This is a genomic window from Rhizobium quercicola, from assembly GCF_021168455.1.
Taxonomy (GTDB): Bacteria; Pseudomonadota; Alphaproteobacteria; order Rhizobiales; family Rhizobiaceae; genus Ferranicluibacter; species Ferranicluibacter quercicola.
On record NZ_JAJOZR010000014.1, the window covers coordinates 1 to 57,671 of the forward strand.

Annotated in this window: 46 protein-coding genes (1 of these 46 running past the window's edge); 25 read left to right on the top strand and 21 right to left on the bottom strand. The window is 65.4% G+C overall.

The annotated features are described in order from the left end of the window. Window positions 1–188: 188 nt before the first annotated feature. Window positions 189–374, bottom strand: a complete 186-nt coding sequence (locus LRX75_RS19335; protein ID WP_231816290.1) for a hypothetical protein — start codon at window positions 372–374, stop codon at window positions 189–191. 63 nt (window positions 375–437) lie between these two features. Continuing rightward, window positions 438–1,211, bottom strand: coding sequence for an endonuclease/exonuclease/phosphatase family protein (locus LRX75_RS19340; RefSeq protein ID WP_231816383.1), 774 nt, complete (start codon window positions 1,209–1,211; stop codon window positions 438–440). A gap of 178 nt (window positions 1,212–1,389) precedes the next feature. Between LRX75_RS19340 and LRX75_RS19345 the strand changes: the two genes are divergently transcribed. After that, on the top strand, window positions 1,390–2,361 hold the full coding sequence (locus tag LRX75_RS19345; RefSeq protein ID WP_231816291.1) for a lysylphosphatidylglycerol synthase domain-containing protein: 972 nt from the start codon (window positions 1,390–1,392) through the stop codon (window positions 2,359–2,361). Window positions 2,362–2,411: 50 nt separating this feature from the next. On the opposite strand, the gene LRX75_RS19350 is transcribed toward LRX75_RS19345, so the two are convergent. Together LRX75_RS19350 and treY are read right to left on the bottom strand one after the other, a co-directional pair. Further along, a complete protein-coding gene (locus LRX75_RS19350; RefSeq protein ID WP_231816292.1) occupies window positions 2,412–3,818 on the bottom strand; it encodes a phospholipase D-like domain-containing protein in 1,407 nt (468 codons plus the stop codon). Between the two features lie 192 nt (window positions 3,819–4,010). Then, window positions 4,011–6,644 carry a malto-oligosyltrehalose synthase gene (gene treY / locus LRX75_RS19355; RefSeq protein WP_231816293.1) on the bottom strand — a complete coding sequence of 878 codons (2,634 nt, stop codon included), beginning with the start codon at window positions 6,642–6,644 and terminating at the stop codon, window positions 4,011–4,013. A 319-nt stretch (window positions 6,645–6,963) separates the two neighbouring features. Here treY and ilvD point away from each other — a divergent pair, with 319 nt between their 5' ends. The 10 genes from ilvD (at window position 6,964) to LRX75_RS19405 (ending at window position 26,771) form a co-directional block, all read left to right on the top strand. Beyond that, entirely contained in the window at window positions 6,964–8,802 is a 1,839-nt protein-coding gene (gene ilvD / locus LRX75_RS19360; RefSeq protein ID WP_231816294.1) for a dihydroxy-acid dehydratase, read from the top strand. A 240-nt stretch (window positions 8,803–9,042) separates the two neighbouring features. Further along, a complete protein-coding gene (locus tag LRX75_RS19365; protein ID WP_231816295.1) occupies window positions 9,043–12,411 on the top strand; it encodes a transglutaminase family protein in 3,369 nt (1,122 codons plus the stop codon). Window positions 12,412–12,417: 6 nt separating this feature from the next. After that, the gene (locus LRX75_RS19370) at window positions 12,418–14,874 is read left to right on the top strand and encodes a circularly permuted type 2 ATP-grasp protein (protein ID WP_231816296.1); all 2,457 of its coding nucleotides are present in this window, start codon (window positions 12,418–12,420) and stop codon (window positions 14,872–14,874) included. Between the two features lie 145 nt (window positions 14,875–15,019). Continuing rightward, window positions 15,020–15,898 (top strand): transglutaminase family protein, encoded by an 879-nt coding sequence (locus LRX75_RS19375; RefSeq protein WP_231816297.1) that lies wholly within the window; start codon window positions 15,020–15,022, stop codon window positions 15,896–15,898. 196 nt (window positions 15,899–16,094) lie between these two features. Beyond that, the gene (locus LRX75_RS19380) at window positions 16,095–17,345 is read left to right on the top strand and encodes a vWA domain-containing protein (protein ID WP_231816298.1); all 1,251 of its coding nucleotides are present in this window, start codon (window positions 16,095–16,097) and stop codon (window positions 17,343–17,345) included. A 319-nt stretch (window positions 17,346–17,664) separates the two neighbouring features. Next, window positions 17,665–20,130 carry a glycogen/starch/alpha-glucan phosphorylase gene (locus LRX75_RS19385; RefSeq protein ID WP_231816299.1) on the top strand — a complete coding sequence of 822 codons (2,466 nt, stop codon included), beginning with the start codon at window positions 17,665–17,667 and terminating at the stop codon, window positions 20,128–20,130. Then, window positions 20,127–22,328: a 1,4-alpha-glucan branching protein GlgB gene (gene glgB, locus LRX75_RS19390; protein WP_231816300.1), complete on the top strand. Its 2,202-nt coding sequence runs from the start codon at window positions 20,127–20,129 to the stop codon at window positions 22,326–22,328. Before LRX75_RS19385 ends, glgB begins: the two co-directional genes overlap by 4 nt. Before the next feature lie 106 nt (window positions 22,329–22,434). Beyond that, complete coding sequence (gene glgC / locus LRX75_RS19395; protein ID WP_113150065.1) at window positions 22,435–23,694, top strand: glucose-1-phosphate adenylyltransferase; 1,260 nt, start codon at window positions 22,435–22,437, stop codon at window positions 23,692–23,694. 5 nt (window positions 23,695–23,699) lie between these two features. Further along, entirely contained in the window at window positions 23,700–25,139 is a 1,440-nt protein-coding gene (gene glgA / locus LRX75_RS19400; protein ID WP_231816301.1) for a glycogen synthase GlgA, read from the top strand. A gap of 3 nt (window positions 25,140–25,142) precedes the next feature. Beyond that, on the top strand, window positions 25,143–26,771 hold the full coding sequence (locus LRX75_RS19405) for an alpha-D-glucose phosphate-specific phosphoglucomutase (RefSeq protein WP_231816384.1): 1,629 nt from the start codon (window positions 25,143–25,145) through the stop codon (window positions 26,769–26,771). Window positions 26,772–26,850: 79 nt separating this feature from the next. Here LRX75_RS19405 and LRX75_RS19410 read toward each other — a convergent pair whose 3' ends face one another. Both LRX75_RS19410 and rpsU read right to left on the bottom strand, forming a co-directional pair. Then, a complete protein-coding gene (locus LRX75_RS19410) occupies window positions 26,851–27,660 on the bottom strand; it encodes a tetratricopeptide repeat protein (RefSeq protein ID WP_231816385.1) in 810 nt (269 codons plus the stop codon). A gap of 283 nt (window positions 27,661–27,943) precedes the next feature. Next, window positions 27,944–28,192 carry a 30S ribosomal protein S21 gene (rpsU, locus tag LRX75_RS19415; RefSeq protein ID WP_062595880.1) on the bottom strand — a complete coding sequence of 83 codons (249 nt, stop codon included), beginning with the start codon at window positions 28,190–28,192 and terminating at the stop codon, window positions 27,944–27,946. Between the two features lie 450 nt (window positions 28,193–28,642). Between rpsU and LRX75_RS19420 the strand changes: the two genes are divergently transcribed. Genes LRX75_RS19420 through LRX75_RS19435 form a run of 4 tightly spaced genes read left to right on the top strand, consistent with a single transcriptional unit; the run spans window position 28,643 to window position 33,868 of the window. After that, window positions 28,643–29,896 (top strand): sarcosine oxidase subunit beta family protein, encoded by a 1,254-nt coding sequence (locus LRX75_RS19420; RefSeq protein ID WP_132442375.1) that lies wholly within the window; start codon window positions 28,643–28,645, stop codon window positions 29,894–29,896. Window positions 29,897–29,953: 57 nt separating this feature from the next. Further along, window positions 29,954–30,298, top strand: a complete 345-nt coding sequence (locus tag LRX75_RS19425) for a sarcosine oxidase subunit delta (RefSeq protein WP_231816302.1) — start codon at window positions 29,954–29,956, stop codon at window positions 30,296–30,298. Further along, window positions 30,295–33,327: a sarcosine oxidase subunit alpha gene (locus LRX75_RS19430; protein WP_231816303.1), complete on the top strand. Its 3,033-nt coding sequence runs from the start codon at window positions 30,295–30,297 to the stop codon at window positions 33,325–33,327. Before LRX75_RS19425 ends, LRX75_RS19430 begins: the two co-directional genes overlap by 4 nt. Further along, window positions 33,320–33,868, top strand: a complete 549-nt coding sequence (locus LRX75_RS19435) for a sarcosine oxidase subunit gamma (protein WP_231816304.1) — start codon at window positions 33,320–33,322, stop codon at window positions 33,866–33,868. The genes LRX75_RS19430 and LRX75_RS19435 overlap by 8 nt, the downstream gene beginning before the upstream one ends. A gap of 28 nt (window positions 33,869–33,896) precedes the next feature. Here the strand turns inward: LRX75_RS19435 and LRX75_RS19440 are convergent, their stop codons facing one another. The 4 genes from LRX75_RS19440 to LRX75_RS19455 all read right to left on the bottom strand — a co-directional run bounded on the left by LRX75_RS19440 (window position 33,897) and on the right by LRX75_RS19455 (window position 37,804). Next, entirely contained in the window at window positions 33,897–34,970 is a 1,074-nt protein-coding gene (locus LRX75_RS19440) for a DUF2332 domain-containing protein (protein ID WP_231816305.1), read from the bottom strand. Then, window positions 34,963–35,478 carry a MaoC family dehydratase gene (locus LRX75_RS19445; protein WP_231816386.1) on the bottom strand — a complete coding sequence of 172 codons (516 nt, stop codon included), beginning with the start codon at window positions 35,476–35,478 and terminating at the stop codon, window positions 34,963–34,965. Before LRX75_RS19445 ends, LRX75_RS19440 begins: the two co-directional genes overlap by 8 nt. A gap of 33 nt (window positions 35,479–35,511) precedes the next feature. After that, window positions 35,512–37,473, bottom strand: a complete 1,962-nt coding sequence (gene glgX / locus LRX75_RS19450) for a glycogen debranching protein GlgX (RefSeq protein WP_231816306.1) — start codon at window positions 37,471–37,473, stop codon at window positions 35,512–35,514. Between the two features lie 106 nt (window positions 37,474–37,579). Beyond that, a complete protein-coding gene (locus tag LRX75_RS19455) occupies window positions 37,580–37,804 on the bottom strand; it encodes an aa3-type cytochrome c oxidase subunit IV (protein WP_110730207.1) in 225 nt (74 codons plus the stop codon). A gap of 254 nt (window positions 37,805–38,058) precedes the next feature. Between LRX75_RS19455 and LRX75_RS19460 the strand changes: the two genes are divergently transcribed. Then, window positions 38,059–38,832 (top strand): gamma-glutamyl-gamma-aminobutyrate hydrolase family protein, encoded by a 774-nt coding sequence (locus LRX75_RS19460; RefSeq protein WP_231816307.1) that lies wholly within the window; start codon window positions 38,059–38,061, stop codon window positions 38,830–38,832. Here the strand turns inward: LRX75_RS19460 and LRX75_RS19465 are convergent. From LRX75_RS19465 to LRX75_RS19475, 3 genes are all read right to left on the bottom strand, one after another. Then, complete coding sequence (locus tag LRX75_RS19465) at window positions 38,813–39,784, bottom strand: 2-hydroxyacid dehydrogenase (protein WP_231816308.1); 972 nt, start codon at window positions 39,782–39,784, stop codon at window positions 38,813–38,815. The genes LRX75_RS19460 and LRX75_RS19465 overlap by 20 nt on opposite strands. Before the next feature lie 135 nt (window positions 39,785–39,919). After that, window positions 39,920–40,948, bottom strand: a complete 1,029-nt coding sequence (locus LRX75_RS19470; RefSeq protein WP_092930444.1) for a LacI family DNA-binding transcriptional regulator — start codon at window positions 40,946–40,948, stop codon at window positions 39,920–39,922. 124 nt (window positions 40,949–41,072) lie between these two features. Beyond that, window positions 41,073–41,621 (bottom strand): MarR family winged helix-turn-helix transcriptional regulator, encoded by a 549-nt coding sequence (locus LRX75_RS19475; RefSeq protein ID WP_231816309.1) that lies wholly within the window; start codon window positions 41,619–41,621, stop codon window positions 41,073–41,075. Between the two features lie 123 nt (window positions 41,622–41,744). Here LRX75_RS19475 and LRX75_RS19480 point away from each other — a divergent pair, with 123 nt between their 5' ends. The 4 genes from LRX75_RS19480 to LRX75_RS19495 all read left to right on the top strand — a co-directional run bounded on the left by LRX75_RS19480 (window position 41,745) and on the right by LRX75_RS19495 (window position 46,266). After that, the gene (locus LRX75_RS19480; protein ID WP_231816310.1) at window positions 41,745–42,536 is read left to right on the top strand and encodes a creatininase family protein; all 792 of its coding nucleotides are present in this window, start codon (window positions 41,745–41,747) and stop codon (window positions 42,534–42,536) included. A gap of 152 nt (window positions 42,537–42,688) precedes the next feature. After that, a complete protein-coding gene (locus LRX75_RS19485) occupies window positions 42,689–43,813 on the top strand; it encodes a CobW family GTP-binding protein (protein WP_231816311.1) in 1,125 nt (374 codons plus the stop codon). Beyond that, window positions 43,813–44,802 (top strand): WD40 repeat domain-containing protein, encoded by a 990-nt coding sequence (locus tag LRX75_RS19490; protein WP_231816312.1) that lies wholly within the window; start codon window positions 43,813–43,815, stop codon window positions 44,800–44,802. Before LRX75_RS19485 ends, LRX75_RS19490 begins: the two co-directional genes overlap by 1 nt. Before the next feature lie 105 nt (window positions 44,803–44,907). Beyond that, window positions 44,908–46,266, top strand: a complete 1,359-nt coding sequence (locus LRX75_RS19495) for a TIGR02594 family protein (RefSeq protein WP_231816313.1) — start codon at window positions 44,908–44,910, stop codon at window positions 46,264–46,266. A 57-nt stretch (window positions 46,267–46,323) separates the two neighbouring features. Here LRX75_RS19495 and LRX75_RS19500 read toward each other — a convergent pair whose 3' ends face one another. The 4 genes from LRX75_RS19500 to odc2 all read right to left on the bottom strand — a co-directional run bounded on the left by LRX75_RS19500 (window position 46,324) and on the right by odc2 (window position 49,942). Then, a complete protein-coding gene (locus LRX75_RS19500) occupies window positions 46,324–47,370 on the bottom strand; it encodes a serine hydrolase domain-containing protein (protein ID WP_231816314.1) in 1,047 nt (348 codons plus the stop codon). A gap of 79 nt (window positions 47,371–47,449) precedes the next feature. Continuing rightward, a complete protein-coding gene (locus LRX75_RS19505; RefSeq protein WP_231816315.1) occupies window positions 47,450–47,899 on the bottom strand; it encodes a glyoxalase superfamily protein in 450 nt (149 codons plus the stop codon). 225 nt (window positions 47,900–48,124) lie between these two features. Next, window positions 48,125–48,718: a GNAT family N-acetyltransferase gene (locus LRX75_RS19510; protein WP_231816316.1), complete on the bottom strand. Its 594-nt coding sequence runs from the start codon at window positions 48,716–48,718 to the stop codon at window positions 48,125–48,127. A gap of 90 nt (window positions 48,719–48,808) precedes the next feature. Next, window positions 48,809–49,942, bottom strand: coding sequence for an ornithine/lysine decarboxylase (gene odc2 / locus LRX75_RS19515; protein ID WP_231816317.1), 1,134 nt, complete (start codon window positions 49,940–49,942; stop codon window positions 48,809–48,811). 679 nt (window positions 49,943–50,621) lie between these two features. On the opposite strand from odc2, the gene LRX75_RS19520 reads away from it, so the two are divergent. The 3 genes from LRX75_RS19520 (at window position 50,622) to LRX75_RS19530 (ending at window position 53,471) form a co-directional block, all read left to right on the top strand. After that, window positions 50,622–51,521: a LysR family transcriptional regulator gene (locus LRX75_RS19520; RefSeq protein ID WP_231816318.1), complete on the top strand. Its 900-nt coding sequence runs from the start codon at window positions 50,622–50,624 to the stop codon at window positions 51,519–51,521. Window positions 51,522–51,762: 241 nt separating this feature from the next. Then, window positions 51,763–52,419 carry a DUF1007 family protein gene (locus LRX75_RS19525; RefSeq protein ID WP_231816319.1) on the top strand — a complete coding sequence of 219 codons (657 nt, stop codon included), beginning with the start codon at window positions 51,763–51,765 and terminating at the stop codon, window positions 52,417–52,419. After that, entirely contained in the window at window positions 52,413–53,471 is a 1,059-nt protein-coding gene (locus LRX75_RS19530; protein WP_231816320.1) for a nickel/cobalt transporter, read from the top strand. Before LRX75_RS19525 ends, LRX75_RS19530 begins: the two co-directional genes overlap by 7 nt. Window positions 53,472–53,478: 7 nt before the next feature. Here the strand turns inward: LRX75_RS19530 and LRX75_RS19535 are convergent, their stop codons facing one another. The 4 genes from LRX75_RS19535 to LRX75_RS19550 form a co-directional block, all read right to left on the bottom strand. Then, on the bottom strand, window positions 53,479–53,688 hold the full coding sequence (locus tag LRX75_RS19535) for a hypothetical protein (RefSeq protein WP_231816321.1): 210 nt from the start codon (window positions 53,686–53,688) through the stop codon (window positions 53,479–53,481). After that, complete coding sequence (locus LRX75_RS19540; protein WP_231816322.1) at window positions 53,685–54,383, bottom strand: GNAT family N-acetyltransferase; 699 nt, start codon at window positions 54,381–54,383, stop codon at window positions 53,685–53,687. The genes LRX75_RS19535 and LRX75_RS19540 overlap by 4 nt, the downstream gene beginning before the upstream one ends. A 149-nt stretch (window positions 54,384–54,532) precedes the next feature. After that, a complete protein-coding gene (locus LRX75_RS19545) occupies window positions 54,533–55,390 on the bottom strand; it encodes a tellurite resistance TerB family protein (protein WP_231816323.1) in 858 nt (285 codons plus the stop codon). Between the two features lie 179 nt (window positions 55,391–55,569). Continuing rightward, on the bottom strand, window positions 55,570–56,208 hold the full coding sequence (locus tag LRX75_RS19550) for a 2-dehydro-3-deoxy-phosphogluconate aldolase (protein ID WP_231816324.1): 639 nt from the start codon (window positions 56,206–56,208) through the stop codon (window positions 55,570–55,572). A gap of 174 nt (window positions 56,209–56,382) precedes the next feature. Between LRX75_RS19550 and LRX75_RS19555 the strand changes: the two genes are divergently transcribed. Further along, window positions 56,383–56,874, top strand: coding sequence for a CYTH domain-containing protein (locus LRX75_RS19555; RefSeq protein ID WP_231816325.1), 492 nt, complete (start codon window positions 56,383–56,385; stop codon window positions 56,872–56,874). A 49-nt stretch (window positions 56,875–56,923) separates the two neighbouring features. Further along, window positions 56,924–57,671, top strand: the 5' portion of a protein-coding gene (locus tag LRX75_RS19560) for a CHAD domain-containing protein (RefSeq protein WP_231816326.1). 167 nt of this gene lie beyond the right edge of the window; 748 of the gene's 915 nt are visible here — the first part of the coding sequence; it begins with the start codon at window positions 56,924–56,926; its stop codon lies off the right edge, out of view.

The window sequence follows — 57,671 nt, forward strand, 5'->3', positions numbered from 1 at the left end:
TAGATGGTTATCGTCCATTATAACCTCCGGTCTTCGATCACTTCGTGATCCAAGCCCGGTGGTTTCTTTCATACCGCGTAGAACTCTTCCAATCCTCCGCCATAGGCGGAGGTTTTCTTTTGTTAAAAGAAAAAGGGCCTGCACATCGCTGTGCAAGGCCCTTTTCATTGGTCTCATTCACCCTGAGATCAGGCGATCCCGGCAGGATCGCCGATCGGCAACAGAGCCGGATCGTTCGGGTTCTTGGTATCGCCCGGCGCGATCACGGGTGGAACGGGCGACGAATCCTGCCCGCGATCGGGAATGCCCGGCGTCGAGGTCGGGCCCCGCGGCGTCTCGGTTCCGGGTGTCGGAAGTGGGTCACGATTTGGCATGATCTCATCCTTTCCTCTTAGGTCGAAAGAGAAACGGCCCGGAGTGACGTTGGTTCCGACGTTTCACACACCGCCGATCTTGAGACGGGCCAGAAGCGGCAGATGATCGGACGCGAGACGCGACAGCGGCGTGCGCACGGGGCCCGCCGCCACCGTCTCGATACCGTCCGAGACGAAGATATGGTCGAGCCGCAGGAGCGGAAATCGCGAGGGAAAGGTCGGGGCCATCCTTGCCGGCTGCCGGCCCATGCGTGCCGGCTCGTTTGCGGGTCGGACGGGCGGCAGCCGGCGCTTGAGAAGACCGTAGGCGACTGATGAGGGAATCGCGTTGAAATCTCCGGCCAGAACGACGGGCCGATCCCGGCAGGCCGCGTTGCCGATCCACGCATCGCCCAGAAGCGTTTCCGCCTGCTGCCGTCGCTCGCCACGGCGCAGGCCGAAATGCGTGTTGAAGATCTGCACGGCGCGACCGTCGATCATCACTTCCACCCAGAGCGCCCCGCGCGTCTCGCCGACGGACGGGAGAGGGCCGGCCTTGATCAGGCGCGACGGCAAGGCGGTCAGGATGGCATCGCCATACTTCTCCTCGTGCACATGCAGCGCCGGATGGAAATGCGACGTCATCGCGAGGAGATCGGCGATCCGCGCCGCCTGATCGATGCCGCCGGTGCGGGCACGGCCGACATCGACCTCCTGCAGCGCGACGACATCCGGTTGCGCCGCAGCGATGACCTCGGCAATCCGCTCCGGGTCCATCCGCCGGTCGGTGCCGATGCAGCTGTGGATGTTGTAGGACAGGATAGAGAGGACGCCGGCGGCCCGGGGCAGCGTGGCCATGGACGGGTCGAGCGAAGGCTGGATATGGTGTTCGGGCATGGCGAGGGAACCCGGAGGGGGGCCAGTTCGTTCCCTGCGACAATGCCGTCGCGCCTGCGTGCTGCATTGCGGTGTGGGAACGATCGTGACGGCCCACGCCCTGCGTCATCAGCCGGACCTTTGAGAGAGCGACCACAGAATGAGCCTTCGCCTTGTCTTCCGCGTGGTCGCCGTCGCGGCCGTTCTCTTCGCCCTCTATCTGCTGTTCCAGACCCTGCGGCAGTACACGCTCGACGAGATCCTGACCGCGATGCGGGCCATTCCCGTGTCGCACCTGCTCCTTGGTCTCGCCTTCGCCGCCGCCTCCTATGCGTGCCTCTCCTGCTTCGACGCGCTGGGCGTGCGCTACACGGGCAGGCGCCTGCCCTTCTACAAGACGGCGCTCGCCTCCTTCGTCAGTCTTTCCATCGGACACAATGTCGGTGTTGCCGCGCTCAGCAGCGGTGCTGTCCGATATCGCTATTATGCGCGCTGGGGCCTGACGGCGGAGGATGTGGCGAAGATCGTGCTGTTCTGCGGCGTCACCGTCGCACTGGGCCTCATGACCCTCGGCGGTGCCAGCCTGCTGCTGCGCCCGCAGGATGCCGCCGACATGACCGGGCTCAGCCGCGGCGCCGTCTTTGCCATCGGCATCGCGTCCTTGATCGCCCCCGTCATCTATCTCGTTTTGTCGGCCTTCGTGCGAAAGCCCCTGACGATCCGGAGCTGGAGCTTCGACCTGCCGAAGCTGCCGATCGCCACCGCCCAGATCGCGGTCGGCACGCTCAATTTCGCCTTCGTGGCGGCAAGCCTCCACCAGATGCTCTCGGCCTTTGCTGAGGCCGGCTACCTCAAGGTCGCCTCCGTCTCCATCATCGCCAATGTCGCCGCGATCATCAGCCACGTCCCCGGCGGCATCGGCGTGCTGGAGGCGACGGTCGCGCATATTCTGCCCGGCGCGGAATCGGTTGCCGCCGTGATCGCCTTCCGGGTAATCTACTACTTCATCCCGCTCGCCATCGGCCTGCCGACGCTGCTGGTCAGCGAGATCGTGATGAAGGACAAGACGGGCAAAGCTGCGGCAAGCACCGGCGAGGACACGCAGGCTCGGCATGCGGGCTCGCCGGCCTGAGGGACGATCTAAGAGAGAGAGAGAGATGCTCGCAAGCGCCGGCCGGCCTCTTAAGAGGCGCGGCCGAGAATGCGGCTGGCGATCGCGCCGGCGCGGCGGCGCAGCGTCTCGATCGGATGGATCGGCCCGGCGGGATCGACGATATCGGTGCCGGGCAGCGGATCTTCCTCGCCTTCCGCCAGATCGATATCGAAGTGGCGCAGGCCACGGCGGCCGGTGTTGAGCGACTCCACGCCGTCATGCAGCGAGTTCAGCCGCAGGATCGCGTCGCGGACCGCGTCCGGCGTCGAATCGAGATGCTCGGCGAGCATCCGGAAACGCACGTCGGCGATCGCGGCGCGCTGCTCGTCATCGACGGCCTCGATCGCCATATCGGCTTCCGTGTCCATGCCTTCGGACCGGTTGTTAAGGTTCGAGGAGCCGAGGCGCAGAAAGCGATCGTCGATGATGACCAGCTTTGAGTGCACCAGCACTTCCTGCTCCCCATCCTCGTCGTCGCAGGGCACGACGGCATACATCACGCGCAGGCGGTCATGCGGGTCGTTGCGTTTCAGCCGGCGGATCAGGCGGTCGCGGTTGGTGCCCATCATCACCTTTTCGATGAAACCATGCGAGATACGCGTGACGACGATCAGCACTTCGGGGCCATCGGGCCGCGACAGCCGCTCGATCAGGATATCGGCGATGCCGAAGGCGGCGAGATACTGCGCCTCGATATAGACGATCCGCTGCGCCGATTTCAGCGCATCCGTCAGCATGTGAATGGATTCGTGGATGCCCTCGTTGCCGATCGTCGCCGGCGTGGTGCGGGCGATCGCGACGGGGCAGCCGGTCAGGGCGGGAACGAGGCCTTCGGGCCAAGCGGTGGCAGCGCCTTCGACGGGCGCGATCGTCTCGTCCATGGCGGACAGCCACCGTTCGCGGCAGATATCGCCGAGCATGCGCGCCGCAGGGCCGGAAACGGCAGCCTGCATGTCGTGGACCGGCTCGTAGGCCTCGCCATCCGGCGTCACGCGCAGCGGATTGCCCGGCCGGTGGTCGCTGTCGTCCCAGCGGCGGGCAGTCAGGTCGATCCCGCCGATGAAGCCGGTGGTGTCGTCGATGCAGACGATTTTCTGATGATGCGAACCGCGCAGCGGATGATGCGTGTCGAAGTTCAGGTGGATGCGGGGATGGCTCGCCCAGCCCTTCTTGCGGAAGAGCTTCAGCGACTTGCCGGAATAAATCGGCCCCATCGCCCAGACGAGAATGTGGATCTCGAGCGCAGGCCGTGCCTCGACCAGCGAGAGGAGAAGGTTTCCGAGCGTCGGGCTCTCCGGATGTTCGGGCGTCAGGCGGATGTCGGGGCTGAAATCCCAGCCGATGATCCAGATGCGCCGGGAGGCTAGCCGCAACGCCTGATCCAGCGTCTGGAAATAGGCCTTTCCGTCGATCATGAAGGCGATCTTGTCCGCCATTTCCCGACGCCAGGCATTTTCGCCGATCCGGATGATGGGGGCCTCAAAGCCTAAAGAATCTTCGCCGTCACGCTCCTGGCCGACATGATACACGTGCACTTCCCCCGACCGTTGCGCCATGGCCAAACTCCGTGGCGCGACTTAACGCTGCGACGGTCGGAAAGTTCCATGCGGCCTGATCGATGGCGGCAACTATTCCGTGATCAGCAGGATATAGGGCGTCCCTGAGAGCTCGCGCAGCGCGAGCGTCTGGCCCACCGCCACGGATCCGCCTTGCAGGACATTGCGGTAGGAACGGCCGGCCAGATCCTCCGGCAGGGAAAGCTGCGCCGCATCGAAGGCATGCTCCAGATCGCCCGTCTCCAGAAGCGTCAGCACCTTGCAGGGCGCGACGACGATTGCGGCGGTTTCACCCAACCGGCGGGCATAGGCGACCACGCTGCCGGAACCCTGCCCGGACACGTCGAGGGCACGATAGTCGCCATCCTGGAACAGGGCCGGATGGGCACGCCGCGCCGCGATGAGGCGCGCGGTCAGACCGATCTTCGCCTGTCCGGAGGACCGTGCCGCCGCATCGAACGGAAATCCCTCGGCCTTTCCCAGAAGCGTCGTCATGGCCTCATAGTCCGGCATGCGGCGATTGTCGGGATCGACCAGACTGAAATCGGCGCGCTCCGATCCCTGATAGACATCCGGCACGCCCGGCGCCGTCATCTTCACCAGCGTCTGGGTCAGCCCGTTGACGAGGCCAGCCTCGGCGAAGGGTTGCACGGTCTTGAGAAAATCACCCAGGAACGCCTTGTTATCCGGCGAAAGAAGCCCGGCGGCAAAAGCCTGCACGGCGCCTTCATAGGTTTCGTCCACCTCGGACCAGTCGCTGCGCTCCTTTGCCTCGCGCAGCATCTTTTCCACATAAGCGGAGAAACGCTCCTTGAAGGCCTCAAGCGTCGCGGCGTCCGGTGTCGCGGATGTCCCTTCCCAGGCGCCGGCCAGCGCCTGATAGAGTGCCCATTCGACCGCAGGGTCCGGCGCCGGGCCGTCTGCGAGGGTCTGGATCAGACCCGCATTCATCGCGTGCCACCGGGCAACGGCCTTCGCCCAGACGTCGGGCGCCTCGCTGATGGCGTAGAGGCGCGCACGCGCGTCCTCGCCGCGTTTGGTGTCGTGGGTCGAGGTGGTGGTGATCGCGTGCGGCTGTTCGGCCGCCCGTCGCTGCATGGCGGCGTGGAAATGCGCGATCGACATCGCCTCTTCTGCCGGGTTGCCGCCCACTTCGTTGAGCGCGAGAAGGCGGTGGTAGCGATAGAAAGCCGTATCCTCCATGGCCTTCGCCATGATCGGGCCGGTCACCTGCTGGAACCGGCTGCGGAATTCGAAGGCATCGCCCTCGGTCGCACCCGATAGCGCCACGACGATCGCATCGAGCGCCTTGCGGCTTTCGCCGGACAGCATGCCTGCCGCCTCTTCCGCCGCACCGTCGAGAATCTTGCGGTCGTCCGCGCCAAGCGCATCGCGCGTGCCATAGGTCCTGTAGACCGGAAATGCCGTGATCAAGGCCTTCAGCGCCTGCTCCAGCGCCTTGGCATCGTATGTCTCACCCACGGACGCACCGGCCAGCGCCACGAGCCGCTTGATCTCGCCTTCGAAGTTGCGATCCAGCATCAGCTGCTTCGCCGCGGTCAAGATCGACGGATAATCCGTGTCGCCGGCAAACGCGGCATAGGCGTCATCGAGCGCCTTTGCCTGTGAGGAATCCGTAAACAGGTGTGCGAGCGCCGCGATGAACTCGTAGCCGGTCGTCCCCGCAATCGGCCAGCTCGCGGGAACGCGCTCGTCCTCCTCGATGATCTTCTCGACCACGAGATAAACGTCGGGACCGACCGCCGCGCGCAACGTCTTCAGATAGCCCTCGGGGTCGGCGAGACCGTCGACATGATCGATGCGCAGCCCGTCGACGGTGCCGTCCTTCACCAGTTCCAGAACGAGCCTGTGCGCCGCATCGAAGACGTCGGGCGCCTCGACGCGAAGACCCGCGAGCCCCGCAACCTCGAAGAAGCGGCGATAGCTGAGATCGCTCGCCGCCGTCTTCCAGTGCACGAGCCGGAAGGCCTGCGCCTCATGCGCAGCCTTCACACGCTCCACCGGCAGGCCGGCGAGGAAGGCGGAGAGCGCCCCCCGGTCCGTTTGCGAACTTCCCGTGATCAGCGTCTGCATCGTGTGGTGAAACGCCTCGTCTTCCTGCGCGGACGCTGACGCTGCAAGTGCGGCGATCTTTGCGCCGAGCGTACCCGGCGCGCCGTCCAGCACCGCGCCGTAGCTCGACGGATGCAGCGGAATGTTGCTTTCGTAATAGCCGAGCGCCAGATTGCCGGCAGCCTCATCCAGCCGGATCTCGATTTCCGCGTCGTCCAGCGCTTCGTCGAAACTCTTGCCCAGTTCGGCAATGGTCAGCGGGCGGGACCAGTCGATGTCGTAATAATGCGCATAGGGGCTCTGCTCTCCCCATTCGACGACGCTCCGCCACCAGCGGTTCTCGAGCGATGCGGCCATGTGGTTCGGCACGATATCGAGGATCAGGCCGAGATCGGCCGCCTTCAGTGCCGCCGACAGCCGGTCGAAGCCTTCGCGTCCGCCAAGCGCCGCGTCGAAGGCGTTGGGATCCGTGACGTCGTATCCGTGCGTCGATCCGTCCGTCGCGGCGAAGATCGGGGAGGCATAGAGATGGCTGATGCCGAGCGCCTTCCAGTGGTCGATCAGCGTGATGGCCTTGTCGAAGGTCATGCCGTTGCGGAACTGGAGCCGATAGGTGGCGATCGGAACTGTCATCGTGAAAGACCTGCCTTCTGGGAGGAGCGGACGAAGCGAAGCGGGAACCCGGTGCAACAGGGAGGACCGTCGCGCAGGCGCTGCATCAACAGGCAGGCCCGCCTGTTGGTTCCCGCCCGCCGTGCTGCATGAGCAAACTCTTTTGCAGTTGCGAAGAACCGGGGGGTGAAAAACCTGATCGCACCGTACCGGATTGCCGCATGAAGACCGTGACGCGAACGCGGTTTTGCGCTAGGAACCGCCGAAACTGTCGTCGGACGTCGCGCCCAAGCCAAAACCAGGCCCCGCCCGAGCCTCATAAACGCTTCGAGGAAACGCCATGCCAGCCTATCGCTCCAGAACCACCACCCACGGCCGCAACATGGCCGGCGCCCGCGGCCTGTGGCGCGCCACCGGTATGAAGGACGGCGACTTCGGCAAGCCCATCATCGCCGTGGTCAATTCCTTCACCCAGTTCGTGCCGGGCCACGTGCACCTGAAGGATCTCGGCCAGCTGGTCGCCCGCGAGATCGAGGCCTCCGGCGGCGTCGCCAAGGAGTTCAACACCATCGCGGTCGATGACGGCATCGCCATGGGCCACGACGGCATGCTCTACTCGCTGCCCTCGCGCGAGATCATCGCCGACTCGGTCGAGTACATGGTCAACGCGCATTGCGCCGACGCCATGGTCTGCATTTCCAACTGTGACAAGATCACCCCCGGCATGCTGATGGCGTCGCTGCGCCTCAACATCCCCACGATCTTCGTGTCCGGCGGCCCGATGGAGGCCGGCAAGGTTCTCCTGTCCGACGGCAAGATCCATGCGCTCGACCTCGTGGATGCCATGGTGGCTGCGGCCGACGACAAGATGTCGGATGCCGACGTGCAGACCATCGAGCGCTCGGCCTGCCCCACCTGCGGTTCCTGCTCCGGCATGTTCACGGCCAATTCCATGAACTGTCTGACGGAAGCCCTCGGCCTCTCCCTGCCCGGCAACGGCTCGACGCTTGCCACGCATTCGGATCGCGAAAAGCTGTTCCTCGAAGCCGGCCGCACGATCGTCGGCCTGACCAAGCGCTATTACGAAGGCGACGACGAAACCGCGCTGCCGCGGACGATCGCCTCCAAGGGCGCCTTCGAGAACGCCATGGCGCTCGACATCGCCATGGGCGGTTCGACCAACACCGTCCTGCACATTCTGGCCGCCGCCCACGAGGGCGAGATCGACTTCAACCTCGACGATATCGACCGTCTGTCGCGCAAGGTTCCCTGCCTCTCCAAGGTGGCGCCAGCCAAGGCCGACGTGCACATGGAAGACGTGCACCGCGCCGGCGGCATCATGGCGATCCTCGGCGAGCTCAACCGCGCCGGCCTCATCAATGCCGACCTGCCGACCGTGCATGCCAAGACGCTGGGCGACGCGCTGTCGCAGTGGGATATCGCCGTCACCGACAATCCGGCCGCTCTCGAACTCTTCTCCGCCGCGCCCGGCGGCGTGCCGACACAGGTTGCCTTCAGCCAGAGCGCCCGCTGGAAGGAGCTCGACTTCGACCGCGAAAAGGGCGTCATCCGCGATGCGCAGCATCCCTTCTCCAAGGATGGCGGCCTTGCCGTGCTCAAGGGCAATATCGCGCTCGACGGCTGCATCGTGAAGACGGCCGGCGTGGACGAGTCGATCCTGAAATTCTCCGGCCCCGCCCGCGTCTTCGAAAGCCAGGATGCCTCCGTCAAGGCGATCCTCTCCAACCAGATCGTGGCCGGCGACGTCGTCGTCATCCGCTACGAAGGCCCGAAGGGCGGACCAGGCATGCAGGAAATGCTCTACCCCACGAGCTACCTGAAATCGAAGGGCCTCGGCAAGGCCTGCGCGCTCATCACCGACGGCCGCTTCTCGGGTGGCACCTCCGGCCTCTCCATCGGCCACGTTTCGCCGGAAGCGGCGAACGGCGGCATGATCGGGCTGGTGCGCGAGGGCGATATGATCGACATCGACATTCCCAACCGCACGATCTCGCTGCGCGTGTCCGAGGACGAGCTGGCGCAACGCCGCGCGCAGCAGGACGCCAGCGGCTGGAAGCCGACAGAGCTGCGCAAGCGCAAGGTGACGACGGCCCTGAAGGCCTATGCCGCCTTCGCGACCTCTGCCGACAAGGGCGCCGTGCGCATCCTGCCCGACTAGGCAGAGACATCCGGGCCTGCTGCCACCGCGCGCAGGCCCGCTTGCCGCCCCGACCGCGCACCGGTCGGCGAAGGCCGGCGGATCCTTGCAAAAGTCCACCGCTCACCTCTGTCGGCATGGCATCCGGCCGGGCGTCGTCGCGTTACTTGCGATGGCAGGGCCGCAGCCGACCTGCCGATTTTTCAGCCTTGCTTTATTTCGTTGCATTGCACACAGTCCATCCGTCATCGAGGGGACCGCATGTCGATCAAAGCCAGTATCTACCATCTGACCCATTACACCTACGACCGCCCCGTCCGCCTCGGCCCGCAGGTGATCCGCCTGAAGCCGGCCGCACATTCCAAGACGAAGGTGCTGAGCCACGCGCTGAAAGTAACGCCTGCCAATCATTTCGTGACCCTGCAGCAGGACCCTTATGGCAGCTATCTCGCGCGCTACGTCTTCCCCGACCCGGTGACCGAGTTCAAGATCGAGGTCGATCTCGTCGCCGACATGACGGTCTACAATCCGTTCGACTTCTTCGTGGAAGAGAGCGCGGAGACCTGGCCGTTCGACTACCCCGAAGACATTCGCGAAGACCTTGCCATCTACAGCCAGCCCGAGCCCGCCGGCCCGGCCTTGCAGGCCTATCTCGACGGCCTCGACCGGACGCCGATGAACACCGTCGATTTCGTCGTCGGCATCAACATGCGGCTGCAGCAGGCCGTCAACTACGTCATCCGCATGGAGCCCGGCGTGCAGACGCCCGAGGAAACGCTGACGAAGGCGCTCGGCTCCTGTCGCGACTCCAGCTGGCTTCTCGTTCAGATCCTGCGCCATCTCGGCCTCGCCGCCCGCTTCGTCTCCGGCTATCTCATTCAGCTTGCACCCGACCTGAAAGCGCTCGATGGCCCCTCCGGCACCGAGGTCGACTTCACCGACCTGCACGCCTGGTGCGAGGTCTACCTGCCCGGCGCCGGCTGGGTCGGGCTCGATCCGACCTCGGGGCTCCTGACCGGCGAAAGCCATATTCCGCTCTCGGCCACGCCGCATTACCGCAACGCCGCGCCGATCTCGGGCGGCTTTGCCGGCGATCCCGACACGCGGACCGAATTCGCCTTCGAGATGCGGGTGGACCGCGTCGCCGAACATCCGCGCATCACCAAACCGTTCTCCGACGAAAGCTGGGACGCGCTGAACGCGCTCGGCCACGAGGTCGATGCCGCGCTGACCGCCAACGACGTCCGCCTGACCATGGGCGGCGAGCCGACCTTCGTGTCGATCGACGACTTCGAATCCGGCGAATGGAATACCGATGCCGTCGGCCCGACCAAGCGCGCCAAGGCCGACGACCTGATCCGCCGCCTGCGCGAGCGCTTCGCGCCTGGCGGCTTCCTCCATTACGGCCAGGGCAAGTGGTATCCCGGCGAAAGCCTTCCGCGCTGGACCTTCTCGCTCTACTGGCGCCGCGACGGCGTGCCGATCTGGCGCAATCCCGAGCTCGTCGCGCGCGAGGACGTGGACACCAAGGCGGGACCTGAAGAGGCCGAAAAGCTTCTGACGGGCATTGCCGTTGCCCTGGGCATCGAGCCCGACATGGTCCTGCCGGCCTATGAGGACCCGGCGGAATGGATCATCAAGGAAGGCAGCCTGCCCGAAAACGTGGATCCCTCGAATTCCAAGCTGAAGGATGCCGAGGAGCGCAGCCGCATCGCCCGCGTCTTCGAGCGCGGCCTGACGGTTCCCACCGGCTTCGTCCTGCCCGTGCAGGCCTGGAACGCACAGGCCGCCGGCGGACAGACGGGCGGGCGTAAATGGATGAGCGAGCGCTGGCGCACGCGCCGCGGCAAGATCTTCCTCGTGCCCGGCGACAGCCCCGTCGGCTACCGCATCCCGCTCGGCGCCCTGCCCTACATCCCGCCGTCGCAGTTTCCCTATATCCACGAGGCGGATCCCTCGATCCCCCGCGCGCCCCTGCCGGACTTCCCGGTCGGCCCGGGCCGTGCCGCCGGCGCCCAGAAGCCGGACCGGGCGATGGCGGAGGCCTCCTTCCAGGCGGCCGAAGCCCAGCAGGACCGCAACGAGCAGGTGCTTGCTGAGATCGGCGGCGCCGTGCGCACCGCCATGACGGTCGAGCCCCAGAACGGCCGCCTCTGCATCTTCATGCCGCCGGTCGAGCGGATCGAGGACTATCTCGACCTGATCGCAGCGGCCGAAACCGCGGCAAGCGACCTCGGCCTCGCCGTCCATATCGAAGGCTATGCGCCGCCGCACGACGAGCGCGTCAACGTCATGCGCGTCGCCCCGGACCCCGGCGTCATCGAGGTCAACGTGCATCCCGCAGCCAGCTGGCAGGAATGCGTCGACATCACCTCGGTCATCTACGAGGAGGCGCGCCAGTCGCGGCTCGGCGCCGACAAGTTCATGATCGACGGCCGCCACACGGGCACCGGCGGCGGCAACCATGTGGTGGTCGGCGGGCGCAACCCGAACGACAGCCCCTTCCTGCGCCGTCCCGACCTGCTGAAGAGCCTCGTGCTGCACTGGCAGCGCCATCCATCGCTCTCCTACCTCTTCTCCGGCATGTTCATCGGCCCGACCAGCCAGGCGCCGCGCATCGACGAGGCCCGCCACGACAGCCTCTACGAGCTCGAGACCGCCATGGCGCAGGTGCCGCTGCCCGGCCAGGGCGTCCCGCCCCTTCCGTGGCTCACCGACCGCCTGTTCCGCAACCTCCTGACCGACGTCACGGGCAACACGCACCGCTCTGAAATCTGCATCGACAAGCTGTTTTCCCCGGACGGCCCGACCGGCCGTCTCGGCCTCGTCGAATTCCGCGGCTTCGAAATGCCGCCGAACGCGCGCATGTCGCTCGCCCAGCAGCTTCTGGTGCGCGCCCTCATCGCCCGCTTCTGGCAGAATCCGGCCGATGGCAGGCTGGTGCGCTGGGGCACCACCCTGCACGACCGCTTCATGCTGCCGCACCATGTCTGGGCCGATTTTCTCGACGTGCTGGCCGACCTGCGCGCCAACGGCTTCGATTTCCGCCCGGAATGGTTCGAGGCACAGCTCGAATTCCGCTTCCCCTTCTGCGGCGAGGTCACCTATGAGGGCGCGAAGCTGGAACTTCGGCAGGCGCTGGAGCCCTGGAACGTCATGGGCGAACAGGGGGCGATCGGCGGCACCGTGCGCTATGTCGACAGCTCCGTGGAACGCCTGCAGGTCCGCTTCCAAACCGCCAATCCCGGCCGCTACACGGTCGCCTGCAACGGCCGCCCCGTGCCGCTGACACCGACGGGCGTCAACGGCGTGTCGGTCGCCGGCGTGCGCTACAAGGCCTGGCAGCCTGCGGCCGGCCTGCATCCGGTCCTGCCGGTCAACACGCCGCTGACCTTCGACATCTACGACACCTGGTCGCGCCGCTCGATCGGCGGCTGCATCTACCATGTCGCCCATCCCGGTGGGCGCAACTACGATACGTTCCCGGTCAACGGCAACGAGGCGGAGGCACGCCGGCTGGCGCGGTTCGAGCCCTGGGGCCACACGGCCGGCGGCTATGCGCTGACGCCGGAAACCCCGTCGCCGGAGTTCCCCTTCACCCTCGACCTGCGTCGGCCGGCGGGATTGTAGGACGACATGACACAGAAGCCGACGGCGGAGGCCATCAAGGGCGGGACCACCAAGGGGGGAGCGGCCGGAGCGGCCGCTGCCGAGGCCCCCAGGCGGGCGCGCGACCCGGTGGCGGACTATCGCGCCCTGCCCGGCATCGCCGACGAAATGGTGGATGCGCAGGGCAAGGTGCGTCCCGTCTGGCAGCACCTCGTCTCGGCCATCGGCCGCATGGACGAGGCCGAGCTTGCCAACCGCTTTGCCCGGGCCGACCGCTATCTGCGCGATGCCGGCGTCTTCTATCGCGCCTACGGCACCAAGGAGAATTCCGAGCGCAGCTGGCCGCTGTCGCACATTCCGGTGCTGATCGCCGAGCGCGAATGGGAAGAGCTGTCGCTCGGACTCATCCAGCGCGCCGAGCTTCTCGAACGGATCGCCGCCGACATCTACGGGCCGAACACGCTCGTCAACGAAGGCTTCCTGCCGCCGGCCCTGGTCGCGGGCAATACCGAGTTCCTGCGGCCCATGGTCGGCGTGCCGCCGGCCGACGGCAACTTCCTGCATTTCGTGTCCTTCGAGATCGGCCGTGGTCCGGACGGCAACTGGTGGGTGCTTGCCGACCGCACCGAGGCCCCCTCCGGCGCCGGCTTCGCACTCGAAAACCGCGTGGCGACCACGCGCGCCTTCTCCGACATCTATGCCGAGACCCATGTTCACCGTCTTGCCCGCTTCTTCGTCGCCTTCCGCGATGCCCTGCAGATGCGCAAGCGCTCGCCGGACGATCGCATCGCCGTGCTGACGCCGGGTCTCGCCAACGAGACCTATTTCGAACACGCCTATATCGCCCGCTATCTCGGCTTCATGCTGCTGGAGGGCGAGGATCTGACGGTGGTGGACGGACGCGTGATGGTGCGCACCGTCGCCGGCCTGAAGCCGATCGGCATTCTCTGGCGCCGCCTCGATTCCTCCTTCGCCGATCCGCTGGAGCTCAACCAGCGCTCTCATATCGGCACCCCCGGCCTGCTGGCCGCGCTGCGCTCCGGCACCGTGTCCATCGTCAACGCGCTCGGCTCCGGCATTCTGGAAACGCGCGCCTTCCTGGCCTTCATGCCGACCATCTGTCACCATCTGCTCGGCGAGGACCTGCTGCTGCCGAGCATCGCCACCTGGTGGTGCGGGCAGAAGCCCGAGCGCGAGCAGGTGGCCCGCAACATCGAGAAGATGGTTATCGGCCCCGCCTATTCGACGCGCCCCTTCTTCGACGACAACGGCCGGTCGGTGCTCGGCTCGTCCATGCGCGAGAATGCCAAGCTGTCGATCCGCGACTGGCTGGCCAATGACGGGCAGAAGCTGGTCGGCCAGGAGGTCGTCACGCTCTCCACCACGCCTGCCTGGGTGGATGGCAAGCTGACGCCGCGGCCGATGAGCCTGCGCGTCTATCTCGCCCGCACGCGCAACGGCTGGCAGGTCATGCCCGGCGGCTTTGCCCGGATCTCGAGCGGGGCGGACGCCGCCGCCATCGCCATGCAGGCCGGCGGCTCCGCGGCCGACGTGTGGATCGTCAGCGATCGCCCGGTCGAGCGGACGACGCTCCTCACCTCCGACGAAACCTTCATCCGCACCATGCCCGGCAGCCTGCCGAGCCGGGCGGCCGACAACCTCTTCTGGCTCGGCCGCTATATCGAGCGCTCGGAAGGCGCCCTGCGCATCCTGCGCGCCTGGCACGGGCGGTTCGCCGAAAATGCCAACAGCGAAATGCCACTGCTGAAGGACATCTCGGCGTACCTGAAGGTGCTCGACATCGACAGTGCGCAGCCGGTGCCCGACAGCCTCGTCGCCAATATCGACAGCGCACTTTATTCGGCGAGCAATATCCGCGACCGCTTCTCGGCCGATGGCTGGCTGGCGCTCAACGACCTGTCGAAGACGGTGCGCAAGTTCCGCGCGACGGTGGAGGCCGGCGACGACGCGACGCATGCCATGACCATCCTGTTGCGCAAGCTCGCGGGCTTTGCCGGTCTCGTGCACGAAAACATGTACCGCTTCACCGGCTGGCGCTTCCTGTCGATCGGCCGTTATCTGGAGCGCGGCATGCACATGACCCGCCTGCTCGGTCATATGTCCGGCGGGGACGCGCCGGACGGGGCGCTCGACATGCTGCTGGAGATCGGCGACAGCGTCATGACCCACCGCCGCCGCTACAACGTCAACACCGCGCCTCTGACGGTTACCGACCTCTTGGCGCTCGACCCGCTCAACCCGCGCTCCATCCTCTACCAGCTGAACGAAATCCGCGCCGAAGTCGAGCAGCTGCCGAACGCCTTTCAGAACGGCCAGATGTCGCCTTTCTATCGCGAGGCGCTGCGGCTGCATTCGGGTCTCGCGGTAATGACGCCCGAGGGCATGACGAGCGAGGTCTACGAGCACCTCGAGAAGGAGATGGAGCGCTTCTCCGATATCCTCGCCCAGACCTATCTGAGCTGACGCGGCGCGGGCCGTACGGCCGTCTCGTCGTTTTGGGACGCGGCCGCTTTTCTGATGCGTCGGAGCGTCAAACAGGGCATAGAGTCGGGACGAACGACGGCGCCCGCGGGGCGAGGGTCGGGGACGGACCAGATGCGGCGGATCCATGCTCTACGATATCAGTCTCAAGATCACCTATAGCTACGAGATCCCGGTATCCGGCGGACGCCATATGGTGCGCGTGCTGCCGCTGTCGCTGCCGTCGCGCCAGCGGCTGGTGGCGGGCACCGTCACCTGCTCCCCGGTGCCCGAGGAGCGCACCGACATGCTGGACTTCTTCCGCAATCCGGCGACGTCGATCCTCTTTCGCAAGCTTCACGACGAGCTCGTCATCCACATGAAGGCGCGGGTGCAGCTGGAGACCGCCATGCCCACGGCGGACTTCTCGCCGGATCTCGCTGCCTTTCCCGCAGAGATCGGCGCCGTCTGGTCGCTCGACCCCGGCTCGCCCCATCATTTTCTGGCACCGAGCCCGCGGCTGGCCGAGGACCCGACGATCGCGGCCTATGCCCGCGGCATCGCCAAGCCCGGAATGACCGTCCGCGAGATCGCCGGCCTGATGTGCGAGCGGATCTACAAGGACTTCACCTACGACCCGAAGGCGACGTCCGTGGACAGCACGCCGATCGAGGCCTTCCGGCTGAAGAAGGGCGTCTGCCAGGACTTCGCCCATATCATGATCGTCGCGCTGCGCGCGCTCGGCATTCCCGCCGGCTATGTCAGCGGCTTCCTGCGCACGCTGCCGCCGCCCGGCAAGGAGCGGCTGGAAGGGGCGGACGCCATGCATGCCTGGGTGCGCGTCTGGTGCGGCAAGATGCTCGGCTGGGTGGAGCTCGACCCGACCAACAACGTGCCCGCCGGCACGGACCACATCGTCGTCGGCCACGGCCGCGACTATTCCGACGTCGCGCCGGTCATCGGCGTCCTCAAGAGCTATGGCAGCCACAAGACCGACCAGGCCGTCGATGTCGTTCCGGTCGCCTGACGGCACCGTTTCTCCGTGACCTGTGCTGTTCTGCGGCACCTGTCCGCCATGCGGAACAGGATCCTGCCGCAAATCCTGCCGTGTCCGTAAAAGTTTAGCTTCTCCTGTAAGCCGTCACCAACGAAGCCCTGCTAACAATGCGGCAAGATGGGCTTCGGCGATATCGCGAAGCGGACCGTGGACGCAGGAGAGGGACATGAGGCGATTTTTCGGCATGATCGGGCGGAGCCTCGAAGACCGGGGCGGCAACATCGCGCTGATGGCGGCCGTCGTGCTTCCGGTTGTTCTCTTCGTCGCCGGCGTGGCGATCGACACCACCAACATCGTCTTTCAGAAAAATCGGCTGCAGGCCGCGGTGGACAGCGGCGCGCTGGCCGCCGCCTCGGGCCTTGCCAACAAGCACATGACCGTGGACGAGGCCCGCGAAGCCGCGCGCGACTACGTCGTCATCGCCATGCGGAACGCCACGGCCAGCCCGATACCGATCGGCTCGCCCGCCGCGTCGGAAGCCAGCGTGAAACAGGCGGCGGCCGACAAGCTGCTGATCGACAATATATCCGTCACGATCGAGCCGAAGACCCTCCAGACGGGTGCGAAGGGTTACGACATCAGCGTCAAATCCACCCTCCCCGTCGATCTCAACGCCATGACGCGCCTCGTGAGCGGCGACGGCATCAACCTGTCCGCGACCGGCAAGTCGGAAGGCGTCTCGGACACGAAGAACGCCCTGTCGATGGTGCTCGTTCTCGATCGATCCGGCTCGATGGCCTGGAAGACCGACACCAAGGACACATCCACCAACGGCTGCTACATCTACGAGGAAGCCTACTGGCCCTACTCGAAGTGGAGCACGCCCTGCTACGTCTCGAAGATCGCAACGCTGAAGAAGGCCGTGAACAGCCTTCTCACCCAGCTGAAGACGGCCGATCCCACCTCGATCTATGTGAGAACCTCCGCGATCTCCTACAACAACGCGCAGGACGCGCCCGGTGTGCTCGCCTGGGGAACGGCCGGCACAGGAACCTATGTCAACGCGCTTGCGGCGACCGGCGGAACGGACTCGAGCGACGCCTTCACCTCCGCCTACCGGGACCTGTCGGGCAACACGGAAACGAAGGCTCACGCGCAGAAGACGGGCGCAGTTCCGACCAAATACATCGTCTTCATGACGGATGGCGAGAACAACTATTACCAGAACAGAACGGGCGACAGCGAAGCGACGCGATCGGACGCGGCCACGAAGTTCTATTGCGACAAGGCCCGCGACGACGGCATCAAGGTCTTTACCGTCGCCTTCAAGGCGCCCAAGCGCGGCCAGGATCTCCTGCTGGGCTGCGCCACGGACCCGACCTACTATTTCCAGGCCGAGAAGAGCGAGGACCTCGTTTCAGCCTTCAAGGCGATCGGCAACAAGGCCAGCAACCTGATGGTCCGGCTGACGCAGTAAAACAAATGTCGGCACTCCCTCATAGAGACCCGCGCGACCCATTCGCGCGGGTTTTTCGCATGTGCAGACCCTCTGCCCCCGGCCCGCGGCCGGCAGCGCGAAGAACCGGGGAAACGGCGGCGGAGGCACGCGGATCGAACACCGAGACGAGGAAGCCCGTCACCATCGAGCACGCGCCGCCGCCCGCCGGCTTCATTTTACATCCTCTTGAAAACACTTATTGCAAGCGCTTCGTATCGGTGCATACATTGCTGGAATTCTCCGCACGCGTGCGCCTGCGGTGGTGTCGGAACAACGTTCAAGAGGGTAGCCCGGATCCATGGTCAGCCGTATCTCCAATGAGAAAATTCCGAACGCCGCGCGCCGCGAGTCGAGCGCCGAAATTCTGGCGCAGGAGATCATCGAACGCCTGACCTACCGCATCGGCAAGGACCCGAAGGTCGCCAAGCCGCATGACTGGCTGACGGCCGCGATCCTGGTCGTGCGCGACCGCATCACCGACAACTGGATGGAGTCCACCCGCAAGGCCTACACCGACAGTTCCAAGCGCGTCTACTACCTGTCGCTGGAGTTCCTGATCGGCCGCCTGATGCGCGATGCCGTCACCAATATCGGCCTGATGGACGAGCTGAAGGAGGCGCTGGCATCCTTCGGCGTCGATATCGACGTGATCGCCGAACTGGAGCCCGACGCCGCTCTCGGCAATGGTGGCCTCGGGCGGCTTGCCGCCTGTTTCATGGAAAGCATGGCGAGCGTCGATATCCCGGCCTATGGCTACGGCATCCGCTATGTGCACGGCCTCTTCCGTCAGCAGATGGCGGATGGCTGGCAGGTGGAACTGCCGGAAACCTGGCTTGCACACGGCAATCCCTGGGAGTTCGAGCGCCGCGAAAGCTCCTACGAGATCGGCTTCGGCGGCGCGGTCGAAACCGTCAATATCGACGAGGAGCTGACCCGCTACGTCTGGAAGCCGGCCGAGCGCGTCATCGCCACGGCCTGCGACACGCCGGTCGTCGGCTGGCGCGGCAAGCGCACCAACACGCTGCGCCTGTGGAGCGCGCATCCGATCGACCCCATCCTGCTCGACGCCTTCAATGCCGGCGACCACATCGGCGCGCTGCGGGAAAGCAACAAGGCCGAAGCGCTCGCCCGCGTCCTCTACCCGGCCGACGCGACGCCGGCCGGTCAGGAGCTGCGCCTGCGCCAGGAGTTCTTCTTCTCCTCCGCCTCGCTGCAGGACATCCTGCGCCGGCACCTGCAGCAGTATCCGGATTTCACCTCCCTGCCGGACAAGGTCGCCATCCAGCTGAACGACACGCATCCGGCCGTCTCCGTTGCCGAGCTGGTGCGCCTGCTGACCGACGTCCACGGCGTCGATTTCGACACCGCCTGGGATCTCGCCCGCCGCACCTTCTCCTACACCAACCATACGCTGCTGCCAGAAGCACTGGAAACCTGGCCCGTGCCGCTGTTCGAGCGGCTGCTGCCGCGGCATATGCAGATCATCTATGCGATCAACGCGAAGATCCTGCTCGAGGCGCGCAAGCTGCCGGATTACAGCGACCAGCAGGTGCGCAACATCTCGCTGATCGACGAAAGCGGCGACCGCCGCGTGCGCATGGGCAACCTCGCCTTCGTCGGCTCGCATTCGATCAACGGCGTCTCGGCGCTTCACACAGATCTCATGAAGATCACGGTGTTTGCCGACCTGCACAAGCTCTACCCCAAGCGCATCAACAACAAGACCAACGGCATCACCCCGCGCCGCTGGCTGATGCAGTGTAACCCCGAGCTGTTCGCGCTGATCCGCGAGACGATCGGCGACGACTTCATGGACGATGCAGAGGCGCTGAAGGCGCTCGACGCGCATGCCGACAACGCCGTTTTCCAGGATCGCTTCGCCGCCATCAAGCGCGACAACAAGGTGCGGCTCGCCCAGCTCGTCCAGAGCCGGATGGGCATCCGCATCGACCCGTCCGCCATGTTCGACATCCAGATCAAGCGCATTCACGAATACAAGCGCCAGCTGCTGAACATCATCGAGGCGATCTCGCTCTACGACCAGATCCGCTCGCATCCCGAGCTCGACTGGGTTCCGCGCGTCAAGCTTTTCGCCGGCAAGGCGGCGCCGAGCTATCACAATGCCAAGCTCATCATCAAGCTGGCGAACGACGTCGCCCGCGTCATCAACAACGACCCGGCGGTGCGCGGGCTGCTGAAGGTGGTGTTCATTCCGAACTACAACGTTTCGCTGGCGGAAATTATGGTGCCCGCCGCCGATCTCTCCGAGCAGATTTCAACCGCCGGCATGGAAGCGTCGGGAACCGGCAACATGAAGTTCGCGTTGAATGGTGCGCTGACCATCGGCACGCTGGACGGCGCCAATGTCGAGATGCGCGATTGCGTCGGCGAGGAGAACATCAAGATTTTCGGGATGACGGCGGAAGAAGTCTCCAACCTGCGCCAGGAGGGCCACGAACCGCGGGCCGTCATCGAGGCGTCGCGCGAGCTGTCGCAGGCACTGCAGGCGATTGCGTCCGGCGTCTTTTCCCCCGACGACCGCAACCGCTTCTCGGGCCTGATCGACGGTATCTACTCTCACGACTGGTTCATGGTCGCGGCCGACTTCGACGCCTATGCCAAGGCGCAGCGCGAAGTGGATGCCATCTGGACCGATACCAGCCAATGGTACGGCAAGACCATCCGCAACACCGCACGGATGGGCTGGTTCTCCTCCGATCGGACGATTCGGCAGTATGCCGACGAGATTTGGAGAGCCGGATGACATCCGAGCTGAAAGAGGCTTCGTCGCCGGCGCATCTGCCGGAGGACGAGGTAGCAGCATTCATCGATGGAACGCACAGCAATCCGTTTGCAAGCCTCGGACCCCATGCGGTCGGCAAGGATGTCGTCGTCCGCTGTTTTCTGCCAGGCGCGACCAGCGTCTCCGTCGAAACGCTCTCCGGCAAGGATATCGGCACCTTGGCGCTCCGCCACGAGTCGGGTTTCTTCGAGGGGACGGTCAGCCTGCGCAAGGTGCAGCCGGTCCGCTACAAGGCGGAAAATGCCGGCGGGCGCTGGACGGTCACCGATCCCTACAGCTTCGGCCCGGTTCTCGGGCCCATGGACGACTACTTCATCCGCGAGGGCTCCCACCTTCGCCTGTTCGACAAGCTCGGCGCCCATCCGGTGCGCCATGAGGGCATCGACGGCTTTCACTTCGCCGTCTGGGCGCCGAATGCGCGCCGCGTGTCGGTCGTCGGCGCCTTCAATGCGTGGGACGGGCGCCGCCACGTCATGCGGCTGCGGCTCGACACCGGCATCTGGGAAATCTTCATCCCGGATGTCCCAGCGGGAACGCCCTACAAATACGAGATCATCGGACAGGACGGCCAGCTTCAGCCGCTGAAGGCAGACCCCTTCGCCCGCCGCTCGGAACTTCGTCCCCAGACGGCCTCGGTCACCACGCCGGAAATCGCGCAGGTCTGGGAAGACGAGGCGCACCGCGCGCACTGGGCCTCCGCCGACGCGCGCCGCCAGCCGATTTCGATCTACGAGGTGCATGCCGGTTCCTGGCAGCGCGGCGACAATGGCGCGTTTCTCTCCTGGGACGAGATGGCCGCGCGGCTCATCCCCTATTGCGTCGACATGGGCTTCACCCATATCGAGTTCCTCCCCATCAGCGAGTTCCCCTACGATCCCTCCTGGGGCTACCAGACGACCGGCCTTTATGCGCCGACCGCCCGCTTCGGCGAACCGGAGGGCTTTGCCCGTTTCGTCAACGGTGCCCACAAGGTCGGCCTCGGCGTGATCCTCGACTGGGTCCCCGCGCACTTCCCCGTCGACGCCCACGGCCTGCGCAACTTCGACGGCACCGCCCTCTACGAACATGAGGACCCGCGCCAGGGCTTCCATCCCGACTGGAACACGGCGATCTACAATTTCGGCCGCGCCGAGGTCTTTGCCTATCTCGTTAACAATGCGCTCTACTGGGCCGAGAAATTCCATCTCGACGGACTGCGCGTCGATGCGGTCGCGTCGATGCTCTATCTCGACTATTCCCGCAAGCATGGCGAATGGGTTCCAAACGAGTATGGCGGCAACGAGAACCTCGATGCCGTGCGTTTCCTCCAGACGATGAACAAGGAGGTCTACGGCAGCCATCCCGGCATCCTGACCATTGCGGAGGAGAGCACCTCCTGGCCGGGCGTCTCGGCACCGGTCCACACCGGAGGCCTGGGCTTCGGGTTCAAGTGGAACATGGGCTTCATGCACGACACGCTGCAATATCTCGCGCGGGACGCCATCCACCGCAAGCATCACCACAACGACCTGACCTTCGGCCTCGTCTACGCCTTCAGCGAGAATTTTGTGCTGCCGCTCTCCCATGACGAAGTGGTGCACGGCAAGGGATCGCTCGTGGCGAAGATGCCGGGCGACGACTGGCAGAAATTCGCCAATCTTCGCGCCTATTACGGCTTCATGTGGGGGTATCCCGGCAAGAAGCTGCTGTTCATGGGCCAGGAGTTCGCCCAGTGGGCGGAATGGTCGGAAGAGCGCGGGCTTGACTGGAACCTGCTCGAATATCCCCTGCATCAGGGCATGCGCCGGCTGATCCGCGACCTCAACGGCACCTACCGCAACAAGCAGGCGCTGCATGCACGCGATTGCGAGGGCGAGGGCTTCGAGTGGCTGATTGCCGACGACAGCGACAATTCGGTCTTTGCCTGGCTGCGCAAGGCGCCCGGCCAGAAGGCCGTCGCCGTCATCTCGAACTTCACCCCCGTCTACCGCGAGGTCTACTCGATCCCCCTGCCGAGCGAGGGGCGCTGGCGCGAGATCGTCAACACCGATGCCGAGATCTACGGCGGTAGCGGCAAGGGCAATGGCGGCGTGGTGCATGCCGTGCGTACTGCATCCGGCGAGATCCGGGCGAACCTGACCTTGCCGCCGCTCGCCACGTTGATGCTGGAGCAGGACTGAAAACGAACACGGCCGGGTCTCCGGCCGGGACGACAGCATTATGCCGGTCGGCCCGTTTGAGAGGGCGGGCAGACCGGCCAAGAGACCGCAAAATCGGGAGGATACAATGGAAAAACGCATACAGCCGCTGGCCCGCGACGCCATGGCCTACGTTCTGGCCGGTGGCCGTGGAAGCCGTCTGAAGGAACTGACGGACCGTCGCGCCAAGCCCGCCGTCTACTTCGGCGGCAAGGCCCGCATCATCGATTTCGCGCTGTCGAACGCGATGAATTCGGGTATCCGCCGCATCGGCGTCGCCACGCAGTACAAGGCACACTCCCTGATCCGCCACCTGCAGAACGGCTGGAACTTCTTCAGGCCCGAGCGAAACGAGAGCTTCGACATTCTGCCCGCCTCCCAGCGCGTGTCGGAAACGCAGTGGTACGAAGGCACCGCCGACGCCGTCTACCAGAACATCGACATCATCGAGGATCATGGCGTCGAATACATGGTCATCCTGGCCGGCGACCACATCTACAAGATGGACTACGAGCTGATGCTCCAGCAGCATGTGGACAGCGGCGCCGACGTCACGATCGGCTGCCTCGAGGTCCCGCGCATGGAAGCGACGGGCTTCGGCGTCATGCATGTGGACGAGAAGGACCGCATCATCGCCTTCGTGGAGAAGCCGGCCGACCCGCCGGGCATTCCCGGCAATCCCGACATGGCGCTGGCCTCCATGGGCATCTACGTGTTCCACACGAAGTTCCTGATGGATATCCTGCGCCGCGATGCGGCCGATCCGACCTCCAGCCGCGACTTCGGCAAGGATATCATTCCCTACATCGTCCAGCACGGCAAGGCGATCGCCCACCGCTTCAACCAGTCCTGCGTGCGCTCGGACTTCGAGCGCGAGGCCTACTGGCGCGACGTCGGCACGATCGACGCCTACTGGCAGGCCAATATCGACCTGACGCATGTAACGCCCGAACTCGACATCTACGACAGCACCTGGCCGATCTGGACCTTTGCCGAGATCAAGCCGCCGGCGAAGTTCGTGCATGACGACGAGAACCGGCGCGGATCGGCCACCTCCTCGCTGGTTTCGGGCGACTGCATCATCTCCGGCGCCTCGCTCAATCGCAGCATGCTGTTCACCGGCGTCCGCGTGAATTCCTTCTCCCGACTCGATGGTGCCGTCATCCTGCCGAGCGTGAAGATCGGCCGTCATGCGCAGCTGAAGAACGTCGTCATCGACAGCCGCGTCGTCATCCCGGAAGGTCTCGTCGTCGGCGAGGATCCGGACCTCGACGCCAAGCGGTTCCGCCGTTCGGAAAACGGCATCTGCCTGATCACGCAAGCCATGATCGACAAGCTGGGACTGTGAGGACGATGAACGTCCTTTCGGTCGCCTCCGAAGTCTTTCCGCTGATCAAGACCGGCGGCCTGGCCGACGTCGCGGGCGCCCTGCCCGCGGCGCTCAAACCGCATGGCATCCGCATGCGCACGCTGGTGCCCGGCTATCCCGCCGTCATGGAAAAGATCGGGGCTACGACGCGGCTCGGTGGTTTCGAGACGCTGTTCGGCCATCCCGCTGCGATCCTGGCGGCCGAGCATGACGGTCTCGACCTCCTGGTGCTCGACGCCCCCACGCTGTTCAACCGGCCGGGCGGACCCTATCTCGACCCGCAAGGCCTCGACCACTCGGACAATTTCCGCCGTTTCGCGGCCCTGTCGCTGGCGGCGGCCGAGATCGCGCGCGGGATCCTGCCCGACTGGACGCCGGACCTCGTCCACTGCCATGACTGGCAGGCCGCACTCGCCCCCGTCTACATGCAGCATGGCGGTGCCGCCCATGTGCCGACCGTGCTGACCATCCACAACATCGCCTTCCGCGGCCAGTTTTCGGCCAGCACCTTTCCGGAACTCGCGCTGCCCTGGGGCGCGTTCTCGGTGCAGGGCGTCGAGTATTACGGCGACGTCTCCTTCCTCAAGGGCGGCCTGATGGCGGCAACGGCGATTACCACCGTCAGCCCCTCCTATGCGCAGGAAATCCTGACGCCCGAATTCGGCATGGGCCTGCAGGGCGTTCTGGCCGCCCGCATCGCCGACCTCCACGGCATCGTCAACGGCATCGACACCGATGTCTGGAACCCGCAAGCCGATCCGCACATCGCCTCGCCCTATGCCGCCGCCAGCCTGAAGAAGCGAGCGGCCAACCGCGACGCCCTGCGCGAGCGCTTCGGCCTGGTTGCGACCGACGGTCCACTCTTCTGCGTCGTCAGCCGCCTCACGGACCAGAAGGGCATGGACGTGCTGGCCGGCGTCATCGATATGATCGTCGAGAACGGCGGCACGCTCGCCGTGCTGGGCTCCGGCGATCCGGCGCTCGAAGCCGCGTTCCGAACCGCAGCCGCCATGCATCCCGGTCGCGTGGGCCTCGTCGTCGGCTACGACGAGCCGCTGTCGCACCTCATGCAGGCAGGCGCCGATGCCATCCTCGTGCCGTCGCGCTTCGAGCCCTGCGGCCTGACCCAGCTTTACGGCCTGCGCTATGGCTGCGTGCCGGTCGTCGCTCGCACCGGCGGTCTTGCCGATACGATCATCGACGCCAACGAGGCGGCGGTCGCGGCGAACGTCGCCACCGGCGTCCTGTTCTCCCCCGTCTCCGAGGAAAGCCTGCGGCTGGCACTCCGCCGCGTCTTTTCCCTGTGGCGCCAGCCGAAAATCTGGGCGCGCCTGCAGGCGCGCGGTATGAAATCCGATGTCTCCTGGGATATGAGTGCCACGCGCTATGCCGCGCTTTATGCCGGTCTTCTTGCGAAAGGTTGAATGATGACGAAAACCGTAAATACGACCCCCTATACCGACCAGAAACCCGGAACGTCGGGACTTCGCAAGAAGGTGCCGGTCTTCCAGCAGCCGAACTATGCCGAGAACTTCATCCAGTCGATCTTCGACAGCCTCGAAGGCTTCGCGGGCAAGACGCTGGTCATCGGCGGCGACGGCCGGTTCTACAACCGCGAGGTCATCCAGATCGCCATCAAGATGTCGGCGGCGAACGGCTTCGGCCGCGTCCTCGTCGGCCGCGGCGGCATCCTGTCGACGCCGGCCGCCTCCCACGTCATCCGCAAGTACGAAGCCTTCGGCGGCATCGTTCTTTCGGCCAGCCACAATCCCGGCGGCCCGACGGAAGACTTCGGCATCAAGTACAATATCGGCAATGGCGGCCCGGCACCCGAAAAGGTGACCGACGCGATCTATGCCCACACCAAGACGATCGAGACCTACAAGATCGCCGATGTCGCCGACATCAATCTCGACGCCGAGGGCGAGCAGGAGGTCGCGGGCATGACCGTACAGGTCATCAACCCCGTCTCCGACTATGCCGAATTGATGGAAACCCTGTTCGATTTCCCGGCGATCCGCAGCCACCTCGCCGGCGGCTTCCGCATTGTCTTCGACGCCATGAGCGCGGTCACCGGTCCCTATGCCAAGGAGATCCTCGAAAACCGTCTCGGTGCCGCCAAGGGTTCCGTGCTGAACTTCGTGCCCCTGCCCGACTTCGGCGGCCACCACCCGGATCCGAACCTCGTCCATGCCCGCGCCCTCTACGAGGAGATGATGGGCGACGACGCGCCCGATTTCGGTGCGGCCTCCGATGGCGACGGCGACCGGAACTTGATCATCGGCAAGGGTATCTTCGTGACGCCCTCCGACAGCCTGGCCATGCTCGCCGCAAACGCGACGCTCGCGCCCGGCTATGCCAAGGGCCTCGCCGGCATCGCCCGCTCCATGCCCACATCGGGTGCGGCCGACCGCGTCGCCGAAAAGCTCGGCATCGGCATCTACGAGACGCCGACCGGCTGGAAGTTCTTCGGCAACCTGCTCGATGCCGGCCTGGCGACCATCTGCGGCGAGGAAAGTGCGGGCACCGGCTCCAGCCACGTCCGCGAGAAGGACGGTCTCTGGGCCGTGCTGCTCTGGCTCAACATCCTTGCCGTTCGCAAGGAAAGCGTCGTTGATATCGCGCGCGAGCACTGGACGACCTATGGCCGCAACTACTACTCGCGCCATGATTACGAAGAGGTGGATTCCGCTGCTGCCAACGGCCTGATGGATGCGCTTCGCAGCCAGCTCGCCACTCTGCCCGGCCGCAAGCTCGGCGATCTCACGATCGAGACGGCGGACGACTTCTCCTATCACGATCCGGTCGACCACTCCGTCAGCAACAATCAGGGCATCCGCATCCTTTTCGAAGGCGGCTCCCGCGTGGTCTTCCGCCTGTCGGGCACCGGCACGTCCGGCGCGACGCTGCGCGTCTATATCGAGCGCTTCGAGCCCGATGCGGCAAAGCACGACGTCGATACCCAGGTCGCCCTGGCCGACCTGATCGAGGCCGCCGATACGCTGGCCGGCATCAAGGAGCGGACCGGCCGCACGGAGCCGACGGTCATCACCTGACCCCTCGCCCGTCAGTCCATCCAGAAACGAAAAACGCCGCTTCGAAGCGGCGTTTTTTATGGGATGCGATCGGAACGCCTCAGGATGCGGCTTTGACGCGGGCGAGGCCGGCCCGGGCGGGCTCGTATTTCGGATCGAGCTGAAGGGCATGGCCGTACGAGCGCTGCGCCTTCGCCTTTTCGCCGCGCCGCTCATAGACCAGCGCCTGGTTGGCCCAGGATTCCGCGATCTTGCCGTTGAGGTTGATGGCCGTGTTGAAGTCGGCGAATGCATTGTCGTCGTCGTTCTGGGCGACATAAGAGATGCCGCGGCCGTTATAGGGCTCGGGCGAGCTCGGCGACAGCGAGATGGCCGTCGAGAAATCCTCGATCGCCTGCCCATGCTGGTTGCGCGCCTGATAGATCAGGCCGCGATTGTGATAGGCGCGCGGATCGGTCGTGTCGTTCTCGATCGCCTTGTTGAAGTCGGCAAAGGCCTGATCCAGCCGGCCGCTCTGGCGGTAGAGATTGCCGCGGCCGATATAGGCGACGTCGTAGCGCGGATTGAGCTGCAGCGCCGAATTGTAGTCGGCAAGCGCTTCCGCGAGATCGCCCATGTTGCGCTCGACCAGGGCCCGGTTGGCATAGGCCTGGTAGAACCGCGGATTGAGCTCGATCGCCTTGTTGAAATCCGCGACCGCACGGCGGAACTCGCCGGCGCGGCCATAGGCCGAGCCACGCACGTTATAGCCTTCGGGATCGCTCGGATTGCTGTTGATGACGCCCGACAGCGAAGCGATGTTCTGCTCCGAACCCTGCGCCCGCTCGACCTGCAGCGTGCTGTCGTTGGAGGGATCGGTCTGGCAGGCCGTCAAAAGCAGGGCCGCGCCGAGGGCGGAAAGGATGCCCAGCCGGCTGGAGCGCTGCGTGCCTGTGCGGGATGCGTCCCGGCCGGCAAAACCCTCTGTCGTCACAGTCGATGTCAAGATCGATCCCTCAAATCAAGAATGCCTCAGGCACGTCGCAGGTCCGCAGTCTCGCCCCGGCTGCAACGGTAACGCCGGAGCAGGCGGTTCGTTCACGCAAGTGCCGCATCCACGGCAGAGACGCGACGGCCACCGGATACGTCTAACGCAAAAAAGGCGGCGGCGCATGCATCGCCTCCGCCGTTACCAGTCTCGGAGCAAGCGCCAATCAGCGTGCCTTGGCCGCAAACTTGGCGGCAGACTTCGGCATGGGCAGCAGGCCTTCGCGCTGGGCCTGCTTGCGGGCCAGCTTGCGAACGCGGCTGATGCCTTCGGCCTTTTCGCGCGCGCGGCGCTGCGACGGCTTCTCGTAAGCCTCGCGGGCGCGCATTTCGCGGAAGACGCCTTCGCGCTGCAGCTTCTTCTTCAGCGCGCGAAGCGCCTGGTCAACATTGTTGTCGCGAACGAGTACCTGCACGTGTTTACCATTCCTTGATATCGAGCCGAGACACGCTCAGGCTTCTGTGTATGGGCCGAACCCGAGGCTGCCTATGAGGCACCGCCGGACGGCATGGTTCGTTGATCGCGAGGGCTCGAGCCCTGCGAGGATGGGCGGCAAGTAGCAGATGAATGCCACAAAGTCCACCCGCGGCCGACAATGACGCGGTTTCAAGCTATCTGGCGCTGGAAAACCACATCTCAAGAGGCCGTCCTGCCTCACTCGTGCCACGCCGGGCGCATACGCGCCTGTCAAGGGGCAAGCATTCGCCGCTGTCGCGCACCATGCCGATCGAACTCCGCGGTCCTGCCATTTTCGCAGTGTCGAAAGTGAAGGCCCGCCACGTCGCAAAATGGACGTTGCGACGCGTCCCGATTTGCGATGTGTTGGACAGACGGATCGGGGCATCCCGGACAGGAGATGAGGCGAATGCGCAAATATTCGGTTTTTGCCGTGGCACGCGAAGCCATGCGGGCGCACAAGGGCTGGGAAGCGCAGTGGGTCTCTCCCGAGCCGCGCGCGTCGTATGACGCGATCATCATCGGCGGCGGCGGCCATGGCCTGGGGGCCGCCTACTACCTCGCAAAAGAGCACGGCATCACCAATGTCGCGGTGCTCGAAAAAGGCTGGCTCGGCGGCGGCAATACGGGCCGCAACACCACCATCATCCGGTCCAACTATCTCTACGACGAGAGCATGGACATCTACGAGCACTCGCTGAAGCTCTGGGAAAACCTGTCGCAGGACCTGAACTACAACGTTATGTATTCCCCGCGCGGCGTGATGATGCTGTCGCACGGCATCCACGACCAGCAGGTGTTCAAGCGGCATATCCATGCCAACCGTCTCTACGGCATCGACAACGAGTGGCTGTCGCCCGAGCAGGCGAAGGATTTCTGTCCGCCGCTCGATATCTCCGCCTCCGCCCGCTTTCCCATCAACGGCGCCGCCCTGCAGCGCCGTGGCGGCACGGCGCGCCACGATGCCGTTGCCTGGGGCTATGCGCGTGCCGCCTCCGACCGCGGCGTGCATATCATCCAGAACTGCGAAGTCACCGGCATCCGCCGCGGCCCGGATGGGGCCGTGACGGGTGTCGATACCAACCGCGGCTTCATCGGCGCGAAGAAAATCGGCGTCTCAGCCTCGGGCCACAACTCCGTGATCATGGCCATGGCCGGCGTTCGCGTGCCGCTGCATTCCGTGCCGCTGCAGGCGCTGGTGTCCGAGCCGCTGAAGCCGATCTTCCCCTGCGTCGTCATGTCGAACACGGTGCATGCCTATATCTCGCAGTCCGACAAGGGCGAGCTTGTCATCGGCGCCGGCACGGACCAGTACAACTCCTACTCCCAGACCGGCGGCCTGCAGATCATCACCCATACGCTGGATGCGATCTGCGAACTGTTTCCGATCTTCCGCCGCGTCAAGATGATGCGCCAGTGGGGCGGGATCACCGACAACACGCCGGACCGCTCGGCCATCCAGGGTGTCACGCCCGTGCCGAACCTCTTCGTGAACTGTGGCTGGGGCACGGGCGGCTTCAAGGCGACGCCGGGCTCGGCCAACCTGTTCGCCCACCTCATCGCCAAAGGCGAGCCGCACCGGCTGGCGGCAGGCCTGACGCTCGACCGCTTCCGCACCGGACGGCTGATCGACGAGGCGGCAGCCGCGGCCGTGGCGCACTGACATGACGGCCCCGGCCCGCCGCTTTCGCCTGTCCTTTCCCGCATCAGGAACACGCCCATGCTTTTGATCCACTGCCCCTACTGCGAGGAAGAGCGCTCCGAACTCGAGTTCCGCGCCGCCGGCGACGCCCACATCGCCCGGCCGGAGAACATCGCAGCGATTTCCGATGAGGCCTTCGAGGAATATTTCTTCCTGCGGGACAACCCAAAGGGCCTGATCTTCGAGCGCTGGCGGCATATCTCCGGCTGCGGCCGGTTCTTCAACGCGGCGCGTGACACGGTCAGCGACCGGTTCCTGAAGACCTACAAGGCGGGCGAGCCGAAGCCGTCCCTGCCGATCGCCGCCATGACCGACGAGACCGTCGTCGAAACCTACGAAGCCACGGAAGGACGCGCGGAATGAGCGGCGCCAAGCGGACTGTAAACGCCGACAGCAGGGGCGGAGCGAACCGCATTCCCGGCAAGGGTCGCCTGACGCCGGCGAAAACCGCGCGCTTCACCTTCGACGGCCGCACCTATCAGGGCTTGCAGGGCGACACCGTCGCCTCGGCGCTGATCGCCAACGGCGTCCATCTCGTCGGCCGCTCGTTCAAGTACCACCGCCCGCGCGGCATCGTCGCGGCCGGCCCGGAAGAGCCGAATGCGCTGATCGACGTGATGCGCGACAATGCCCGCCGCCAGCCGAACGTTCGCGCGACCGTGCAGGAGGTCTTCGACGGCATGACCGTCGCATCGCAGAACCGCTACCCGTCGCTCAGCTTCGACGTCGGCGGCATCAACAACATCCTCGCGCCGTTCTTTGCCGCCGGCTTCTACTACAAGACCTTCATGTGGCCGAAACAGGCCTGGAAGAGCGTCTACGAGCCCCGCATCCGCGCCGCAGCCGGCCTCGGCGTGTCGCCGACAGAAGACGACACCGACGAATATGCCAGCCGCTACGCCCATTGCGACGTGCTGGTCATGGGCGCCGGCGTCGCCGGCCTGACCGCAGCGCTCGCCGCCGCCGCCGCTGGCGCGCGCGTCATCCTGTGCGACGAGCAGCCGGAGGTCGGCGGGGCGCTGCATTATGATGCCGGCGTAACGATCGATGGCCAGGATGGCTATGCCTGGGCGCAGGATGCCGCCCGCCGGCTCGCCGCCATGGACAATGTCACCCTGCTCACCCGCACGACCGCCTTCGGCTATTACGCGCAGAACTTCGTGGCACTGGCGGAGCGCGTCACCGATCACGTGTCCCGCCCGGCCCGCTCCGCCCCGCGCGAACGGCTCTGGCAGGTGCGCGCCAAGCGCGTCGTCATCGCCACCGGCGCCATCGAGCGGCATATGGTGTTTGCCAACAACGACCGCCCCGGCATCATGCTGGCTTCGGCCGCCCGCACCTATCTCAACCATTTCGGCGTCGCCGTCGGCCGCAAGGTCGGCGTCTACACCGCGCATGACGGCGCCTACGAGGCCGCCTTCGACCTCCACCGCGCCGGCATCGCGATCCCGGCCATCGTCGATAGCCGCGAACAGCCGGGCGCAGAGGTGTTGGCAGAGGCGCAGGCCCTTGGCATCGAGGTCCTCACCGGCCATGCCGTGACCGACACCAAGGGCAAGCTGCGCGTCTCCGCCATCTCCGTCCGCCGCGTCAGCGGCGGCAGCAGCGTCCGCTCCATCGTGGTGGACGCGCTCATCACCTCCTCCGGCTGGACGCCGTCGGTGCATATGTTCTCGCAGTCGCGCGGCAAGGTGGCCTTCGATGCGGAAACGCAGCGCTTTCTGCCGGGCATCTACGCGCAGGATTGCGTTTCCGTCGGCGCCTGCAACGGCACCACCGACATTGCCGCGACCCTTGCGGAAGCTGTCGACGGTGGCGAACGTGCCGCGCAGGCGGCCGGCTTCTCCGGCAGCGCACGCCTTGAACTCTCCGGCACGCAGGCCTTCGCCTGGACGGGCGGCATGGCGGGCGCCGCCTACGGCGCCGGACCCGAGGACGACGTGAAGGCCTTCATCGATTTCCAGAACGACGTCTGCGCCAAAGATATCCGGCTTGCGGTGCGCGAAGGCATGCACTCGATCGAACACATCAAGCGCTTCACCACCAACGGCATGGCGACCGATCAGGGCAAGCTGTCCAACATTCACGGTCTCGCCATCGCGGCGGAAACGCTCGGCCGCGGCATTCCCGAAGTCGGCCTCACCACCTTCCGCGCGCCCTACACGCCCGTCACCTTCGGCACGCTGATCGGCCATTCCCGCGGCGACCTGTTCGACCCCACCCGCAAGACGGCGATGCACGAGGCCGAAGAGGCCATGGGCGCGGCCTTCGAGGATGTGGGCCAGTGGAAGCGCGCCTGGTACTATCCCCGCCCCGGCGAGGACATGCACGCCGCCGTCAACCGCGAGTGCCGCACGGTGCGCGAGACGGTCGGCATGTTCGATGCGTCGACGCTCGGCAAGATCGAGGTGGTCGGCCCGGATGCGGCCGCCTTCCTCAACCTCATCTACACCAACAGCTGGGACACGCTGAAGCCGGGCCGCTGCCGCTACGGCATCATGCTGCGCGAAGACGGCTTTATCTATGACGACGGCGTCGTCGGCCGCATGTCGGACGATCGCTTCCACGTGACCACCACGACGGGCGGTGCCGCCCGCGTCATGCATCACATGGAAGACTATCTCCAGACGGAATTCCCGCATCTGAACGTCTGGCTGACCTCGGCCACCGAGCAGTGGGCCGTTATCGCCCTGCAGGGCCCGAAGGCGCGCGAGATCATCGCGCCGCTGGTTGAGGGCATCGACCTCTCCAACGAAGCCTTCCCGCATATGAGCGTGGCCGAGGGCCGGATCTGCGGCGTGCCGACACGGCTCTTCCGCATGTCGTTTACCGGCGAGCTCGGCTTCGAGGTCAACGTCCCCGCCGATTTCGGCCCGGATGTCTGGGACGCGATCCGTGACCGCGTCGAAGCCATCGACGGCTGCGCCTATGGCACGGAGACCATGCATGTCCTGCGCGCCGAAAAGGGCTACATCATCGTCGGGCAGGATACGGACGGCACGCTCACGCCGGACGATGCGAGCCTCTCCTGGGCGGTCGGCAAGAAGAAGACCGACTTCGTCGGCATTCGCGGCATGAAGCGCCCCGACCTCGTGCGCGAAGGCCGCAAGCAGCTCGTCGGCCTGCTGACAAAGGATCCGAACGTCGTGCTGGAGGAAGGCGCGCAGATCGTCGCCGACCCCAACCAGCCAAAGCCCATGACCATGCTCGGCCATGTCACCTCGGCCTACTGGTCGGAAAATTGCGGGCGCTCCATCGCCATGGCGGTGGTGGCGGGCGGCAAGGCGCGGCTCGGCCAGACCCTTTACGTGCCGATGGCCGACCGGACGATCGCCGTCGAGGTGAGCGACATGGTGTTCTTTGACAAGGAAGGTGGCCGCATCCATGGCTGATCTCGCGACACGCACCCTGCCGCTTCGCGGCTTCCATGGCGGCTCCGCCGCCGTCCGCCTGACACCGGCCGCACCCGCCAGCCGCCTGTCGCTGCGCGCCAAGCCGGATGCCGTCGAGGCCCTCTCCACCGCGCTCGGCCTGTCCCTGCCGACGCGCCCGAAGGCTTCCGTCACGAGCGGCACCCGCCACGCCCTCTGGCTCGGGCCGGACGAATGGCTGGTGATCGACGAGACGGAGACGGATCTCGGAAGCCTTGCCGCCGCAGCCGGCGTCCTGCATTCGGCAACCGACATCTCCCATCGCAACACCGCCGTCCTCGTGGAAGGACCGGGTGCCGCAGCCGCCATCAATGCCGGCTGTCCGCAGGACCTGTCGCTGAAAACCTTCCCCGTCGGCGCCTGCTCGCGCACCGTCTTCGGCAAGGCCGAGATCGTGCTCTACCGCACCGGCGAAACCACGTTCCGCGTCGAGTGCTGGCGCTCGTTCGCCCCTTACGTCTCGGGTTTGCTGGCGGCCGGTGCGCAGGACGCCGGTCACTGAGACGAACGCCGACAAGAGCAAGCCGGCGTCAGGAAAGGCCAGGCCAGCCGCGCCAATCGACGGAGCGCCCGTGAAAGTCTGCGCGGCCGATCTCATGCCGCTCGCCGGTCGGCCACATCTGGAGAGTGAGGGCGGCGCCCGGCGCCTGTCCGTCGCCTTCGAGCGACAGCCGCGCAAGCGGTGCCGCTTCGGTCGCCGCGCGACCGGCTTCCTCGATCAGCGCATCGCCTCGCTCGCGGGCGGCTGAGGGCAGATACTGCCAGGCAATCGTGTGGACGATCACATGCACGCAGCCCGGGCGGATGACGGCAAGCCGACGCTCCAACCAATCCACGGCATCCGCCGCCTCGACCTTCAGCCCGGACAGAGCCGCAAGATGCAGCGCGGCCCGGGTCCGTTCGATCCGATCGGCCTGATCCGCCCAGAGATAGGACAAAAGCCGCTGCGCATCATCGGGATGTGCGGGATCGACGGGCCGGAGATCGCAGCCAGCCCGCTCCCGAAGGATCAGGGACGCATCGGGTGGGCGCCCGCCTGTCCATGCCGGCGCGAGCAGCACCGGCGATTCCGGATCACCCCAGGCAAAGTCTCCGAGACGATAGGCATAACGATCCCAGAGCAGATTGAGCCCCGCGCTCGCCCCGACTTCCGAGAGGCAGAGCGGCATGGCAAACCGTTTGGCAAGGGTGAGGAATCCCGGCAGCAGCGCTGCCGATCGTCGCACCTCGTTCGTTTGCGGCGGGGACGCCAGGCGTTCAAGGATGGCCTCGGCATGGTCGCGACAGGCGCGCTCAACCGCAATCCAAAGGCCGTCTGGATCCGTCGCGTGCGGCGGATAGACCTGCGAAAGGGCAGAATCGGCACCGTCGAGGACGAGCGCATGCAGGGACCCGGCAAACCGCAGCGGCACAGAGTCGGCGGACGACGACGGATCACCGGTCCAGCCGAGAAGATGCCGCCCGACAGGCTGCGCGGCCGTCAGGCGCTCGGCCGCGAGATCGCACAGCATCGCAACGAAGGGCGAGCCCAGAGCAGCGCAGCTTTTTGCCTGCGAACGGAACGCCGCGCGGACGGCCGCATCGCGGGCTGCGGCCTCAGGCATCGTCGGGCCGGTCCTTAGGGTCGAACTGGATGATCGTCAGCCAGGTCGCCGTCAGCGCCGGCTTGGCTTCATGCTCCACCTCGACGGAGACCTCATAGGTGACGACGAGCATGCCGGCGCCACGGAACCGGGCTTCCGTGAGCGTGAAGTGGCCGCGAACCCGCGCGCCGGCATGGACGGGCGCCAGAAAGCGGACCTTGTCGAAGCCGTAATTGATCGCCATCGTCTGCTCGCGCACGGCCGGCAGGCAATTGTAGTTCATGGCCGAGAGAAGCGAGAGCGACAGGAACCCGTGCGCGATCGTGCCGCCATAGGGCGTCTCGGCTGCCGCGCGCACCGGATCGGTGTGGATGAACTGGTGATCCTGCGTCGCATCGGCGAAGCGGTCGATCATATCCTGGGAAACCGTGATCCAGTCGGAGATCCCGACCTCCTGACCGACGAGGTTCTTGACCTCCCCGAGCGCGATCTCCCTGACGCTGGCCCTCTTCGTCCCGTTCGCATCCATATCGATCATTCCTGTCGCATCGCTTGCAACCGTTTAAGAACGTCCGGGCGCCACATACCAGCCGACCGAACGGGCGGAGACCGCGTCGAGGGTTCCGGCGTCCGGCAACAGCGCCTGCCACCCCTTGCCGGGAAGCGTCAGCGCGGCCGCCGCAGGGGCGCGATTGAAGACCACGGCCAGACGGCAGGCCTTGCGGATCGTCGTGTCGCGGGTCGAGAGGATCATGACGAGCCCGTCGGTGCGCTCGCCCTCCCAGTCCGCAACCTCCATCGGCTTGCCGTCCAGGCGGACCCAGGTGACATCGCCGCGGCCCGTGAAGAAGCTGTCACCCTCAAACACATCGAAACGATGGCGAAGTTCGCCGAGCGCCGCGCATTGCGCGATCAGCGCCTCGTCCGCCGAGGCCCAGTCGAGCCATGTGATCGGATTGTCCTGGCAATAGGCGTTGTTGTTGCCCTGCTGCGTGCGCCCGAACTCGTCGCCCGCCGTGATCATGATCGCGCCGCGGGTGGCAAACAACGTCGCGAGCAGTGCCTTCACGTCGCGCGTGCGGGCGGCGAGAATGCCGGGATCGTCGGTCGCCCCTTCGGCTCCGTTGTTCCAGGAATGGTTCTCGTTGTGGCCATCCCGATTGTCTTCGCCGTTCGCCGCATTGTGCTTGTGGCTGTGGGAGACGAGATCCTTCAGCGTGAAGCCGTCGTGGGCGGCGATGAAGGTGACGCTGCGGCTCTTCGTGCCGCCATGCTGCGCGAAGATATCCGAGGAGCCGGAAAGCGCGCCGGCCAGCGCGCCGATCGTCCAGCCGTCACCGCGCCACAGGCGCCGGATATCGTCGCGCGCGCGGTCGTTCCACTCAAGGAAGGGCGGCGGGAAATGGCCGAGCTGGTAGCCGCCGGGCCCGATATCCCACGGTTCGGCGATCAGCACGCGATCCTTCAGCAAAGGATCGGTGAGCATCTGCGAAAAAAGCGTCGCATCCCGCCGGAAGCCGCCGTCATCGCGGCCGAGAATGGAGCCGAGGTCGAAGCGGAACCCGTCGATACCGGCCGCGCCGACGAAATGGCGCAGCGTATCGAGGATCAGCGCGCGGACCGTCGGGTGGTCGCAGGCAATCGTATTGCCGCAGCCGGTGTCGTTCACCAGTTGCCCGGGCTGGCCGGTCGCATGGCGGTAATAGACGCCATTGTCGAGGCCGCGCATGGAGACCGTGGCCCCCTGCCGGTCGCTTTCGCCCGAATGGTTGAAGACGAGATCGAGAATGACACCGATGCCCTCCCGATGCAGCACGGCGACCGAGTCTCTCAGCTCGTTCAGGCCGCCGGGCACCAGACGTGGGTCGAGCGCCATAAAAGCTACGGGATTGTAGCCCCAGCCATTGGTCAGCCCGAGCGGCGGCAGGTGGCGCTCGTCGATCCAGGCGGTGATGGGCATCAGTTCGACGGCGGATACGCCGATGCGCTTGAGATGGGCGATCACGGCCGGGTTTGCGAGCGCCGCCACAGTTCCGCGCTGTTCGTCCGGCACCTCCGGATGCAGCATCGTGAACGGCCGCACGGCCACTTCATAGATCAGCCCGTCCTTCGAGAAGCGCGGCGGAGCGACGCGGGCCTTCGGCACCTTGGTCACCAGCGCCTTCGGCACGAGATCCGCCGTCTCCGCGCCGAACTGCGTCAGGCGCGCATCATGGCGGAACGGCCGGTCGAGTTCCAGAGCGTAAGGATCGACGAGAAGCTTTGCCGGATCGAACCACAGGCCGCGATCGGGATCGTAGGCGCCATGGGCGCGCAGGCCATAGCGCGTTCCCGGCGGCGCGTCCGGCAGGGTCATCGCGAAGACGTCGCCTTCCTCGCGACCCATCGGCAGGCGGCGCAGTTCGGTCTCGCCATCGGCATGGAACAGGCAGAGGTCGATGCGCTCGGCCGTCTGCGAGCGTACGGCAAACCGCGTCCACCGCCCGTTGACCGTGGCACCGAGCGGCCGTGTCGTTTCCGTCATCCTGATCCCTCTCGCTGCTGGGGCGATACCCGGCAGCTAAGAGCAAATCACGGAGAGATACAACGGATTTTCGTGCGCGGGCCTTCGACGACGGTCCGCCGACACCTCAGCGCAGAAGCACCACGCCGGCGATGTTGAGGAGCACGAACAGCACGAAGCCCGTAAACCAGCCGGCGCTCGTGAAGAAGGCCGCCGCCATGGCGATCAGCAGCGCCACGCAGAAGATGGTCAGGAACTTCGCCGCGCTGAGGAAGTGAAGATAGGTCTTCTCGTGCTCGGGATAATCCATCGGCGCACCGGTTTCGGAAGGTCCCGTGTGATGTTCGGCCATCGTCTCTCTCCCCGCAAGTGTCCACGCCGCAAAACGCGGCACCTCTTGGCATCAAGACATGCCCGCACTGCCCCGCGACGTCAAGGCCCATGGACAGGCGGGCACCATGACGCGCGCCGCGAGAGAGCGTCAGCCGCATCTGACCGAGGCACACGTCTCGCGGGCAGGATCGGAAATTCCCCGTAAAGCGGGGCATTGACGGCGCGACGGGTTCCCGGCAAGTCGGGAGCAGACCCCACGCACCGGAGACCCCCATGCCGAAGCCGATCATCGCCATACCCGCCGATTTCCGTGAGATCGAGGGCAATGTCTGGCATGCCGCACCGCATCAATATGTCCGCGCGGCCCTCAACGGCTCGGGCGTCATGTCGCTTCTCGTGCCGGCGCTCGAGGCCGGCAACGAGCCGGATGCCATTCTCGATCGCGTGGACGGGCTTCTGGTCAGCGGTTCGCGCTCCAACGTCCACCCTACGCTGTACGGGCGGGAGGCCGTGGAGGCCGACGGACCGTTCGATCCCGGCCGCGACGCCACCAGCCTGCCGCTGATCCGCCGGGCGATCGCCCGCGGCATTCCGGTGCTGGCCATCTGCCGCGGCATCCAGGAGCTGAACGTCGCCCTCGGCGGCACGCTCGCCTCGGAGATCCAGGATCTTCCCGGGCGGCAGGACCATCGCAAGCCCGACGTCAAGGATCTCGACATCGCCTATGGCATTCGCCAGACCGTGATGGTGGAGCCGGGAAGCTGCCTTGCGGGCGTGGTCGGCGCCGGCGCGGTTCAGGTCAACTCCCTGCACCGGCAGGCGATCTCCGACCTTGCGCCGAACCTCGCCGTGGAGGCAGTGGCCGACGACGGCACCGTGGAAGCCGTGTCCGTCATCGGCGCCAGGGCCTTTGCCGTCGGCGTCCAGTGGCACCCGGAATATTGGGTCGGCCGCGACAAGACCTCCAACGACCTGTTTGCAGCCTTCGGGCAGGCCGTGCGCGCCTATAGCGAAACGCGGGAGCCGGTTAGCCAGCCGAGCGCGTGAACGGCGTTTCGGAGACGGGCGTCAGCGCCTTGCCGGTCTGAAACCAGGAAACGAGATTGTCGACCACGAGGTCGGCCATCTTGTTGCGGGTGGCGACCGATGCCGAGGCGACATGGGGCAGCAGGGACACCTGCGGCAGCGCCATCAGCGCTGGTGGAACATGCGGCTCGCGCTCGAACACATCGAGCCCCGCGCCGGCGATCACGCCCTGCTCCAGCGCCGCGATCAGCGCGGTTTCGTCGATCGTGATGCCACGCCCGACATTGATGACGACGCCCTCGGTGCCCAGCGCCTGCAGGATCTCCGCGTTCACGGTGTGCCGCGTTTCCGCGCTGCCGGGAACGATGACGATCAGCGTATCCACGGCCTGTGCGAGCCCGAGCAGTGTCGCGTGATAGGCATAGGACACGTCGTCGCGTTTCGAGCGCGTGTGATAGGCGATCTCTAGGCCGAAACCTTCGAGCCGCCGGGCGATGGCCTGCCCGATGCGGCCGAGGCCGTAAAAGCCGATCTTGCGGCCACCGAGCGACAGCGGGCTGAGCGGAAACGGCCCCTTCTCGACCCAGCGCCCGTCACGCAGCCACTGCTCGGCGGCCGGCAGACGGCGCAGCGTGTTGATCAGAAGGCCGATGGCCGTATCGGCGACCTCGTCGTTCAGAACATCCGGCGTATGCGTCACCACGATGCCGCGACCGGCCGCATGCCCGGCATCGACGCCATCATAACCGACGCCGAAATTGGAAACGATCTCCAGATGTTCCAGCGCGTCCATCAGCGATGCCGGGACCTTGTTGAAGGTGGCGATACCGGCAACGCCCGTGGCAAGGTCCGGCGTGATCAGGCGCGCCTCCGCACCGTCGATCTGGCGAACATCGAAGAGGTCGCTCATGCGTTCGAGCGCGCGCGGGTGCATCTTGCCGGGAATGAGAATGACCGGGCGATCCTGTGACATGGGTGTCCTTTCAGATGTCGGCGAAGGGAGGAGAAGGCCGCAGACGGTTCGCTGCAGCGGGGTCAGCGCAGGAAACTACCGCACGGATCTGCCGCGTCAACCGAACGGGCGGATCGCACGAGCCGCGGGGAGCGCTTAGTCGCCCTGCTGCAGGCGCAACGGCCCGGTCGACTGGCGGATCCGCATTTCCGGCTTGATCAGGTGGATGCCGTCCGGCTCGTGGCTGCCGTTCAGCCTGTCGAGCAGGGCGCGCGCGGCACTGCGACCGACATCCGACTGGCCGTTCCAGACGGTCGTCAGGGCCGGGGTGGCGATGGCGGCTTCCTCGAGATCGTCATAGCCGGTGACGGACACGTCGCGGCCGGGCACGAGGCCGGCACGCGCGATGCCGTTCATCATGCCGATGGCGACCAGATCGTTCCAGCAGACGACGGCCGTGGGCTTCTGCGGCAGCGACAGGAGATGCACCGCCGCCTCGAAGCCGCCCTGCATGGAGCGGGGGCCGGGAATGCGCAGATCGGGATCGACGTCGATATTGGCCTTGCGCAGCGCCTGCACGTAGCCGAGATAGCGGTCGCGACCGGTGGACGTCAGGTCCGTCCCCCCGACCATGGCGATGCAGCGATGGCCGAGGCTGATCAGATGGTTGGTGGCGAGCGAAATGCCGTAGGCGTCGTCGCCGCGGAAGATCGGGACATCGACGCCCTCGATCGATCGCGCCACGAGAATCGCCGGCATGCCGTTGTCTTCCGCGAGCTTGATGTCCTCCGGCGGCGTGCCGATGGCGGGCGACATGATCACCCCGTCACCGCCGAGCTGCAACAGGGTTTCGATGAAGACGCGCTGTTTTTCGACCGAGTCGTAATGATTGGAGAGAATGAAGGTCTGGCGGTCGCGGTCGAGCTCGGCCTCGATGGCCTTGAGGATCTCGCCGTAGAACGGGTTCATGATGTCGTGCACGACGACGCCGATGATTCCGGAGCGCGAGGTGCGCAGGCTGGCGGCGCGGCGGTTGTAGATGTAGCCCAGCGCCCGTGCCTGATCCTTGATCTTGTCCCGCGTCACCGATGCGACGAGGGGACTGTCACGCAGGGCGAGAGAAACGGTCGCGGTGGAAACACCCAGCGTTTCCGCGATCGTCGACAGCTTGATCTTCTGCGCCACGTGTCCTCCCGGTTCGCACGGACATCTCCCCTACGCCTTCGGCAGTGCCTGAAAGCGCCCTTAAACCCTCTTTAAACTGTTTAAATCGAGACTGCAATCCCTGCGCGAGAGGGCCTTGCAAGGCCTACTCGACACCCTGCAGATTGGCGTCGACGACCTTCAGGAGCTTGGCGAGGGTGCGGATCTGCTTGTCCGTCATGCCCTTCAGCGCGGTGGCTTCCGACAGGTCGGCCGCCGCCTCGATGGCCTGCAGCCGCTCGCGGCCGTTCGCCGTCAGATAGACCTTGGTCAGCCGGGCATCGCCCGCATCGGCCTTGCGCTCGAGAAAGCCCTGGGCCTCCATGCGGCCGATGGTGCGGGTCATCGTGGGCGCCTTGACGCCGAGATGGCCGGCCAGCCCACCGGCGGTCATGCCGTCGGTCTCCGCCAGTGCCAGCATCACGCCGTCCTGGCCGGCATAGAGCCCGCTTTCCAGAAGATTGCGCGACAGCACGGTCCGCATGGAGCGGGCCGCCTGCGCCAGCAGAGGTGCCAGAACCGGCGCGGACGCGGCCTCCGGAGCATCCTCACCGTCGAGGCCGGCGTGATCGGCGATCTTGTCGATCTTGTCGATCTTGTCGATCTTGATCTTTTTCTGCTTGGCTTTCTTCTCGGACTTGTCTTTCTTGCCCATGCTCGCTCCCCTGCCTGCCGAAGGCTTGCACCGCCTTGTCGAGCTTGTATGACTCATATGACAATAGGGCCGCAAGACCTTGCGAAATCCCGAATGTCGCGACACTGCCAGGAAAGACATGCGATGACGAGACCTGCAGCCCGCTGGGCGGACAACGATCCGGCGCTGGCCCCCTCCGCACGGGCCGGCTGGATCGCCGTCCTGCCGCTGGGCGCGCATGAGCAGCACGGACCCCATCTGCCCTTCGACACCGACACGCTGATCGCGGACGGGGTGGCGGCGCGCATTGTCGCCGCGCGCGGCGATCTGCCGGTGACCTTCCTGCCGACCGAGCCCGTCGGTTATTCGATCGAGCATCTGGATGTCGCGGGGACGAAGACGCTGACCTATGCCGAGGCCGTCGAACGCTGGCTTGGCATCGCCGGCCGGCTGCACGCACAGGGCGTCCGCAAGTTCGTGATGCTCAACGCGCATGGCGGCAATGCCCCCCTCATGACCATCGTCGCGACGGAAGCGCGGGTGCGCTACGCCATGCTGGCGGTGGCCACCAGCTGGACCCGGTTCGGCCAGCCGGAAGGCTGGATCGATCCGATCGCCAAAGCCATCGACATCCACGCCGGCGACATCGAGACCTCGGTCATGCTCGCACTTCATCCCGAAAAGGTCGATCGCGCACGGGCGGAAGCCTTCGCCTCGCGCCAGAGCGACTGGCAGGCGCACTTCGCGCATCTGCGCGCCTACGGCCCTCACGCCTTCGGCTGGCGCATGCGCGACCTCAACCCCAAGGGCGCGGCCGGCAATGCCGCGGCCGCCACGGCCGAGCGGGGGGAGCAATTGCTGGACCATGCGGTCTCCGGCCTGCTCGCCCTCCTAGCGGATGTGGACGCTTTCGACCCTGCGCAGTTCGACGGCTGAGCGACCCGAGCGATGTAATGTTATAAAGGCTGGATTATCTGCGGCTGAGCATTTGCACTGCCGTGCGCCATCTCCTATATCACCCCGACGATCCCGCGCATCGGCCGCCCATCCGGCGCCGATGGGCCCCATCCTCAGCCCTCGAGGTTTCCATGTCCGAAGCACCCGTGTCCGTCGCACCCGTCCAGAAGCCCATCCCCGTCACCGTCCTCACCGGCTATCTCGGCGCCGGCAAGACGACGCTGCTCAACCGCATTCTTTCGGAAAATCACGGTCGCAAATATGCGGTTATCGTCAACGAATTCGGCGAAATCGGCATCGACAACGACCTGATCGTCGAATCCGACGAAGAGATCTACGAGATGAACAATGGCTGCGTCTGCTGCACGGTGCGCGGCGACCTGATCCGCGTGGTCGAGGGCCTGATGAAGCGGCCCGGCCGCTTCGATGCGATCATCGTGGAAACGACCGGCCTTGCCGATCCCGTTCCGGTCGCCCAGACCTTCTTCATGGACGACGACGTTCGCGCGAAGACGGAACTCGACGCCGTCATCACGCTGGTCGATGCCAAGCACCTGCCGCTGCGCCTGAAGGACAGCCGCGAGGCCGAAGACCAGATCGCCTTCGCCGACGTCGTGCTTCTCAACAAGACCGATCTCGTGACGCCGGAAGAGCTGGCCAAGGTCGAGGCGACGATCCGCGTCATCAATCCGTCCGCCCGCATCCATCGCACCCAGCGCTCGGACATCGATCTCGCCAAGGTCCTCGATCAGGGTGCCTTCAATCTGGAGCGTGCGCTCGAGAACGAGCCGGACTTCCTTAAGCCGGACGATCATCATCACGACCACGATCATGATCACGCCTGCGGTCCCGATTGCGGCCACGATCACCATCATCACGGCCACGACCATCATCATGGCCATGAGCACGGTCATGACCACGGGCACGCGCATGCCCCATCCGACATCCACGACGTGACCGTGCAGTCCGTGTCGCTGCGTGGCGGCGAGATGAACCCTGACCGGTTCTTCCCCTGGATCCAGAAGATCACCCAGACGGACGGCCCGAACATTCTGCGCCTCAAGGGCATCATCGCCTTTGCCGGCGATGCGGATCGTTACGTGGTGCAGGGCGTGCACATGATCATCGAAGGCGATCACCAGCGCCCGTGGAAGGACGGCGAGCCCCGGGAAAGCCGCCTCGTCTTCATCGGCCGCGATCTCGATCGCGAAAAGCTGGAACGCACCTTCCAGGCCTGCGCGGCAAAGCCCAACTGATGCCGACCGTCGCCCCGCTCGATCTCGAAGCCCATATCGTCGGCGTCGCCTATCTGGGCGACGTTCCCGTCTTTGCCGATGCCGCTGGTCTCATCCATCGCCTGGATGGCGGCCATGCGGTCACGCCCGCCCATGAAGGCCTGCTCGTCGCGCTGCGCGACGACGCGACCGACACGCTGCTGACCGGCGGCGAGGACGGCCGGGTGCTGCGCATCACGCGCGAGGGCGGCGTGACGGAACTGGCCCACGCGCCGCGCAAGTGGATCTCCAAGATCGCCGCCGGCCCGCAAGGCGCTGTCGCCTTCACGACGGGCAAGACCGCGACCGTTCGGCTGGCCGACGGCACGACGCGCGACTTTACCGAAGAGCGCACGGTCGAGGGGATCGCCTTCGCGCCGAAGGGTCTGCGCATCGCTCTAGCGCGCTACAACGGCGTGTCTCTGCACTGGGTGGCGACATCGAGCCCGGCTATCGATCTCGACTGGAAGGGCGCACATACCGGCGTGACCTTCTCCCCGGACGGCCGCTTCGTCGTGACCATGATGCAGGAAAACGCCCTGCACGGCTGGAAGCTGGACACCAAGCCGGGTGCCGAAGCACGGCATATGCGCATGAGTGGTTATCCGGCTAAGGTAAAATCCTGGTCGTGGTCGGCGCGCGGCAAGTGGCTCGCATCCTCCGGTGCTCCGGCTGCCATCGTCTGGCCCTTCCAGGCCAAGGATGGCCCCATGGGCAAGCCACCGCTGGAGCTCGGCACCCGCGCCGACGTCATGGTCTCGCAGGTCGCCTGCCACCCGTCCGAAGAGGTCGCTGCCATCGGCTATTCCGACGGCATGGTGCTCGCGGTCCGCTTTGCCGACAGCAAGGAGGTGCTTCTGCGCCGTCCCGGCGAGGGCGCGGTCAGCGCTTTCGCATGGTCGAAGACGGGTCAGCAGCTGGCCTTCGGAACCGAAGCCGGCGAAGCTGGTGTCATCGACCTCACCTCGTAGGCACACAACTCAATGCGCGCATAGGGCGTATTTTTATTTAATAATAATTTTAGGTTGAATTAAGATTTCCGCATGTCTAACTTTCCGTCGAACCGGAGAGTGGATATGCAGCAGATCATCGACGTCGCCCACAATGTCGGGCCTTACGCACAAAAGCTTGCCGATCTCGGAGTTGTCTCCGTGATCCGCTATTACAACATCAGCAACAGCAGCAACCTGCCGTCAAAGTGCCTGACAAAGGCCGAACTGACGGCGCTTCACGCAGCCGGCCTCACCGTGGCGGTCGTGTTTCAGGCCGGCGGTGGCGCGAACGGCAAGCTCAGCGATCTGTCCGACGCCAATGGCTCGCGCGATGCGAAGCGCGCCCTGAAGCTTGCGGCCGACCTCGGTCAACCGACCGGCTCCGGCCTCTACTTCGCCGTCGATCACGATTATGTCGCCCCGGGCGATCTTGCCCAGATCGTAAGCTATTTCGCCAAGGTCAAAGCCGAGCTCGACGGGCGTTACGTCCTCGGCGTCTACGGGTCGGGTCTCGTCGCCCGCAAACTCCATGACAAGGGTCTCGTCGATCTCGTCTGGCTTTCCGGATCGCTCGGATGGTCCGGCACCCGCAGCGCTTTGAAGGACGGTCTCTGGACCCTGTTCCAGAAGGACATGGAGCTGGATCTGCCCTTCGGCGGCATCGACTATGACGGCAACGTCTTCAATGCGGCGGTGGCGCATTTTGGCCAGTTCGCGGCCGACGGTCCCGTCGAAACCCCGCGCGCCGTCGGTGCATCCGCCACCTTCGCCATCACCGCCCGCGGCGGCCTCAACCTGCGGGCCGGCCCCGGCGAGAGTTTCGGCGTCATTCAGAAGTATCCGCTCGACACGTTGGTGCGCGGCGTGAAGCAGATCGGCGACTGGACGCAGGTCGATATCCAGGGCGATGGCGCGTCGGACGGCTACATGCACAGTTCCTATCTCAAGGCGGAGATCGGCGGCCTGCCGGTGGCGCTCACCGGAAGCATATCCAAGACGCCAATCGATATCGCCCAAGCGGAACTTTCGCTGGGTGTCGCGGAGGTTCCCGGACCCGACAGCAATCCGCGGATCGGCATGTACCACGCCACCACCGAAGGCGGGAAAGCGCCAGACCAAACTGCATGGTGCTCGTCCTTCGTTAGCTATTGCGTCGAGCAGGCCGGAATGAAGGGTACGGACAGCAAGGGAGCGCGGTCGTGGCATGACGGGGAGTGGGGACAGGACGTGACAGCAGAGCCCGCGGTTGGCGATATCGTCGTCTTCAGCCGGGTCGGGAATGGGGACAACGGTGGTCACGTTGCGTTCTTCCAGTCGATGACGGAGACCACGATCACCTGTCTGGGCGGAAACCAGGGCCAACGCATCAGCATCTCCAGCTATCCGAAGGACGGGATCAAGGGTCCCTTCCACTACAAGCTTCTCTCCATCCGCCGCGCCTGACGCCCGGATCCGGCTGCGACGACGCTTGCGATGGGTGACCGCAAGGGTCTGTCCGCATCACGCGCCCGCGGTCGAGATGATCCGGGCGAGCAGATCGTGCAGGTCGTCGCGATAGCCGGTTCGCGCCGACGGCGCGCCCTCGTTGGAGGTCATGGCGACGGTCATCTTGAGGTCGGGCACGATGTAGAGCATCTGCCCGCCGAAGCCCCAGGCGAAATGCACCCTGTGGCCGCCGATCTCCCGGGTGAACCATCCATAGCCGTAGCCATCGCCCGAAAAGCGGGACTGCGTCCGCTCGGTCCAGGATTGCGCGACCCAGTTTTCCGGCACCACCTGGCGGCCGTCAACCGTTCGACCGCCATTGCGATAGAGTTCGCCGAAGGCAAGCAGCGAGCGGGCGCTCATCGCCATCTGGTTGCCGCCGAGATAGATCCCTTGCGGATCGCGCTCCCAGGCGCCGATGCGGAACCCCTCGACCGGTGCAAACCATTCGCGGGCCAGCGCCAGCGTCGATTGGCCCCCGACCTTGGTCAGGATCGCCGACAGAAGATGCGTCGATCCCGTGGAATAGAGCATCTGTCCGCCAGGCTCGTCCACGAAATCCGCCGCCAGCGCGAACCGGACCCAGTTGCCGCTGGAAACCCACCGCCCGTAATTCGGCCCCGACATCCGGTCTAGCCCCGCCTGCATGGAGAGAAGATTGCCGATGGTGATCTTCGCCAGCCGCGGATCGGGTTGGGCCGGCAGGTCCCGCGGCAGGATCGGCGCGATCGGCTGGTCCACGCCCGTCAGGAGACCCTTCTCGATCGCGATCCCGACCATGGCGGAAATGATGGTCTTGGAGGCGGATTTGATATTGGTGCTGTCCGTCGTCTTGTTCGAGCGATAGCCCCGCTCGGCGACGATCTCGCCGTTGCGGGCGACGACGACCGTCTCCAGTGGCGAGAGGCGGGCGGCATCGTTCAGGACGCTCGACAGGCGCGTCGTGTCCAGAGAAGTCGCGACGGTGCCCGGAGCGGACGGTGTCTCCGCGAAGGCCGGCTGGCAGGCGAGAATGCCCGACAGGGCGAGCGCGAAGACGGATGGGGAAACGAATGCTTTCATGATGCCGAGGTAGGCATTCCCGGCCGGGCCGCAAGGTGGCGGCGCGCCTCTCGCGCCGCCCTCACGTCAACGTGACGCCTCACCACAGCAATTCGACATGCGGCCGGCCGTCCGACGTCTTCGCTGCCGTTCGCCCGGACGCGTCGATCGTGCAGTGCACCCGCTTGCGAAATGCCGAGAAGCTCTCGAAGGTGACGACATCGACAGGCTCGTCGAAATCGAGCGTCAAGCGATATCGCCCCGCTTGCGCCGTCAGCGCCTGAACGCCGAGAACCTGCGCCTCGAACGGCTGACCGAGATAGAAGCCGCGCACGCGCGACCCCAACTGATAGGGGTCGAGCGGCGGCCGGTTGCCGACGGCGGCGTGCAGGGTGTTCCAGTCGCGGAAGCCATATTGCAGGGCGATCGTTTCCAGAGCGCGCGCGTGGGATATGTCGGTGCCCCGCGCGGCCAAAGACGATCGCAGGCGCTTTGCCTGCGCCTTCAGCGCGTCGAGACAGGGCAATGGGGTTGTCGATGATGATCGCATCGGGATCTCTCCAGCAGTGGCATGCCGTGATATCCGTGGGGTCCGCATTGCCATCGGGAACATGCCGGGAGGGATGACCGAAAGACGAGAGATAAAAAGAGACTTCACCAAAGCCGGAAAGGCTTGCGGACGGCCGGGGCTCTCGACCCGTACCGCCCGAGACTATGTCAAGCCTCTCACCAAGTCAAACGACCGCATCGACGGCCGCTCGACGCGCAAATGGGATCAGGCAACCTTCTGCATCGGCAGCGCCTGCGAGAGCTTGCGGCCGCTCGCGCTCAGCATGCCGGCGGCACCCTTCAGCCAGCCGTCCTTCAGCTCGAGACCGAGGAAACGGTGACGCTCGAACGGGCCGGGCATCACGAGGTGCTGGGCGTGCTGCGCCTGGAAGCCGAAGCGCTCGTAATAGGGCGCATCGCCGACGAGCAGGATGGCGCCGTGTCCGCGCAACGTGGCTTCGCCGATCGCCGCCCGCATCAGCGCGCCCCCGACCCCCTTGCCCTCCTGCGCGGCGTCGACTGCGAGCGGACCGAGAAGGAGCGCCGGAATGGCGCGGCCTTCGACATCGACGCCGGCATCGACGTTCCACAGGCGCACGGTGCCGATCACATGGCCATCGCCATCGCGCGCGACGAGCGCTAGGCCTTCGGCCGGAACACGGCCGCGGCGCAGCTGCTCCGAGGACTTGCGGCGACGGTTCGGGCCCATGGCGCGATCGAGCAGCCGCTCGCGCGCAACGATGTCGCCGGGGTTCTCGGCGTCGATTGTGAAGGCATTCTGCGCGAAGAAGGCGCGGACAGAATCAAGAACAGCGGCCATGACAAGGCCTCCCGTACTCAAAACCGATTCAAACGGTATCGAAGGATCATTGTGAAGGTCCCGCCCTCGTTGACGAGGACGGGGGAAACGTCAGATGACGTAGGACTTCAGCGGGTCGAAGCCGTTGAAGGCGACGGCCGAGTAGGTCGTCGTATAGGCACCGGTGCCTTCGATCAGAACCTCGTCGCCGATCGTCAGAGACACGGGCAGCGGGTACATGTTCTTCTCGTACAGCACGTCGGCCGAATCGCAGGTCGGGCCGGCGAGCACGCAGGGCTCCATCTCGTCCGCGTCATGTGCGGTTCGGATGGGGTAGCGGATCGCCTCGTCCATCGTCTCGGCGAGACCGCCGAACTTGCCGATGTCGAGGAAGACCCAGCGGTGATTGTCATTGTCCGACTTCTTCGAAATCAGAATGACTTCCGCCTTGATCACGCCGGCATTGCCCACCATGCCGCGACCCGGCTCGATGATCGTTTCCGGAAGCTGGTTGCCGAAGTGCTTGCGCAGCGCCGCATAGATGGCCTTGCCATAGGCTTCGGCCGAGGGAACGTCGCGCAGATACTTGGTCGGGAAACCACCGCCCATGTTGACCATCTTCAGCTCGATACCCTGCTTGGCCAGCTGCACGAAAACGCGCTTGGCATCGGCAAGGGCCACGTCCCAGGCATCGACCTTGGTCATCTGCGAGCCGACATGGAACGAGACGCCGTGCGAGACGAGACCGAGCTGGTGCGCGTAGACGAGAACGTCGACGGCCATCTGCGGCACGCAGCCGAACTTGCGCGACAGCGGCCATTCGGCACCTTCGCCATCCGTCAGGACGCGGCAGAACACGCGGGCACCCGGAGCGGCGCGCGAAACCTTCTCGACCTCTTCATGGCTGTCGACCGCGAAGAGCGAAACGCCGAGTGCATGCGCACGGGCGATGTCGCGTTCCTTCTTGATCGTGTTGCCGTAGGAAACGCGCGAAGGGGTCGCACCGGCGTCCAGCGCCATTTCGATTTCAGCCACGCCGGCGCAATCGAAATTGGAGCCGAGACCGGCGAGCAGGCGCAGGATTTCCGGCGAGGGATTGGCCTTGACGGCGTAATAGATCGAGCTGTCCGGCATCGCGTGGCGGAATGCCTTGAAATTGTCCCTGATGACATCGAGATCCACGACAAGGCACGGGCCTTCCGGGCGACGGGTGTTCAGGAAGTCGATGATGCGAGCAGTCGTCATGGTTTCAATCCCAATACGTTAGGCTTCACGATCCGCGAGGGAAACCTCGCCGAGGTGTGAAGGACAAAGGGCGTACGGGTGCGCGTTCGGATACCAGCCGGTGGAGACCCCGGAATCCTAGACGGCGCTCGTACAGCGCGAATTGTGGATGAAGCCCGCCGAGGCGTTCATCCGGCTTTGTCTGCCATGGATTGGAGGTTGGAACCTACCGCACGTCCGGCAATGAAGGTGTGCCTCTTCAGTAACCCCGGCTGATGGAAAGCCGGCAGAGAACAAAAAGGCCCGCACCGTCGTTGCTTCAAGATGTCCTCGCAATTCCGGTTGGCCGGAAAAACGACTGGAGCGGTTAGATCCAGGTACCTTACCGATTTCCTCACCAAACGAGGGATCGGCGGACACCCACAGGCACGTGCGACTTTGGGCACGGCGGAGATAAGAAATATCGCTGTCGTAATCAAGCATTTTTTGACCCACGCCCGATTTTTTTACGCTCCGCCGCAAGCCTCGCACCAGCTTCGAACAACGAACGGATGGTCGTCCGGCCCGCGCCGGATCATCAACAGGGTTGCGGACATCGCCGACCCTATGTTTTGAATGACGGCGCGCGCGAATGGTTCCCGGATCATGCCGAACCCGGATGCGCCGGAGCACCGCTCCGGAGCCGCGCAAGGGAGCCGAGATGGACACACTGACACGCATCCGAGCCTTCATCGACGTCGTCGATGCCGAGGGCTTCTCCGCGGCCGGCCGCCGCGTCGGCCGCTCCAAGGCGCTGCTCTCCAAATATGTACGGGAACTGGAGGACGAGCTTGGCGCCCTCCTCCTCAACCGCACCACCCGGCAGTTCTCGCTGACGGAAGCCGGCCACATCTATTATCGCACCGCCGCCGAGATCCTGAAGGAGATCGACAATCTCGCCGATCTCGTGCGCGCCGGAAACAGCGACCTCAAGGGCCGCCTGCGCATCTCCGCGCCGCGCACTTTCATCGATGCCGATATCGGCCAATCGCTGATCGATTTCGGCCTTGCCCATCCCGAGCTGTCGCTGGAAATCATTTCGGACGATCGCTTCGTCGATCTTGTCGAGGAAGGCTTCGACGTCGCCATCCGCATTACCCGGCTGGAGGACAGCACCCTGATCGCCCGCAAGCTGGACGACTTCCACGTCAGGATGTGCGCCTCGCCCGCCTTTCTCGAAAAGCACGGGCCGATCGCCCATCCCTCGGATCTCGCGCACATGCCCTGCGTGATCGACACCAATGGCCGGTCCTACAGCAACTGGCGGTTTGTGGACCGGGACGGGACGAACTTCTCGGTGCCCGTCAGCGGCCCGATGGAGGTCAACAGTCCGCTGGCCAGCCTGCGTGCGGCCGAATCGGGCCTCGGCGTTGCCGGCGTTCCCGATTTCATCGCCCGGCAAAAGCTCGAAGACGGCAGCCTCGTGGCCGTGCTCGACGACTTCCTGCCGCACGATCGCGGCATCTATGCCATCTATCCGCACCGCCGCTATCTGCCGACGAAGGTGCGCACGCTGGTCGATTTCCTGCATGGATGGTTTCGCAAAAGGGCGGATGCCTAAGAAGGACTGGACAAGCTGCGGCATGGCTGTCCCAATTCCGTCTACTTTCGGCCGGATGACAGGGCGACCTGCTCCGCATCTGCGTCGGAGACGCGATCTTTCGCGCCGGATGGCCACGGGAGCAGATCCCGCAGACGTGCGAAGCGATTTTGCGTCCGGAGTTGCGTAGAAGTTAAAGAGATAGAGAGTTTTTGCGTTTCGCAGAAAAGCGGAAACGCTCTCGGCAAGGACCCTGTTTTCCATGAGACGTACCCTTTCGTCGCGAGGCCTGCTGGCCGGGCTTGCCGCAGCCTTCGTTCTGCCGGCCCAGGCCTTCGCCCATCCGCACATCTTCGCGGAAGCGCGCCTCGAGGTCGTGTCGGACGACACCGGCCACATCAGCCAGCTGCGCAATGTCTGGCGCTTCGACGAGCTGTTTTCGGCAAGCGTTCTTCTCGATTTCGACAAGAATTCCAACGCCACGCTCGATCCCGACGAACTGGCGGAGGTCGGGCAGACCGTTCTGGATTCGCTCAGCGAATACAATTACTACACAACCATCTACGACAACGGGAAACTGGTGAAGGTTTCCAAGCCGGATGCAATCCATGCCGACTTCAAGGACAACCAGCTCCTGCTGATCTTCGCGGTCAAGCCGGCCGAGGCCATGCCGCTGAAGGGCACTATGTCCTTCGGCATCTACGACCCGACGCTCTACACCGCGATCGACTTCCCGAGCGATGGCGATCTCGCCGTCGTCGGCACCAAGCTGGCGGCCTGCAAGCACAAGGTGGTACGACCGGACCCCGACGAGGTGATCTCGCAGAACCAGTCGTCGCTGACCGATGCCTTCTTCACGGACCCGACCGGCACCGACATGTCGAAGCTCTTTGCGACGAGGATCGAATTCACATGCTGACCCGCACGCTTCGCCTTTCCCTGACCGTCACCGCCGCCATGGTGCTTTTCGCAGCGGCTGCGCATGCGCAGTCCCCGCTCGGCATCGGCACGGCCGAACCGGCTTTCAACACGTCCGGCTTTCTCGGCGGCTTCCTCTCCTGGGTGAACATGGAGCAGCAGGGGTTCTACCGGACGCTCACCGATGCGCTGAAGGGCATGCGCGACAATCCCTGGCACCTCTGGTCGCTGGTGGGGCTGTCCTTCGCCTATGGCGTCTTTCATGCCGCCGGTCCGGGCCACGGCAAGGCCGTCATCTCGTCCTACATGATCGCCAACGAGACCGAGCTAAAGCGCGGCGTCACCCTGTCCTTCATGTCGTCCTTCCTGCAGGGGGGCGTCGCCATCCTGCTCGTCGGGGCGGCCTATCTGGTGCTGCGCGGAAGCTCGATCTCGATGACGCAGGCGACGACCTTCCTTGAGCGCGTCAGCTACGCCCTCGTCGCGGCCTTCGGCGCCTGGCTCTTGTTCCGCAAGATGCGGGCGCTTGCCCGCCCGTCGCGGGGGGCCGCTCTGGCGCTGGCCGGCGGTCTCGATTTCGCACATACGATGCCAGAGGCTCACGACCATCATCACCGCCATATGCACGGCCATGATCATCATGATCACGCGGGACATGGACATGGGCCGGGAGAGGTTTGCTCCAGCTGTGGCCACGCGCATGCGCCCGATCCGTCCCTGCTGAAGGGCGACCGGTTCGAGCTGCGCGAAGCCTGGTCGGCGGTGCTGGCCGTCGGCCTGCGTCCCTGCTCGGGCGCGCTGATCGTGCTGTCCTTCGCCCTGCTGAACGGACTTTATCTCGGCGGCGTGCTGTCCGTGCTGGCGATGTCCATGGGCACCGCGATCACGGTCTCCGTGCTGGCCACGCTTGCCGTTACCGCCAAGGATCTCGCCGTGCGCTACGCATCGAGCGCCGGCACGGCCATGCGGGTGACGAACGGCATCGAAATCTTCGGCGCCGTCCTGGTGCTCGGTCTCGGCCTCGCCCTGCTCGGCGCTTCGCTGCAGGGCTGACGCCGGGTCAGCGATGGCGCTGGTAACGGGCCCGCAGCCAGAACACGACGAAGAAGGCGAGCACGAAGATCGTGCCGACGACGGCCGCGAGATAGGGCGAAATCGTGCCGAGATAGAGCATGGCTCTGGGCAGGAACAGAAAGCCGGCGCCGAAGACCAGAAGAAAGATCGCAGCGGCAATGGCCGCCGAGCGGTCTCGCGGGTCGAGCGTCTTCATGCCGCACCGGGGGTGGCGGCGATGTCCGCTCGCAGATCCTCGAGACGCCGGCGCTGCCGCCCCTCGGCGTCGAAATTCTCCGGCGCAAGCCAGGCCTTGAAGGCGGCATCCAGCACCGGCCATTCGTCATCGATCATCGAGAACCACGCCGTATCGCGGTTGGCGCCCTTGGCCACCATATGCTGGCGGAAGATACCTTCGAAGGTGAAGCCGAGCCGCACCGCCGCGACCTTGCTCGGCGTGTTGTCGTTGTGGCACTTCCACTCGTAGCGGCGATATCCGAGATCCTCGAAGACATGCCGGGCCATGAGGTAATGTGCCTCCGTGGCGAGTGGCGAGCGCGCCATGGCATCGCCATGCGCGACGGAGCCGACCTCGACGACGCCATTGGCAGGATCGGGTCGCATATAGCTCGCCATGCCCACCACATCGCGGCTCACCTTGTCCCGAAAGATCAGCGTCACCCAGTTGGCTTGCGCGGCATCGAGCCATGCCCCGAAAGCATCGACATCGGCAAAGGCGGCTTGCGGGAAATAGCGCAGGCGCTCGTTGATCGCGAGGCCGCCGAAGGCGTCCCAGAGCGCCTGCAGATGTCGTGCCCGATCATAGGGCTCGAGGACGACGTAAATGCCCTCCAGCGTCACGGGCTTCGGCGCCGGGCAGCCTGCCCAGCGGGTGAGATCGCGGTTCGTCATGTCATCCTCGCCAAGATAAAGACAGAGCCTTGCCCGGCGGCCAGCCGGCAGACCTTGCCCTTCGGCATAGGCGAAGGTGCGCGGCGGCGCAAATGCATTCCGATGATGCGATCATCACCGCCGCGCATGAAGACGACAGGCAAGCCGGATCAGATGATCGAGGGATCGACCACGGCAGGGCTGCTGCCCGCCGGCACCTTGGCGGAGGCGACCGTGGCTTCGATATGATCGACCAGCGCATCCGGCAGGCCGAGGCGGCCGGCGAGCATGTCGAGATAGCCGCGCTCGGTGCGGCTGTCCGGCTCGATGGTCAGGCGCGAGGCGGTGTAAAGCTCGACTTTCTCCTCCTCGGTGCGCGCGGCGGCCACCAGACCGTCGATATCGACCGGGCTTGCCAGCTCGTCGCGCAGGAAGGCCTCGGCCTCGCTGTCGAGCCCGCTGGCCCCGACCCGCTCCATGATGCGGGCGCGCTCGCTCTCATCGATATGCCCGTCGGCGCGGGCAGCCGCGATCATGGCGCGCACGAGCACGAGCACGAAATCGTTGCGGACGGCGGAGGGCGAGATGGAGAAGCCGGAATTGTCCGGCGGCGGCAGGATTTCGGGCGCCGTCTGCGCATCGACCCGCTGCGGTGCCTGACCCGCCTGATAATTCTTGTAGGCGGTGTAGCCGAGGCCGGCGATGGCCGCGAGGCCGCCGAGCTTCAACGCCGTGCCCGCGATGTCGCGCCCTGCGCCCGTGCCGAGCAGCACGGCGGCAAGACCGCCGGTCTTCAGAGGATTGTTTCGGGCCATCTGGACGATCTGTCCGGCCTTGTCCTTCATCGAGCCGCCACCGAGCAGGCCGCCGAGCGCACCACCGACGGAACTTCCGCCGGCACCGCCCAGAAAACCGCCCTGCGACGAACCCTGGGATGGAGGCTGCGATCCCGAACGGTCCTGCGTCCCCTGTCCGCCAAGTCCCTGAGAGCCGAGAAACTGGTCCAGCAGTTTTTTCGCGTCGAACATCCTGTCGTCAACCTCCTGATTGGTTCATCTGCGGAGGAGACATAGGAAGCCGCATGTGGAAAACAAATGCGGCCTCCGGACGGATCGAACGATGCCCTGCCGGAAGACGGCACGCAGACCAGGCCGACAAAGCCCTGATTACGCGGGTATTTCGGCAGGTGCCGTCCCGAGCGAACGGCTCAGGCGGTCAGCGCGCAGGCTTCCGATGCCAGCTTTGTGATGCCGGCCCAGTCACCGGCGGCCACCAATTCTCTAGGCGCCACCCAGGAACCGCCGACGCAGATGACGTTGGACAGCGAGAGATAGTCCATGGCGTTCTTCAGCGAGATACCGCCGGTCGGGCAGAACAACGTGCCGGCGAGCGGTGAGGACAGCGCCTTCAGGAAAGCCGCGCCGCCGGCCTGTTCGGCCGGGAAGAACTTCATGACATCGTAGCCTTCGGCCCGCAGGATCATCGCCTCGCTGGCGGTGGACGCGCCCGGCAGGAACGACGCTTCGTGATCGTCGGCCGCATCGAGCAGATCGGGCGTCGTGCCGGGGCTGACGATGAACTGCGCACCGGCCTCGACGGCAGCGGCATAGTGCTCGGGGTTGAGAATGGTGCCGGCACCGGTCACGGCACCTTCGACCTCCTTGGCGACCGCTTCGATGGCAGCGAGGGCCACCGGCGTGCGCAGCGTGATCTCGATCGCCTTCAGGCCGCCGGCCACCAATGCCCGGGCGAGCGGCACGGCCGTCGCGAGGTCTTCGATGATGAGCACCGGCACGACCGGCTGCAGCTTGAGGACGGACAGAAGGCGTTCGGTTTTCTCGATCATGCGGCTTCACTCCTCAATCGATTGAATCTTCCTCCGCAATACCGCCCGCATCCGCCAATGTCGAGATGCCTCCCTGCGCTTATGCCGCGGTATCGCGCGAGTGCCATGGTAGACTTTCGCATTTTCTGAATTACGTTGGTATCGGGCAACGAGGATGCGGTGCGAGGAACTGGGATGGCCAAGGAAATCGAACGGAAGTTCCTTGTGAAGCATGAGGGCTGGCGGGCGGAGGCCGGACCGGGGGCCGCAATGCGCCAGGGCTATCTCGCCGCCATGGACGACCGCACGGTTCGCATCCGCCTGATCGACGGCGAGAGCGCCCGCCTGACCATCAAGATCGGCACCGGCATGCTGACGCGCGACGAGTTCGAATACGCGGTGCCGCTTGGTGACGGCGAGGAGCTCATCGCGTCCGCCATCGGCACCGTGATCGCGAAGACGCGCTACCGCGTGCAGGGCGAGACGCATGTCTGGGAAGTCGATGTGTTCGAGGAACCCTATGCCGGACTGATCGTTGCCGAAGTCGAGATGCGCACCGAAACCGACGACCCCGTCCTGCCGGACTGGATCGGCGAGGAGGTGACCGACGACCGGCGCTATTCGAACTTCGCGCTGGCGACGCAGACGCACAAGCAGCGCCCGGACCTGACAGCGGACGGACGCTGAGACACGGAGCCGCAGCCGGCGGCATCGCGAGAGACAGACAGGAACGATCATGGCCTACCGATTGAAACCCGCAAAACGCTTCACCGGCGAATTCCAGCGCATCGCAGGGCGGGAACTCGACAAGGCCATTGCGGCACTGGAACTGCGCCCGGAGGGAACCTCGCGCGCGATCCATGTCGCGCGCCGCTGCCTGAAGCGCACCCGTGCGCTCTATCGGCTTGCCGCACCCGAAGCGCGCAAATTCTACAAGAGCGAAAACGCCCGCCTGCGGGACGCATCGCGCACCGTTGCCGATCTCCGGGACGCAACCGCCCTGATCGACACCGCGACGATCCTGGCCGAGCGCCTTTCGAAGGAAGCAGGCGCGGGCGAAGACCGGGCCGCAGCCGAGCGCGCGGTCGAGGCGTTGCGCGTTCGCAAGGGCTGGGTTGTGACGGCCGAGGGCGATCTCGACGCGACGATCGATGCGATGATCGCCGAACTGCGCGATGCCAAGGCGGCGGTGAGAATGCGTCGCTTTGCCAATGGCGTCCGCCCGACGGCCTACATGCTGGCCGCGTCCTGGCGCAAGGCGGTGGAACGCGCCCAGCGTGCGCTGGCCGCCAGCCGCGAACAGCCGACGCCGGAACATTTCCACACGCTGCGCAAGCGCACGCAGGACTACCGCTTCTATCATCTTCTGCTGCAAGCGGCCTGGCCCGGCGTCATTCTGGCGCGCGAGCGGCAGGTCAAGGCGCTGATCGACCGCCTCGGCTTCATCCACGATCTCGCAGTCCTGGCGGACACGCTTGCCCGCG

What these genes read in the sequence shown, in the direction of transcription:
- LRX75_RS19335 (WP_231816290.1), bottom strand. Translation starts at nt 374, where the DNA reads ATGCCAAATCGTGACCCACTTCCGACACCCGGAACCGAGACGCCGCGG.
- LRX75_RS19340 (WP_231816383.1), bottom strand. Translation starts at nt 1,211, where the DNA reads ATGGCCACGCTGCCCCGGGCCGCCGGCGTCCTCTCTATCCTGTCCTAC.
- LRX75_RS19345 (WP_231816291.1), top strand. Translation starts at nt 1,390, where the DNA reads ATGAGCCTTCGCCTTGTCTTCCGCGTGGTCGCCGTCGCGGCCGTTCTC.
- LRX75_RS19350 (WP_231816292.1), bottom strand. Translation starts at nt 3,818, where the DNA reads ATGGCGGACAAGATCGCCTTCATGATCGACGGAAAGGCCTATTTCCAG.
- treY (WP_231816293.1), bottom strand. Translation starts at nt 6,644, where the DNA reads ATGACAGTTCCGATCGCCACCTATCGGCTCCAGTTCCGCAACGGCATG.
- ilvD (WP_231816294.1), top strand. Translation starts at nt 6,964, where the DNA reads ATGCCAGCCTATCGCTCCAGAACCACCACCCACGGCCGCAACATGGCC.
- LRX75_RS19365 (WP_231816295.1), top strand. Translation starts at nt 9,043, where the DNA reads ATGTCGATCAAAGCCAGTATCTACCATCTGACCCATTACACCTACGAC.
- LRX75_RS19370 (WP_231816296.1), top strand. Translation starts at nt 12,418, where the DNA reads ATGACACAGAAGCCGACGGCGGAGGCCATCAAGGGCGGGACCACCAAG.
- LRX75_RS19375 (WP_231816297.1), top strand. Translation starts at nt 15,020, where the DNA reads ATGCTCTACGATATCAGTCTCAAGATCACCTATAGCTACGAGATCCCG.
- LRX75_RS19380 (WP_231816298.1), top strand. Translation starts at nt 16,095, where the DNA reads ATGAGGCGATTTTTCGGCATGATCGGGCGGAGCCTCGAAGACCGGGGC.
- LRX75_RS19385 (WP_231816299.1), top strand. Translation starts at nt 17,665, where the DNA reads ATGGTCAGCCGTATCTCCAATGAGAAAATTCCGAACGCCGCGCGCCGC.
- glgB (WP_231816300.1), top strand. Translation starts at nt 20,127, where the DNA reads ATGACATCCGAGCTGAAAGAGGCTTCGTCGCCGGCGCATCTGCCGGAG.
- glgC (WP_113150065.1), top strand. Translation starts at nt 22,435, where the DNA reads ATGGAAAAACGCATACAGCCGCTGGCCCGCGACGCCATGGCCTACGTT.
- glgA (WP_231816301.1), top strand. Translation starts at nt 23,700, where the DNA reads ATGAACGTCCTTTCGGTCGCCTCCGAAGTCTTTCCGCTGATCAAGACC.
- LRX75_RS19405 (WP_231816384.1), top strand. Translation starts at nt 25,143, where the DNA reads ATGACGAAAACCGTAAATACGACCCCCTATACCGACCAGAAACCCGGA.
- LRX75_RS19420 (WP_132442375.1), top strand. Translation starts at nt 28,643, where the DNA reads ATGCGCAAATATTCGGTTTTTGCCGTGGCACGCGAAGCCATGCGGGCG.
- LRX75_RS19425 (WP_231816302.1), top strand. Translation starts at nt 29,954, where the DNA reads ATGCTTTTGATCCACTGCCCCTACTGCGAGGAAGAGCGCTCCGAACTC.
- LRX75_RS19430 (WP_231816303.1), top strand. Translation starts at nt 30,295, where the DNA reads ATGAGCGGCGCCAAGCGGACTGTAAACGCCGACAGCAGGGGCGGAGCG.
- LRX75_RS19435 (WP_231816304.1), top strand. Translation starts at nt 33,320, where the DNA reads ATGGCTGATCTCGCGACACGCACCCTGCCGCTTCGCGGCTTCCATGGC.
- LRX75_RS19440 (WP_231816305.1), bottom strand. Translation starts at nt 34,970, where the DNA reads ATGCCTGAGGCCGCAGCCCGCGATGCGGCCGTCCGCGCGGCGTTCCGT.
- LRX75_RS19445 (WP_231816386.1), bottom strand. Translation starts at nt 35,478, where the DNA reads ATGGATGCGAACGGGACGAAGAGGGCCAGCGTCAGGGAGATCGCGCTC.
- glgX (WP_231816306.1), bottom strand. Translation starts at nt 37,473, where the DNA reads ATGACGGAAACGACACGGCCGCTCGGTGCCACGGTCAACGGGCGGTGG.
- LRX75_RS19455 (WP_110730207.1), bottom strand. Translation starts at nt 37,804, where the DNA reads ATGGCCGAACATCACACGGGACCTTCCGAAACCGGTGCGCCGATGGAT.
- LRX75_RS19460 (WP_231816307.1), top strand. Translation starts at nt 38,059, where the DNA reads ATGCCGAAGCCGATCATCGCCATACCCGCCGATTTCCGTGAGATCGAG.
- LRX75_RS19465 (WP_231816308.1), bottom strand. Translation starts at nt 39,784, where the DNA reads ATGTCACAGGATCGCCCGGTCATTCTCATTCCCGGCAAGATGCACCCG.
- LRX75_RS19475 (WP_231816309.1), bottom strand. Translation starts at nt 41,621, where the DNA reads ATGGGCAAGAAAGACAAGTCCGAGAAGAAAGCCAAGCAGAAAAAGATC.
- LRX75_RS19480 (WP_231816310.1), top strand. Translation starts at nt 41,745, where the DNA reads ATGACGAGACCTGCAGCCCGCTGGGCGGACAACGATCCGGCGCTGGCC.
- LRX75_RS19485 (WP_231816311.1), top strand. Translation starts at nt 42,689, where the DNA reads ATGTCCGAAGCACCCGTGTCCGTCGCACCCGTCCAGAAGCCCATCCCC.
- LRX75_RS19490 (WP_231816312.1), top strand. Translation starts at nt 43,813, where the DNA reads ATGCCGACCGTCGCCCCGCTCGATCTCGAAGCCCATATCGTCGGCGTC.
- LRX75_RS19495 (WP_231816313.1), top strand. Translation starts at nt 44,908, where the DNA reads ATGCAGCAGATCATCGACGTCGCCCACAATGTCGGGCCTTACGCACAA.
- LRX75_RS19500 (WP_231816314.1), bottom strand. Translation starts at nt 47,370, where the DNA reads ATGAAAGCATTCGTTTCCCCATCCGTCTTCGCGCTCGCCCTGTCGGGC.
- LRX75_RS19505 (WP_231816315.1), bottom strand. Translation starts at nt 47,899, where the DNA reads ATGCGATCATCATCGACAACCCCATTGCCCTGTCTCGACGCGCTGAAG.
- LRX75_RS19510 (WP_231816316.1), bottom strand. Translation starts at nt 48,718, where the DNA reads ATGGCCGCTGTTCTTGATTCTGTCCGCGCCTTCTTCGCGCAGAATGCC.
- odc2 (WP_231816317.1), bottom strand. Translation starts at nt 49,942, where the DNA reads ATGACGACTGCTCGCATCATCGACTTCCTGAACACCCGTCGCCCGGAA.
- LRX75_RS19520 (WP_231816318.1), top strand. Translation starts at nt 50,622, where the DNA reads ATGGACACACTGACACGCATCCGAGCCTTCATCGACGTCGTCGATGCC.
- LRX75_RS19525 (WP_231816319.1), top strand. Translation starts at nt 51,763, where the DNA reads ATGAGACGTACCCTTTCGTCGCGAGGCCTGCTGGCCGGGCTTGCCGCA.
- LRX75_RS19530 (WP_231816320.1), top strand. Translation starts at nt 52,413, where the DNA reads ATGCTGACCCGCACGCTTCGCCTTTCCCTGACCGTCACCGCCGCCATG.
- LRX75_RS19535 (WP_231816321.1), bottom strand. Translation starts at nt 53,688, where the DNA reads ATGAAGACGCTCGACCCGCGAGACCGCTCGGCGGCCATTGCCGCTGCG.
- LRX75_RS19540 (WP_231816322.1), bottom strand. Translation starts at nt 54,383, where the DNA reads ATGACGAACCGCGATCTCACCCGCTGGGCAGGCTGCCCGGCGCCGAAG.
- LRX75_RS19545 (WP_231816323.1), bottom strand. Translation starts at nt 55,390, where the DNA reads ATGTTCGACGCGAAAAAACTGCTGGACCAGTTTCTCGGCTCTCAGGGA.
- LRX75_RS19550 (WP_231816324.1), bottom strand. Translation starts at nt 56,208, where the DNA reads ATGATCGAGAAAACCGAACGCCTTCTGTCCGTCCTCAAGCTGCAGCCG.
- LRX75_RS19555 (WP_231816325.1), top strand. Translation starts at nt 56,383, where the DNA reads ATGGCCAAGGAAATCGAACGGAAGTTCCTTGTGAAGCATGAGGGCTGG.